Annotated in this window: 49 protein-coding genes; 21 read left to right on the top strand and 28 right to left on the bottom strand. The window is 66.8% G+C overall.

Annotation, left to right across the window (positions count from 1 at the left end; genetic code table 11):
* Positions 1 to 291: 291 nt before the first annotated feature.
* Both rpsI and rplM read right to left on the bottom strand, forming a co-directional pair.
* Positions 292 to 684 carry a 30S ribosomal protein S9 gene (gene rpsI / locus ARC63_RS14690; RefSeq protein WP_005411311.1) on the bottom strand — a complete coding sequence of 131 codons (393 nt, stop codon included), beginning with the start codon at positions 682 to 684 and terminating at the stop codon, positions 292 to 294.
* Between the two features lie 2 nt (positions 685 to 686).
* Positions 687 to 1115 carry a 50S ribosomal protein L13 gene (rplM, locus tag ARC63_RS14685; RefSeq protein WP_005414692.1) on the bottom strand — a complete coding sequence of 143 codons (429 nt, stop codon included), beginning with the start codon at positions 1113 to 1115 and terminating at the stop codon, positions 687 to 689.
* A 197-nt stretch (positions 1116 to 1312) separates the two neighbouring features.
* Here rplM and coq7 point away from each other — a divergent pair, with 197 nt between their 5' ends.
* A complete protein-coding gene (coq7, locus tag ARC63_RS14680; RefSeq protein ID WP_010482647.1) occupies positions 1313 to 1957 on the top strand; it encodes a 2-polyprenyl-3-methyl-6-methoxy-1,4-benzoquinone monooxygenase in 645 nt (214 codons plus the stop codon).
* 85 nt (positions 1958 to 2042) lie between these two features.
* On the opposite strand, the gene ARC63_RS14675 is transcribed toward coq7, so the two are convergent.
* Positions 2043 to 2363 carry a DMT family transporter gene (locus tag ARC63_RS14675; RefSeq protein WP_057503650.1) on the bottom strand — a complete coding sequence of 107 codons (321 nt, stop codon included), beginning with the start codon at positions 2361 to 2363 and terminating at the stop codon, positions 2043 to 2045.
* Positions 2364 to 2530: 167 nt separating this feature from the next.
* On the bottom strand, positions 2531 to 3325 hold the full coding sequence (gene speD, locus ARC63_RS14670) for an adenosylmethionine decarboxylase (protein WP_006473908.1): 795 nt from the start codon (positions 3323 to 3325) through the stop codon (positions 2531 to 2533).
* Between the two features lie 149 nt (positions 3326 to 3474).
* Here speD and crp point away from each other — a divergent pair, with 149 nt between their 5' ends.
* A complete protein-coding gene (gene crp, locus ARC63_RS14665; RefSeq protein ID WP_010482649.1) occupies positions 3475 to 4164 on the top strand; it encodes a cAMP-activated global transcriptional regulator CRP in 690 nt (229 codons plus the stop codon).
* A 62-nt stretch (positions 4165 to 4226) separates the two neighbouring features.
* Positions 4227 to 4988 (top strand): sulfite exporter TauE/SafE family protein, encoded by a 762-nt coding sequence (locus ARC63_RS14660; RefSeq protein WP_010482650.1) that lies wholly within the window; start codon positions 4227 to 4229, stop codon positions 4986 to 4988.
* A 97-nt stretch (positions 4989 to 5085) separates the two neighbouring features.
* Here ARC63_RS14660 and ARC63_RS14655 read toward each other — a convergent pair whose 3' ends face one another.
* The 7 genes from ARC63_RS14655 to ARC63_RS14625 form a co-directional block, all read right to left on the bottom strand.
* Positions 5086 to 5802, bottom strand: a complete 717-nt coding sequence (locus ARC63_RS14655) for a haloacid dehalogenase-like hydrolase (RefSeq protein ID WP_010482651.1) — start codon at positions 5800 to 5802, stop codon at positions 5086 to 5088.
* Positions 5799 to 6593, bottom strand: a complete 795-nt coding sequence (gene trpC / locus ARC63_RS14650) for an indole-3-glycerol phosphate synthase TrpC (protein ID WP_049480644.1) — start codon at positions 6591 to 6593, stop codon at positions 5799 to 5801. The genes ARC63_RS14655 and trpC overlap by 4 nt, the downstream gene beginning before the upstream one ends.
* Positions 6594 to 6667: 74 nt before the next feature.
* Positions 6668 to 7699 carry an anthranilate phosphoribosyltransferase gene (gene trpD, locus ARC63_RS14645; protein WP_043399367.1) on the bottom strand — a complete coding sequence of 344 codons (1032 nt, stop codon included), beginning with the start codon at positions 7697 to 7699 and terminating at the stop codon, positions 6668 to 6670.
* 16 nt (positions 7700 to 7715) lie between these two features.
* Complete coding sequence (locus ARC63_RS14640; protein ID WP_049411794.1) at positions 7716 to 8303, bottom strand: anthranilate synthase component II; 588 nt, start codon at positions 8301 to 8303, stop codon at positions 7716 to 7718.
* A gap of 2 nt (positions 8304 to 8305) precedes the next feature.
* Positions 8306 to 9085 (bottom strand): SIMPL domain-containing protein, encoded by a 780-nt coding sequence (locus ARC63_RS14635; RefSeq protein WP_057503649.1) that lies wholly within the window; start codon positions 9083 to 9085, stop codon positions 8306 to 8308.
* Positions 9086 to 9152: 67 nt separating this feature from the next.
* Complete coding sequence (gene trpE / locus ARC63_RS14630; protein WP_049411792.1) at positions 9153 to 10628, bottom strand: anthranilate synthase component I; 1476 nt, start codon at positions 10626 to 10628, stop codon at positions 9153 to 9155.
* Between the two features lie 178 nt (positions 10629 to 10806).
* On the bottom strand, positions 10807 to 13164 hold the full coding sequence (locus ARC63_RS14625; protein ID WP_057503648.1) for a Tle-like phospholipase domain-containing protein: 2358 nt from the start codon (positions 13162 to 13164) through the stop codon (positions 10807 to 10809).
* 105 nt (positions 13165 to 13269) lie between these two features.
* Between ARC63_RS14625 and ARC63_RS14620 the strand changes: the two genes are divergently transcribed.
* The gene (locus ARC63_RS14620) at positions 13270 to 14133 is read left to right on the top strand and encodes an ankyrin repeat domain-containing protein (RefSeq protein ID WP_228354867.1); all 864 of its coding nucleotides are present in this window, start codon (positions 13270 to 13272) and stop codon (positions 14131 to 14133) included.
* Between the two features lie 15 nt (positions 14134 to 14148).
* Here ARC63_RS14620 and yegS read toward each other — a convergent pair whose 3' ends face one another.
* The 5 genes from yegS to ARC63_RS14595 form a co-directional block, all read right to left on the bottom strand.
* A complete protein-coding gene (gene yegS / locus ARC63_RS14615) occupies positions 14149 to 15084 on the bottom strand; it encodes a lipid kinase YegS (protein ID WP_010482660.1) in 936 nt (311 codons plus the stop codon).
* Between the two features lie 200 nt (positions 15085 to 15284).
* Positions 15285 to 15884, bottom strand: coding sequence for a hypothetical protein (locus tag ARC63_RS14610; RefSeq protein WP_057503647.1), 600 nt, complete (start codon positions 15882 to 15884; stop codon positions 15285 to 15287).
* Positions 15885 to 15891: 7 nt separating this feature from the next.
* Positions 15892 to 16371, bottom strand: a complete 480-nt coding sequence (locus ARC63_RS14605; protein WP_049411837.1) for a GNAT family N-acetyltransferase — start codon at positions 16369 to 16371, stop codon at positions 15892 to 15894.
* A 12-nt stretch (positions 16372 to 16383) separates the two neighbouring features.
* Positions 16384 to 17061 (bottom strand): ribulose-phosphate 3-epimerase, encoded by a 678-nt coding sequence (rpe, locus tag ARC63_RS14600; RefSeq protein ID WP_010482664.1) that lies wholly within the window; start codon positions 17059 to 17061, stop codon positions 16384 to 16386.
* Positions 17062 to 17118: 57 nt separating this feature from the next.
* A complete protein-coding gene (locus tag ARC63_RS14595) occupies positions 17119 to 17448 on the bottom strand; it encodes a J domain-containing protein (protein WP_005411327.1) in 330 nt (109 codons plus the stop codon).
* A 141-nt stretch (positions 17449 to 17589) separates the two neighbouring features.
* Between ARC63_RS14595 and ARC63_RS14590 the strand changes: the two genes are divergently transcribed.
* The 8 genes from ARC63_RS14590 to ARC63_RS14555 all read left to right on the top strand — a co-directional run bounded on the left by ARC63_RS14590 (position 17590) and on the right by ARC63_RS14555 (position 25396).
* Entirely contained in the window at positions 17590 to 18516 is a 927-nt protein-coding gene (locus tag ARC63_RS14590; RefSeq protein WP_029379835.1) for a phosphoribosylaminoimidazolesuccinocarboxamide synthase, read from the top strand.
* A gap of 136 nt (positions 18517 to 18652) precedes the next feature.
* Entirely contained in the window at positions 18653 to 19138 is a 486-nt protein-coding gene (locus tag ARC63_RS14585) for an Mpo1 family 2-hydroxy fatty acid dioxygenase (RefSeq protein ID WP_010482667.1), read from the top strand.
* Between the two features lie 332 nt (positions 19139 to 19470).
* Entirely contained in the window at positions 19471 to 22302 is a 2832-nt protein-coding gene (locus ARC63_RS14580) for a monovalent cation/H+ antiporter subunit A (protein WP_057503646.1), read from the top strand.
* Positions 22302 to 22694, top strand: a complete 393-nt coding sequence (locus ARC63_RS14575) for a Na+/H+ antiporter subunit C (protein WP_010482669.1) — start codon at positions 22302 to 22304, stop codon at positions 22692 to 22694. Before ARC63_RS14580 ends, ARC63_RS14575 begins: the two co-directional genes overlap by 1 nt.
* Positions 22691 to 24226, top strand: coding sequence for a monovalent cation/H+ antiporter subunit D (locus tag ARC63_RS14570; RefSeq protein WP_010482670.1), 1536 nt, complete (start codon positions 22691 to 22693; stop codon positions 24224 to 24226). The genes ARC63_RS14575 and ARC63_RS14570 overlap by 4 nt, the downstream gene beginning before the upstream one ends.
* Positions 24223 to 24729 carry a Na+/H+ antiporter subunit E gene (locus ARC63_RS14565; protein ID WP_010482671.1) on the top strand — a complete coding sequence of 169 codons (507 nt, stop codon included), beginning with the start codon at positions 24223 to 24225 and terminating at the stop codon, positions 24727 to 24729. Before ARC63_RS14570 ends, ARC63_RS14565 begins: the two co-directional genes overlap by 4 nt.
* On the top strand, positions 24726 to 25010 hold the full coding sequence (locus ARC63_RS14560; protein WP_005411334.1) for a K+/H+ antiporter subunit F: 285 nt from the start codon (positions 24726 to 24728) through the stop codon (positions 25008 to 25010). The genes ARC63_RS14565 and ARC63_RS14560 overlap by 4 nt, the downstream gene beginning before the upstream one ends.
* Entirely contained in the window at positions 25007 to 25396 is a 390-nt protein-coding gene (locus ARC63_RS14555) for a Na+/H+ antiporter subunit G (protein WP_010482673.1), read from the top strand. Before ARC63_RS14560 ends, ARC63_RS14555 begins: the two co-directional genes overlap by 4 nt.
* Before the next feature lie 135 nt (positions 25397 to 25531).
* Here the strand turns inward: ARC63_RS14555 and ARC63_RS14550 are convergent, their stop codons facing one another.
* Together ARC63_RS14550 and ARC63_RS14545 are read right to left on the bottom strand one after the other, a co-directional pair.
* Positions 25532 to 26497 carry a sodium:calcium antiporter gene (locus tag ARC63_RS14550; RefSeq protein WP_057503645.1) on the bottom strand — a complete coding sequence of 322 codons (966 nt, stop codon included), beginning with the start codon at positions 26495 to 26497 and terminating at the stop codon, positions 25532 to 25534.
* Positions 26498 to 26571: 74 nt separating this feature from the next.
* Positions 26572 to 27228, bottom strand: a complete 657-nt coding sequence (locus ARC63_RS14545) for a hypothetical protein (protein WP_019338588.1) — start codon at positions 27226 to 27228, stop codon at positions 26572 to 26574.
* 124 nt (positions 27229 to 27352) lie between these two features.
* Here ARC63_RS14545 and ARC63_RS14540 point away from each other — a divergent pair, with 124 nt between their 5' ends.
* Entirely contained in the window at positions 27353 to 27889 is a 537-nt protein-coding gene (locus ARC63_RS14540) for a hypothetical protein (RefSeq protein ID WP_049411771.1), read from the top strand.
* Between the two features lie 128 nt (positions 27890 to 28017).
* Here ARC63_RS14540 and hmgA read toward each other — a convergent pair whose 3' ends face one another.
* Both hmgA and hppD read right to left on the bottom strand, forming a co-directional pair.
* Positions 28018 to 29325 carry a homogentisate 1,2-dioxygenase gene (hmgA, locus tag ARC63_RS14535; RefSeq protein WP_010482677.1) on the bottom strand — a complete coding sequence of 436 codons (1308 nt, stop codon included), beginning with the start codon at positions 29323 to 29325 and terminating at the stop codon, positions 28018 to 28020.
* Between the two features lie 102 nt (positions 29326 to 29427).
* Entirely contained in the window at positions 29428 to 30540 is a 1113-nt protein-coding gene (gene hppD / locus ARC63_RS14530; protein ID WP_181390027.1) for a 4-hydroxyphenylpyruvate dioxygenase, read from the bottom strand.
* A 129-nt stretch (positions 30541 to 30669) separates the two neighbouring features.
* On the opposite strand from hppD, the gene ARC63_RS14525 reads away from it, so the two are divergent.
* Positions 30670 to 31164, top strand: a complete 495-nt coding sequence (locus ARC63_RS14525; RefSeq protein WP_010482680.1) for a MarR family winged helix-turn-helix transcriptional regulator — start codon at positions 30670 to 30672, stop codon at positions 31162 to 31164.
* 81 nt (positions 31165 to 31245) lie between these two features.
* Here ARC63_RS14525 and ARC63_RS14520 read toward each other — a convergent pair whose 3' ends face one another.
* The 4 genes from ARC63_RS14520 to ARC63_RS14505 all read right to left on the bottom strand — a co-directional run bounded on the left by ARC63_RS14520 (position 31246) and on the right by ARC63_RS14505 (position 35769).
* Positions 31246 to 32385: a hypothetical protein gene (locus ARC63_RS14520; protein ID WP_057503644.1), complete on the bottom strand. Its 1140-nt coding sequence runs from the start codon at positions 32383 to 32385 to the stop codon at positions 31246 to 31248.
* A gap of 202 nt (positions 32386 to 32587) precedes the next feature.
* Positions 32588 to 33193 carry a thioredoxin family protein gene (locus tag ARC63_RS14515; protein ID WP_057503643.1) on the bottom strand — a complete coding sequence of 202 codons (606 nt, stop codon included), beginning with the start codon at positions 33191 to 33193 and terminating at the stop codon, positions 32588 to 32590.
* 19 nt (positions 33194 to 33212) lie between these two features.
* Positions 33213 to 34712 carry a peptide MFS transporter gene (locus ARC63_RS14510; protein WP_043399407.1) on the bottom strand — a complete coding sequence of 500 codons (1500 nt, stop codon included), beginning with the start codon at positions 34710 to 34712 and terminating at the stop codon, positions 33213 to 33215.
* Positions 34713 to 34893: 181 nt separating this feature from the next.
* Positions 34894 to 35769 (bottom strand): tryptophan 2,3-dioxygenase, encoded by an 876-nt coding sequence (locus ARC63_RS14505; RefSeq protein ID WP_019338596.1) that lies wholly within the window; start codon positions 35767 to 35769, stop codon positions 34894 to 34896.
* A 335-nt stretch (positions 35770 to 36104) separates the two neighbouring features.
* Here ARC63_RS14505 and pdhA point away from each other — a divergent pair, with 335 nt between their 5' ends.
* Genes pdhA through ARC63_RS14485 form a run of 4 tightly spaced genes read left to right on the top strand, consistent with a single transcriptional unit; the run spans position 36105 to position 39981 of the window.
* The gene (gene pdhA, locus ARC63_RS14500; RefSeq protein WP_019338597.1) at positions 36105 to 37187 is read left to right on the top strand and encodes a pyruvate dehydrogenase (acetyl-transferring) E1 component subunit alpha; all 1083 of its coding nucleotides are present in this window, start codon (positions 36105 to 36107) and stop codon (positions 37185 to 37187) included.
* Positions 37180 to 38247 carry an alpha-ketoacid dehydrogenase subunit beta gene (locus ARC63_RS14495; protein ID WP_019338598.1) on the top strand — a complete coding sequence of 356 codons (1068 nt, stop codon included), beginning with the start codon at positions 37180 to 37182 and terminating at the stop codon, positions 38245 to 38247. The genes pdhA and ARC63_RS14495 overlap by 8 nt, the downstream gene beginning before the upstream one ends.
* 1 nt (position 38248) lies before the next feature.
* The gene (locus ARC63_RS14490; protein WP_005411349.1) at positions 38249 to 38602 is read left to right on the top strand and encodes an SH3 domain-containing protein; all 354 of its coding nucleotides are present in this window, start codon (positions 38249 to 38251) and stop codon (positions 38600 to 38602) included.
* A complete protein-coding gene (locus ARC63_RS14485) occupies positions 38599 to 39981 on the top strand; it encodes a dihydrolipoamide acetyltransferase family protein (protein ID WP_049480616.1) in 1383 nt (460 codons plus the stop codon). Before ARC63_RS14490 ends, ARC63_RS14485 begins: the two co-directional genes overlap by 4 nt.
* Positions 39982 to 40100: 119 nt before the next feature.
* Here ARC63_RS14485 and ARC63_RS14480 read toward each other — a convergent pair whose 3' ends face one another.
* The 3 genes from ARC63_RS14480 to ARC63_RS14470 all read right to left on the bottom strand — a co-directional run bounded on the left by ARC63_RS14480 (position 40101) and on the right by ARC63_RS14470 (position 42018).
* Positions 40101 to 40487, bottom strand: a complete 387-nt coding sequence (locus ARC63_RS14480; protein WP_057503642.1) for a VOC family protein — start codon at positions 40485 to 40487, stop codon at positions 40101 to 40103.
* A gap of 188 nt (positions 40488 to 40675) precedes the next feature.
* Positions 40676 to 41383: a helix-turn-helix transcriptional regulator gene (locus ARC63_RS14475; RefSeq protein ID WP_057503641.1), complete on the bottom strand. Its 708-nt coding sequence runs from the start codon at positions 41381 to 41383 to the stop codon at positions 40676 to 40678.
* A complete protein-coding gene (locus tag ARC63_RS14470; RefSeq protein WP_043399430.1) occupies positions 41383 to 42018 on the bottom strand; it encodes a Rossmann-fold NAD(P)-binding domain-containing protein in 636 nt (211 codons plus the stop codon). The genes ARC63_RS14475 and ARC63_RS14470 overlap by 1 nt, the downstream gene beginning before the upstream one ends.
* Positions 42019 to 42123: 105 nt before the next feature.
* Here ARC63_RS14470 and ARC63_RS14465 point away from each other — a divergent pair, with 105 nt between their 5' ends.
* On the top strand, positions 42124 to 43662 hold the full coding sequence (locus ARC63_RS14465) for a GGDEF domain-containing protein (protein ID WP_057503640.1): 1539 nt from the start codon (positions 42124 to 42126) through the stop codon (positions 43660 to 43662).
* Positions 43663 to 43757: 95 nt separating this feature from the next.
* On the opposite strand, the gene ARC63_RS14460 is transcribed toward ARC63_RS14465, so the two are convergent.
* Positions 43758 to 44684, bottom strand: coding sequence for a DUF808 domain-containing protein (locus tag ARC63_RS14460; protein WP_010482694.1), 927 nt, complete (start codon positions 44682 to 44684; stop codon positions 43758 to 43760).
* A gap of 209 nt (positions 44685 to 44893) precedes the next feature.
* Here ARC63_RS14460 and ARC63_RS14455 point away from each other — a divergent pair, with 209 nt between their 5' ends.
* Both ARC63_RS14455 and ARC63_RS14450 read left to right on the top strand, forming a co-directional pair.
* Positions 44894 to 46537, top strand: coding sequence for an ABC1 kinase family protein (locus ARC63_RS14455; protein WP_231298643.1), 1644 nt, complete (start codon positions 44894 to 44896; stop codon positions 46535 to 46537).
* A 240-nt stretch (positions 46538 to 46777) separates the two neighbouring features.
* A complete protein-coding gene (locus ARC63_RS14450; RefSeq protein WP_057503638.1) occupies positions 46778 to 48883 on the top strand; it encodes a phosphoglycerol transferase I in 2106 nt (701 codons plus the stop codon).
* Positions 48884 to 49145 lie beyond the last annotated feature (262 nt).

The raw sequence follows: 49145 nt of genomic DNA, 5'->3' as shown, positions 1-49145 counted from the left end.
GGCCTTTTGCTTTTAATTTGGTCGCGCATTCCACCTGATCCCCGCGCCTGTCGGCGCGCCCCCTTGAACATCAAGGGGGCTCTCCTCCAGAGAGGGGTCCGGGGTCGGATCCTTTTCAGAGAAAAGGGCTCCGACCCCACCCCCTTCTGACATGTGAAGCCACGGGTAGTACCGACCGCTGGCCGGCAACCCGGGAATGCATGACACCGAAACGACAAAAGCCCGGCCGAAGCCGGGCTTTTGCTTTTCCATCCAGCGGGCTCCCGAAGGAGCCCAACCAGGCGCGGTAGATCAGCGCTTGGAGAACTGGGTGGCGCGGCGGGCCTTGTGCAGACCGACCTTCTTACGCTCGACTTCACGGGCGTCACGGGTCATGAAGCCGGCCTTGCGCAGCTCGGACTTCAGGGTTTCGTCGTACTCGACCAGAGCACGGGCGATGCCCAGACGGATCGCACCGGCCTGGCCGGTGGTGCCGCCGCCAGCGGCGGTGACCAGGATGTCGAAGCTTTCGGTGTTCTTGGTCAGCTCGAGCGGCTGGCGCACGATCATGCGCGCAGTCTCACGACCGAAGAACTCGTCCAGCGGACGGCCGTTGACGGTGATGTTGCCCGAACCCTTGCGCAGGAACACGCGAGCGGTGGAGGACTTGCGGCGGCCAGTGCCGTAGTTTTGAGTGATAGCCATGATTAGATATCCAGAACCTGCGGCTGCTGTGCGGCGTGCGGATGCTCAGTGCCGGCGTAGACCTTGAGCTTGCGGTACATCTGGCGACCCAGCGGGCCCTTCGGCAGCATGCCCTTCACGGCGATCTCGATCACGCGCTCCGGGTGGCGCTCCAGCGCCTGTGCCAGGGATTCGGTCTTCAGGTTGCCGATGTAACCGGTGAAACGGTGATACATCTTGTCCTGCAGCTTCTTGCCGGTGACGGCAATCTTTTCTGCATTGATGACGACCAGGTAGTCGCCGGTATCAACGTGGGGGGTGTAGACCGGCTTGTGCTTGCCGCGCAGACGGCGGGCCAGCTCGGTGGCGAGACGGCCCAGGGTCTTGCCCTCGGCGTCGACGAGGTACCAGTCGCGCTGGACGGTCTCGTTCTTGGCAGTGAAAGTGCTCATGAAGAACTCTAGGTTAGGTCGGGCTCATTGCGGCGAAAGGCTCACCGGAACTCTGCCACGCGTTGTGAAAAGGTGAAGCGTAAGAGGCGGGATTGTACGCAGGTCAGACCCCCGTTGCAAGCCGACCCCTGACCGGGTTGGCAGGGGGACGGGGCCGGGCGAGAATCGCGGGGTCTTCCGCCCCACCGTGTACCGCCATGACCGTGCTCCGCCAGATCACCCCGCTGGACCACCTGCTGACCGAGGCGCAGCGCGCCCTGGACACGGTGTTCGGCAACCCGCCGGCGGCCCGCCCCTACCCGGCTGCGGACACCGACGAGCCGGGCATGGACAGCACTGAACGCCGCCATGCGGCCGGGCTGATGCGGATCAACCATGTCGGCGAGGTCTGCGCGCAGGGCCTGTACTTCGGCCAGGCCGCCGTGGCCCGCGACCCGGCCACGCGTGAACACCTGCTGGAAGCGGCCCAGGAAGAGACCGACCACCTGGCCTGGTGCGCCACCCGCCTGGGCGAACTGGACAGCCGTCCGAGCCTGTTCAACCCGCTCTGGTATGCCGGCAGCTACACCATCGGCACCCTGGCCGGGCTGCGTGGCGACGGCTGGAACCTGGGCTTCGTGGTCGAAACCGAGCGTCAGGTGGAAGCCCATCTGGACGAGCACCTGGTCGACCTGCCGGCCAGCGACCTGCGCAGCCGCGCGGTCATCCAGGTGATGAAGGAAGACGAGGCCCGCCATGCGGAGCACGCCGAGCAGGCCGGCGCACGCCGCCTGCCGTTCCCGATCCCGGGCGCGATGGCGCTGGCCTCCAGGGTGATGAAGACCATCGCCTACCGCATCTGAAGGGTTTGCCCGCACCAACGGCGTGGGCCTACCAAGAGGTGCGGCGGGGCCTGACGGTGGGCCCGACCGTTGGTCGGGCCATCAATCAGTTCGGCGACACCAGCTTCAGGCCGATCACACCGGCTACGATCAGGCCCACGCAGGCCAGGCGGGCCGGCGATGCGCTGTCGTTGAACAGGTAGATGCCCAGCACCACCACGCCCATGGCGCCGATACCGGTCCAGATCGCGTAGGCCGTGCCGACCGGGATGCTCTTCATCGCCTGGCTCATCAGGTACAGGCTGATCAGCGCGGACACGACCGTGGCAGCAGTGGGAAGGGGTTTGCTGAAGCCTTCGGAGTACTTCATTCCGAGGGCGAAACCGATCTCGAACAGGCCGGCCAGCAGCAGGTAGATCCAGGGCATGGGTGGGGGCTCCTTACCTTTTTGAGAAAAACGAAACGGCCCGGTGTTTTCACACCGGGCCGTGGGTCGGTACATCACCGTGGAACCACGTCGCTTGCGCGACACCAGTTCCACGGGGCGGGTCGTCCCGCCTGGGCGGCGATGCCTGCCGGCATCGCGCATGGGGCTTACTCGGACAGGTTCCGGCCGTGGAACAGCTCTTCGATCTCGCGCTTGAGCAGCGCTTCGATCTTCATGCGTTCCTTGAACGACAGGTTCTTGGCCTTTTCCTCGAACAGGTACTGGTCCAGGTCGAAGTCCTTCAGGTGCATCTTCGTGTGGAAGATGTTTTCCTGGTAGACGTTGACGTCGAACATCTCGTAACGCGACTTGATGTTCTTGGCCAGGAAGTTCTGGATCGAGTTGATCTTGTGATCGATGTAGTGCTTCTTGCCCTTCACATCGCGGGTGAAGCCACGGACGCGGTAGTCCATGATCACGATGTCCGACTCGAGGCTTTCGATCAGGTAGTTCAACGCCTTCAACGGCGAAATGACGCCGCAGGTGGCCACGTCGATGTCGGCGCGGAAGGTGGCGATACCTTCCTGCGGGTGCGTTTCCGGATAGGTGTGCACGGTGATGTGCGACTTGTCCATGTGCGCGACCACGGCGTCGGAGATCAGCTCCTTGCCGGCCTGCTTCTTGTCGATCACCGGTTCTTCGGAGATCAGGATGGTCACCGAGGCACCCTGCGGGTCGTAGTCCTGGCGGGCCACGTTCAGGATGTTGGCGCCGATGATCTCGGCGACATCGGTCAAGATTTGAGTCAGCCTGTCGGCGTTGTACTCTTCATCGATGTATTCAATGTAACGCTGACGCTCCTCTTCGGTGCGCGCGTAACACACGTCATAGATGTTGAAGCTCAGCGCCTTGGTGAGGTTGTTGAAACCCTGCAGCCTCAGGCGAGGCAACGGCTTGACCACGGCGGTCGATTCCTGTGTAAGAAGGGAAAGGGGGAATTATGGGGCAAACCGTCCCCGGGGGGAACGTGAAGATCGCTCACATCTGGCACACTGTTTGCCCTTAACAATTGCGCTGGTTAAGCTCCGCTATCGACCCCGTGAATCCGTTCATGCGCAGAGGGAGCGCTCCTATCGTGTCAACCGTGCGCCTAGCTAGCAGTCCACTGGCCCTGGATATCGCCACAATCGATCGTTTCCTGGCGCACAGCCACAGGCGGCGATACCCCACCCGTACCGACGTCTTCCGACCCGGTGACCCGGCGGGAACCCTGTATTACGTCATCAGCGGCTCGGTTTCGATCATGGCCGAGGAAGATGACGATCGCGAGCTCGTGCTGGGCTACTTCGGTGCTGGCGAGTTCGTCGGCGAGATGGGCCTGTTCGTTGAATCGGACCGCCGCGAGGTGATCCTGCGGACCCGCACCGCCTGTGAGCTGGCCGAAATCAGCTACGAGCGCCTGCATCAGCTGTTCCTCGGCCCGCTGTCGGCCGATGCCCCGCGCCTGCTGTACGCGCTGGGCCAGCAGATCTCCAAGCGCCTGCTCGACACCAGCCGCAAGGCCAGCCGACTGGCATTCCTGGACGTCACCGACCGGATCGTGCGCACCCTGCACGACCTGGCGCAGGAACCGGAAGCAATGAGCCACCCGCAGGGCAGCCAGCTGCGCGTCTCGCGCCAGGAACTGGCGCGCCTGGTCGGCTGTTCGCGCGAAATGGCCGGCCGCGTGCTGAAGAAGTTGCAGACCGACGGCCTGCTGCATGCCCGCGGCAAGACCGTGGTGCTGTACGGCACCCGTTGACCGTTGAGCCCCCGGTGGGTGCGGACCTTGGTCCGCACTCCCTCGCGCGCTAGGCTCGGGGCATGGAACTGAGCAGCGAATTCTGGTGGTTCATCCTTATCGGCCTCGGCGCGCAGCTGGTCGACGGCGCGCTGGGCATGGCTTTCGGCCTGGTCTCATCGTCGGTGATGCTGAGCATGGGCCTGCCGCCGGCGCAGGTCAGCGCCAGCATCCACACCGCGGAAGTGTTCACCACCGGCGCCTCGGGTGTGTCGCACCTCGCCGCCGGGAATGTCGATAAACGCCTGTTCCTGCGCCTGGCCCTGCCCGGCGCGGTGGGCGGCGCGGTGGGCGCCTACGTGCTCACCCAGATCCCGGGCGAGATCATCCGGCCACTGATCTACCTGTACCTGCTGGTGCTGGCGATCATCATCCTGGCCCGCGCGGCCGGACGCTGGATGCCCAAGGGCGAAATCCGCCGGGTACCGGTGCTGGGCTTCTTCGCGGGCCTGCTCGACGCCAGCGGCGGTGGCGGCTGGGGGCCGATCGCCACGTCCACCCTGCTCGCTCGTGGTGGCCAGGCGCGCACCACCATCGGTACGGTCAATGCGGCGGAGTTCGTGGTCACGCTGACGGTGTCGGCGACCTTCCTGCTGTCGATGGGGGTGCAGCACCTGCAGATCGTCGCCGGCCTGCTGATCGGCGGCATGATGGCCGCGCCGGTGGCGGCGATCCTGGTCAAGCGGGTGAAGGAGCGCTGGGTGCTGGTGGCCGTTGGCGTGCTGGTGCTGGGCATCAGCCTGTTCCAGATCGGCCACGCGGTGTACGGGCACCTGTATCGCTGAGGCATTCCCTGTAGAGCCGGGCCATGCTCGGCTGATCGCGCACGGATACCGCAACGAAGAGCAGCCGAGCATGGCTCGGCTCTACAACAGGCTCGGATCAGGCCTTGTCGCCACCACGGTCCACGCAGCCCCAGTTGAGGATGCGGGTGCCGGCCGGCAGCACGCGGCGGAAGAAGTCCACCCTGCCCGGCTTCGGGTTCACCACCACCGGCGCCTTGGCCGCCAGCAGCAATGGCAGGTCGGCGGTGCTGTCGGAGTAGGCGATATCGATATCGCCGTAGCCGCGCTCGCGCAGCATGCGCATCTTCTCTTCGTTGTGGCAGTGGCGGGTCGGGCCGACGCCGCCCAGCCGCGGGCCAACCTCGGTGCCGATCACCGGTACGTCCTGGTGGGCGACGAAGGCCAGGATCGCCCGTGCCAGCTCTGGCGGCGCGCCGGTGGCAACCACCACGCGGTCGCCCTTGGCGCGGTGCGCGGCGAACACCTCCAGCGCCTGCGGCAGCAGCTTGGCGCGCATCTGCGCCTCATTGCGCAGCACATAGGCGTCGATGACCTTGTTGAAGTCGCGCGCACGGTGCAGGCCGAAGCTGCCGATCCACACATAGACCGAAATACCGGCACGACGGGTCGGCAGCAGCGCCACCATCGGCCCGGCGATCGGCGTGACCAGCAGCGCCGCCAGCATCCGCAACGGGTTGCGCTTGATCAGCGAGGCGAACAGGTGGGTGCCCGAATCGCCGTCGTAGAGGGTGTGGTCGAAATCGAAGACCACCAGCGGCGCATCGTCGCGCGGCGTCGGATAGTGCGTTTTCATGCCGCGAAGAATAGCTGACGCAGGCCCTCGCCCGGCTCTTCCACGCGCATGAAGGCCTCGCCGACCAGGAACGCATGGATGCCGGCATCGCGCATCAGCGCCACGTCCTGTGGGCCCAGGATGCCGCTCTCGGTCACCAGCAGGCGGTCACGCGGCACCGCCTTCTGCATGTCCAGCGTGGTCTGCAGCGACACTTCGAAGGTGCGCAGGTTGCGGTTGTTGATGCCGATCATCGGTGCCGGCACCTGCAGCGCACGCTCCAGTTCGTCGATGTCATGCACTTCCACCAGCACGTCCATGCCCAGCGACAGTGCCAGTTCGGACAGGGTGGCCAGCTGGGTGTCGTCCAGCGCAGCGACGATCAGCAGGATGCAGTCGGCGCCCAGCACGCGCGCCTCGTACACCTGGTAGGCGTCAATCACGAAGTCCTTGCGCAGCACCGGCAGCGTGCAGGCCTCGCGGGCCTGCTGCAGGTAGGCGTCGGCACCCTGGAAGAAATCCGCGTCGGTCAGCACCGACAGGCAACTGGCGCCACCGAACTCGTAGCTGACGGCGATATCGGCCGGGCGGAAATCCGGGCGGATCACGCCCTTGGACGGGCTGGCCTTCTTCACCTCGGCGATGACTGCGGGGTCGCCATTGGCCACGGCCGCCTGCAGGGCGCGCACGAAGCCACGTACCGGCGGGGCGCTGGCCACGGCGGCCTGAAGCGCCTCGAGCGGGCGCTGGGCGCGGCGCTGGGCCACTTCTTCGGCCTTGCGGGCCAGGATCGTCTGCAGGATGTCGCTCATCGTCGTCGGTTCGGTGCGGGGGCGGTGAGGACGGCCATTATCGGCCATCAAAAGGGTCAGGCTGAACCGCGCGCTCAGGCAACCAGCGCGCGGGTGGTCTCCACATACTGCTGCAGGCGCTGGCGGGCGCTGCCGTTGGCGATGGCTGCACGGGCACGGGCCAGGCCATCGCCGATGTCGCTGGCCACGCCGGCCACGTACAGCGCGGCGCCGGCATTCAGCGCCACGATGTCCAGTGCCGGTCCCTGCTGGTTGTCCAGCACGGCGCGCAGCATGGCGATGGACTGCTCCGGGCCGTCCACGCGCAGGTTGCGGCTGGCCGACATGGCGATGCCGAAGTCTTCCGGGTGGATCTCGTACTCGCGCACCTTGCCGTCGCGCAGCTCGCCCACCAGGGTGCCGGCGCCCAGCGAGATCTCGTCCATGTTGTCGCGGCCCCAGACCACCATGGCGCGCTCGGTGCCCAGCTCGCGCAGCACGCGCGCCTGGATGCCCACCAGATCGGGGTGGAACACGCCCATCAGCACCGACGGCGCGCTGGCCGGGTTGGTCAGCGGGCCGAGGATGTTGAAGATGGTGCGCACGCCCATCTCGCGGCGGACCGGCGCGACTACCTTCATCGACGGATGGTGGATCGGCGCGAACATGAAGCCGATGCCGGTCTGCTCGATGGCCGCGGCCACCTGGGCCGGCTGCAGTTCGATGGCCGCACCCAGCGCTTCCACCGCATCGGCGCTGCCGGACTTGGACGACACGCTGCGGTTGCCATGCTTGGCAACACGCGCACCGGCTGCGGCCGCCACGAACATCGCGCAGGTGGAGATGTTGAAGGTATGCGAGCCATCGCCACCGGTACCGACAATGTCGACCAGGTGGGTGGTATCGGCCACCGGCACCGCCAGCGCGAATTCGCGCATGACCGTGGCCGCGGCCGCGATCTCGTCGATGGTTTCCTTCTTCACCCGCAGGCCGGTGAGGATGGCGGCGGTCATCATCGGCGAGACATCGCCGCGCATGATCTGCCGCATCAGGTCGACCATTTCGTCGAAGAAGATTTCGCGGTGCTCGATGGTGCGTTGCAGGGCTTCCTGGGGGGAGAAGCTCATGGGAATGCTCCTTGGATCAGGCCGCCGGACGCTGCAGGAAATTGCGCAGCAGGGCGTGGCCGTGTTCGGTGAGGATGGATTCGGGGTGGAACTGCACGCCCTCCACCGGGAACTGGCGGTGACGCAGGCCCATGATCTCTTCGATCGAGCCGTCCTCGTTCTCGGTCCAGGCGGTCACTTCCAGCACATCGGGCAGGCTGTGCTTGTCCACCACCAGCGAGTGGTAGCGGGTGGCCTGGTAACGATCCGGCAGGCCGGCGAACACGCCCTTGCCTTCATGGCGGATGGGCGAGGTCTTGCCGTGCATGATGTTGCCCGCGCGGATGACCGTGCCACCGTAGACCTGGCCGATGCCCTGGTGGCCCAGGCACACGCCGAGGATCGGCGTGGTCGGGCCCAGGCGCTGGATCAATTCCAGCGACACGCCCGCCTCGTTGGGCGTGCACGGGCCGGGCGAGATGACGATGCGCTCGGGTTTCTGCGCGGCGATCTCGTCCACGCTCATCGCATCGTTGCGCACCACCTTCACTTCGGCGCCCAGCGTCTGCAGGTACTGCACGAGGTTGTAGGTGAAGCTGTCGTAGTTGTCGATCATCCACAACATGGTCAGGTTCCGTCGCTTATCAGGAAAATGGCGTATACGTTTTCGGTGTAGGTGATGGGGCCGGCTTCAATGGACTCCGGTGCACCGGGCGCAGGTGCCGAGGTCGGTGCATAGCTGCCGGTCACCGAGATCCTGTCCAGATACTCACCATCCTCGCCCGGCTGCGGCCATTGCCCGGCCTGGATGCCGTAGGCGAAGTCCGGCGCCACGTCGGAGATGCTGTACAGGCCACGCACTTTCGTTCCATAGGCCTTGGCCAGGCCCTGCGCGGACTCGCGGGTCTTGGCCGCTGCTTCGCCCTTGAGTTCGCGTCGCAGCGCCACTTCGCCCGAGTAGGTCGGGGCCACGCTGCTGACCTGCACGTTCTCGTTGGCCTTCAGCGCACCCAGCACGTCCTGCATCGCCTTCACGCTGGCGAAGCTGGCACGCAGCTGGCGCGACACGCGGGTGCCGATGAAGACCTGCCGGTTCTGCTCATAGCGCGTCGCCGGACCGATACGCAGGTTGTCCGCGCGCACGCTGCCTTCCACCGCCTTGTGCTGCTTGAACAGCGCCAGCACGCGCGCGACGTTGTCCTGCACGCGGCGGCGCGCGGCGTCAGCATCCATGTCGGTCTCTTCGATGTTCAACTGCAGGCCGAACCGGTCCGGCATCACCACGCGGCGCGCCTCGCCCTTCACCAGCAGGTGCGGCTGCGAGGGAATGGTATTGGCCTGCGCCCACGCAGACGGGGCCATCGTGGCCAGCAGTGACGACCACAGCAATGCGCTCAGCAGCTTCATGCGGTACTCCTTGTCTTGAACGGGAACAGCAGGAGGTGCCGCGGCGCAGGCCACGGCACGGAAAGGCTCACAGGCCCTTGGCAGCCTGGGCGACGGCGCGGAACAGCGCGCGGCCCTTGTTCATCGTCTCGTCCCATTCCTTGTCCGGGTCCGAGTCGTAGACGATGCCGGCGCCGGCCTGCACGTACAGGCGGCCATCCTTGATCACCGCGGTGCGGATCGCGATCGCGGTATCGGCATCGCCGTGCCAGCCGATGTAGCCGATGCTGCCGGCATAGACATTGCGCTTGATCGGTTCCAGCTCGCGGATCACCTCCAGCGCGCGGATCTTCGGCGCGCCGCTGACCGTGCCGGCCGGGAAGGTGGCGCGCAGCACATCGGCATAGCTCAGCCCCGGCTGCAGCTGCCCGGTCACTTCGCTGACGATGTGCATGACGTGGCTGTAGCGTTCGATCACGAACTGCTCGCCCACTTCCACGGTGCCGGCCTTGGACACGCGACCGGCATCGTTGCGGCCGAGGTCGATCAGCATCAGGTGCTCGGCGCGTTCCTTCGGATCGGCCAGCAGTTCGGCTTCCAGCGCCAGATCCTGCTCGACGGTGGCACCGCGCGGACGGGTACCGGCGATCGGGCGCACGGTGACTTCGCCATCCTGCAGACGCACCAGGATTTCCGGCGACGAGCCGACCACCTGCAGGTCGCCGACATCCAGGAAGTACATGTACGGCGACGGGTTCAGTGCACGCAGCGCGCGGTACACATCCACCGGGCGCGCCTTGAACGGCACGCTCAGGCGCTGGCTGAGCACCACCTGGAAGATGTCACCGGCGCGGATGTATTCCTTGCTGCGCTGGACCGCATCGACGAAGCCTTCGCGGGTAAAACCGGAGACGAAATCGGACTCGTCCAGCACATCACTGTTGAGCGGCGCGGGATAACCGGCGCCCGGTGCGCGCAGCTTGGCGGTCAGTGCATCCAGGCGGGCCTGGGCCTGCTCGAAGGCGCCCTCGACCCGGGGGTCGGCATGTACGATCAGGTACAGCCGGCCCTTGAGATTGTCGAACACCGCCAGCTCATTGGAATCCAGCAGCAGGATGTCCGGGGTGCCCAGTTCATCACGGCCGGCCGGCGGCGCCAGGCGCGGTTCGATGTAGCCGATGCATTCGAAACCGAACCAGCCGACCAGGCCACCGGTGAAGCCCGGCAGGCCGTCCAGCTTGGGCACCGAGTGAGCGCTGCGCAGCGCCTCGACCTCGGCGAACGGGTCGGCCACCTCGCGGGTTTCCACCATCTGGCCGTCTTCGCGCACGGTCAGCGTATGGCCGTGGAAGGCGTACACGCGGCGCGCCGGCAGGCCGATGATCGAGTAACGACCAAAGCGCTCGCCGCCTTCGACGGATTCAAACAGGTAGGTATTGGGGCCGTCGGCGAGCTTCAGATAGACCGAAAGCGGCGTGTCCAGGTCGGACAGCACTTCACGGACGACGGGAATATGGGTGTGGCCTTCAGCGGCCTGCTGCTGAAACTGAGCGTGCGAGTTCAAGACGACTTTCCTTCCGGGACACAGCGTTATGGGGGCGGACGACGGCAACGGGCCACCATCGCCACCAACGGCGTGCGGAAGAAAGGGTATGCGGGGTCGTCAGGCTGGACACCCCTTGACTGTATCGCAGCCGGGGCGGGAGGGGAACCCCGCCGCCGCGGCGCGGTTCATTCGGCCATTAGCCCATCCGCCGGGCATTCTCCTGGGCCTCCAGCCCCTGTTGCTGGGCCAATCCAGCCGCCGTCGCCTGTTCGCGACCGGTGTTCAGGGCGTCAACCTGCGCCGTGCTCACGGCCAGCGGCTGGGCCATGCCGGCCGCCACGTCCACGTGCGCATGTCGGCGGTGGGCCGCCTGCAGATCCGGGGTGTCGACCGCGAATGCCCGCGTGCGGTCGTCACTGAGCAGCACATGGGAAATGGCCTGCAGCCCATCGCGCTTGGCCTGCGCAGCCAACGCCCCGGCCAGCTGGTCGCTCTGCAGGTTCGGGATGCGGCCATGTGCCACATCGAGGCCGTGCACGCCGGTCTGCGCGCCCTTGAACAGATGGAAGTCGATGTGCCCCGGATCGTTCAGCGCTGGCATCTTCGCGGCCCCCTCCTGCAGCTGCGCATGCGGCCGTCCAAGCAGCTTGCGCGCGGCCGCCTCCTGGCTCGCGATTGCCGCGTCGAGACTGGGGTTCATCGTCTCGCTCATGCCATGCCGGTCCACCGACTCCCCCATGGTCGCACTGCCGCGCCCGATCACCCACGACGTCTTGGCAAGGTTGACCAGGTTCTGCGGCAGTGCCGGCGTGGGCAGGTGCGTGGCAATGCCCTTGTTGGCCATCGCACCCAGCCCGACGGTGCCGGCCAGCACGGCCGGCGCCTGCGAGGTCAGCCCGGTGATCTGATGGCTGCTCCAGTTCATGCCCATGTGGAAAGTCGCGCCGTACACGGCATAGCCATTGCGCAGCCCATTGGCCACGCCATGCACGCCCTGCTGCAGCTGGCCGCCCAGATGATGGCCGCCGGCGCGGATGCGGCCGGCATCCGCCGCTGCTTCACGGGTGGCTTCACGGGCCTTGGTTTCGTGTTGATTGCGGGCCGCGTCACCGTGCTCGCGCATCTGCCTGGCCATGTCGTCGGCACCGAGCGCACCCAGCACGCTGGCCCCGATGTTCCAGCCGTAACTGCCCTTGGCCTGCACGCGGTGGCTGACCGATTCGACCAGACCCTGCAGCTCGCGTCCCTTGGCAATGACCGTCGCGCCGCCTTCGATGCCGACCCGCATGCTCTTTCCACCGTAGTCGACCACGGTGCCGATCGCATTTCCCTGCAGGGTCGACGCACGCTCGACGGCCACGCCGGACAGGCTCATGCCCCGGCCCGCCAGCGCGCCGACCTGCTCGACATGTTCACCGGCAACCCGTCCGGCACGCATGCCACGCGCACCTGCGATCAGCACCTCGGCCAACGGGCCACCGTATTCGGCAAGCTGGCTTGGCGCTTCTCGATGGCGGCGGTCCACCACCTTTCCATTCACTTCGGTCTTGGCATCCAGCAACAGTTCCATCCTGCCCGCGGCCACCGGAACATTGCGCAATGCCTCCGCCCCGGATTTCGACGCCAGCTGGTCAACCAGCTGGGCGGTGGCCGTCTGCGCACCGGCCGGCATCATCTCCTGCAGCTTGCGGGTAACCATCTGCTGCACGCCGGGCTGGCGCAGCAGCTGGCTGGTCTCGCTGGCCAGCAGGCCAAAGCCCTGCCGGTGATGCTCGTTGAGCCGCTTCAATCCGTTCTGCACATCGTTGAGCACTTCACCCGAGGTCTGGTAGGTGTGCACCGTGTCGCGCGTGTTGAACACCGGCAATCCGTGGGATTTCGCGTAGCGATCGGCGGTGGCCGGATGCAGGCCCGCCGAATTGAAGGTGGTCGCACGTACACCGGTCACCGCCGAAGCGGCAGAGGCCATGCCGCCGCCAAGCGAATGACCGGCGAGTTCAAAGTGGGTACCGGAGGTCTTCAAGCGACTCGCCAGTGCCATGGCCCGATCGTAGTAGTCACTCTGCATGCCCACGCCCTGGCGTCCGTTGTTGAGGAAATCCTCGCCTCCGGACTCACGCCGCCCGCCTTTCGCCCGGGGATCGATGATTTCGCCCGTGGATCCCTTGAACACCAGCACCGGCTTGGCGTCATCACCGAACACCCTTTTGTCCGGAATGTAGATCTCTGCGCGGAAACCCGAGTCGTTCGGCCGCATCAGCTTCTTCAGGTCGGCTGCCCCAAGGCTGATGCCCGCCGCTTTGAGCGTGTCCGGGTCGGTCACGGCACTGGCTCGCGTCCACCCGACCGGCGGTTCTCCTTTGCCCTTTGCCGAGGCATACACATCATCAGCAAGCGAACCCAGCTCGCGGGCGTGATAGGTCTCGCGCAGGCGCGCCGCTTCGGTGGCGTGTCCACCGCCCTGCAGTTGCTCGACCAGGTGCTGCTGCGCCTGGACGCTCCTGGCGCGGGCCTGCAGCAGGCGTTCCTGCTGCTCGGGATCGTGACCGCTCATGGCAGACTCCATTGCTCATCAGTGAAGACGTGGTCATCCAGGACCTGCTGGAATGACCACGGCCAACGCTATCATCCCCCGAACGCGTCCATGTCAAGGAATCACATGCACCGTCCCCCTCACAGTTCCTTTACGCCATTCTCCTGGCTGGCGCTGATGCTGCTGATACTGCTGAGCGCCTGCGCGCGCACGTCTTCACATGGCGCGGAGCGCTATTTCGAAGGCAAGGCCCTGGAGCTGGCCATTGCCGCCGAACAGGGTGATGCGGCGACGATCACGCGCCTGATCAAGACCGAAGGCGTGAACCCCGACAAGGAGTTCTCGAAGCAGGATGGCATTCCGCTCATCGCGTGGCCGTTGCGCGCGCGCAACCTGGAAGGCCTGCGCGCGATGCTCGACAACGGCGCCAACCCGAATGCACGGCGTATTGAAACGCTGGACGGCGAGACGTTCCGCCACAACAACGCCATGGTCTATGCCGCGAAGATGGACGATCCGCGCTACCTGGCCCTCCTGCTGGATCATGGCGGCGACCCGGACACGCGCACCTCCAATACCGAAACGCTGCTGTTTCAGGCCTTCATTTCCGGCAACCTGTGGAAGAACATCCAGCTGCTGGTGGAGCGCGGCGCACACGTCAACGAATCCAACATCGGCCAGGCCGATACGGTCCTGAGCTGGTACACCGGCCGTGGCGGCTTCGAGCAGGCCTACTGGCTGCTTGAACATGGTGCGGACCCCACGATTGCATCGCCGTCATCGGCGCAACCGGGCGCGCCCGATCGGATGGCCATGGTCGAAGCGATCTACTGGGAAATCACCACACCGGACCTGCTGCCGTGGCAGAAGAAGTGCCAGCAGTGGCTGATCGATCACGGCATTGCCCGGCCGCCGCTGCCGCAGTACATCCGCGAGAAGCGTGAAGCATTCGGGTTCCCGGCGAAGGAGCAGGACATACCGCCGTTGTAGTACTTCCGGTGCGGCTCAGCGCGGCTCGGACAACAGTGCACAGCCCACGGGCAGGTGCATCCGCACCCTGCCCGGCACGCACGCGATGCGGAACTGGCGCGCCTGTACCGGTTCACCGTCCAGGTTGAGCGTCAGCGGGCGCTCGGACTCCACCTGCAACCATGGCAGCCGCGCGCGTGTTGCCAGCTGTTCCAGCGCGGCCTGGGTGCCGGACTTCAGCATCTGGCCGAGCGTGGCGGTGACTTCCCCCTCCAGCTCCGGAAGCACCGTCACGTCCAGCTGCCCATCATCGATCAGTGCCTGCGGGCACAATTGCTGGCCACCGCCTGCCTGGCGGCCATTGCCGATGCCGAGCGCGATGAAGTCGCCTTCCCACGCGAAGTCCGGGCCGGACAGCCGCGCGGTGATCGGCTCGATGCGACCCAGCTTGGCGATGCCGGTGATCACGTAGGCCAGCCCGCCCAGCATCTTCTTCAAGCCGGCATCGGTCTCCACCGTTACCTGCGTGCCAAAACCACCGCTGGCAAGGTTGGCGCACCACCAGTGGGTGCCATCGGCGTCCACGCGCAGGAGATCGATCGCATGCGGCGTCGCCTGCCCGATCAAGCCGAAGGCCTCCTTCGGCTCGGTGGGAATGCCGGCAGCAGTCGCGAAGTCGTTGGCGGTCCCCATCGGAATCAGCGCCAGTGATGGCAGCGCATCCGCCGGTTCCTCACGGTGGGCCAGGGTCTCGGCCACCGCACTGAGCGTGCCATCGCCACCGGCGGCCACGATCACATCCACGCCGTGATCAATCGCCTCGGCCACGTAGCGCTCGGCATCACCGTCCTCCCAGGTCACCCGCACTTCCAGCTGCACACCCTGCCCGCGCCAGTGGCCGACGGCGTCGCGCAACTCATCGTTGCCAGCGGATTTGCCATTGAGGATCAGGCGCCAGCGCGGTGCGGCCATGTGGTGCTTCCAGGACGGGGGCGCACAGGCTAGCAATGCGCTGTTTGTCCGCGGTGAATGTCACGCAGATGTCATTCAGCAACCGGAGAATGGAAGGCCATAGCAGGGACGATGGATGGAGGCAGGATCAGCCTCCCACGCATGCAGCGAGGCCACGCCGGGGTTTGGCGTGGTCTTTTTTTTTGCCTTGCCGCGACGGCTCAGAGATAGGCGTCGATCGGGCTGTGCAGCAGGCAGCTGTCAAAATCATCCACGTCGCGCAGCTCTGCGGGCTCGATGCCGTGCTGCTGCAGGAGGATGGCGAGTGCCGCCATGCCATCGGCAAACCGGCGCTCGACCCGCGTCAGCGGATCCTGCATGGCCAGGTCGTAGTCGAAGCCATAGGCGGTTTCGGTGAAGCGTGCGGCGTGGGTGACAAGACGCGCCTCGAAGGCACCGTAGGCATCCGGCAGGACATGCACGAACCGGCGCAGGTCGTCCTGTGCTGGGAGCTCTGCTGCCAGCGGATGCCCCTGCGCGATCCGCTCCAGGGGAGGCAGCGGCGGTGCTGGATAGCGGCGCTGCCACAGCAGCAGCGCGCGCTCGACATCATGGCCGCACCGCTGCAGGTCGGCGGCGGCCTCATCCACCGGGGCGCCCGTGCGCTGCCTGTACTCGGCAACCAGCCGGCGCACGATCCAGGCATGCGCCACGGCAAGATCCCCGCCCGATTCCATCAGTGCCTGCCTGCAGATACGGATGGACGCGGGCAGCTGCTGGCGAAGCAGGGTGATGCGTTGCGGCAGGGTCAGCGCATCCACTTGGCGGCTACCCGGCAAATGCCTTCAGGGCAGCGCCTTCCAGCCGGTACACGGTCCACTCGTCCTGCGGCTTGGCGCCGGCGGCGGTGTAGAACTCGATGGCCGGGGTATTCCAGTCCAGCACCGACCATTCGAAGCGGCCGCAGCCTTCGGCCACGGCCTGCCGGGCGATGTATTTCAGCAGCGCCTTGCCTGCGCCGACGCCGCGCTTTTCCTGGCTGACGTACAGGTCTTCCAGGTAGATGCCCTTGCGGCCCAGCCAGGTGGAGTAGTTGTAGAAATACACCGCATAGCCGATGGCCTCACCGTCGGCTTCGCAGATCAACGCGCGTGCGGTCGCGTCGGCACCGAACAGGCTCTCGGCGATGCCGATCTCATCGGTCTGCACCGAATGCTCGGCCTTCTCGTAGATGGCCAGCTCACGGATGAAGTGCAGGATCAGGCCGGCATCGGCCACGGTGGCCGGACGGATGTTCAACACGGCCACCGTACCCATGGCTCAGCCCCTTGCCGCAGCAACGTTCGCGCGCATCTGCGCGATCACGTCCTGGTAGCTGGTCTTGGCGTTGAAGATGGCCGAGCCGGCGACGAAGGTGTCAGCGCCAGCGGCGGCGATCTCACCGATGTTGTCGGCCTTCACGCCACCGTCGATCTCCAGGCGGATGTCCTTGCCGCTGGCGTCGATCATCTTGCGCACCACGCGCAGCTTGTCCAGCGCCGAGGGGATGAAGGCCTGGCCACCGAAACCCGGGTTGACCGACATCAGCAGCACCAGGTCCAGGTCATCCAGCACCCAGTCGAGGATGTCCACCGGGGTGGCCGGATTGAGCACAATGCCCGGCTTGCAGCCCAGCGAGCGGATCAGCTGAATGGTGCGGTGCACGTGGCGACTGGCCTCCGGGTGGAAGCTGATGTAGGTGGCACCGGCTTCGGCGAAGTCCGGGATGATGCGGTCCACCGGCTCAACCATCAGGTGCACGTCGATCGGCGCGGTGACGCCGTGCTTGCGCAAGGCCTGGCAGACCATCGGGCCGATGGTCAGGTTCGGCACGTAGTGGTTGTCCATCACGTCGAAGTGGACCCAGTCCGCACCGGCGGCGAGGACGTTGTCGACTTCCTCGCCGAGGCGGGCGAAGTTGGCGGAGAGAATGGACGGGGCGATGAGGCAGTTGGACATGGCCGGGGCCTTCGGAACGGGGAAAGGATTCTCCCGCCCGCAGGCGGGACTGTCGGGTCAGCGCTTGCGCAGGGTCTTGATGCGGTCGTAGGCGGCGTTGATCCGCCGCGACTTCTGCTCGGCCTGCTGCTGCAGCTCGGGGGCGGCACCGCCCAGCTTGTCGGGGTGGTACTGCGAGATCAGCTTGCGATAGGCGCGCTCTACCTCGGCATCGGTGGCCTCGGAGGTCAGCCCCAGCTCCCGGTACGGGTTCTCCTTGTTCAGGCGGAACCAGTCCGAGTCGAAGGCATGGCCGATCAACAGGCCGACCACCGCGCCAAACAGCGGATTGGGCCGGAACAGCAGGGCGCCGGCGATGAATCCGAGCAGTTTTCCGTACCAGCGCATGGCGCTCCGGGGTCGACCGACGAAATGGACGCTCATTTTACGTCACAGCGGGCCCGGACGGCTTTACACTAGGCCGCCCGCTGGTCAGCGGGCCCGCCGGGTCCGTTGGGCAGCCGTATCGACAACGCCCCAGGAGTGCCCGTGCCAACCACGCTGTTGCAATCCGATCTCCCCGGCCTGCCCTTGCGCCATCGCGGCAAGGTGCGTGATGTGTTCGATATCCCGCGCGAGCGGCTGCCTGCAGGGACCCCGCCGGGCGACTACCTGCTGATGGTGGCCACCGATCGCCTGTCGGCGTTCGACGTGGTCCTGCCCGACCCGATCCCGGGCAAGGGCGAGATGCTCTGCCAGGTGTCCAACTTCTGGTTCGCCAAGACCGCGCACCTGATGCCCAACCACCTGACCGGCATCGACGTGGCCAGCGTGCTGCCCGAGGGCGTGGATCCGGCCCTGTACGCCAAGCGTGCGGTGGTCACCCGCAAGCTGAAGCCGGTGCCGGTGGAAGCGATCGCCCGCGGCTACCTGATCGGCAGCGGCTGGAAGGACTACCAGCGCACCGGGAAGGTCAGCGGCATCGACCTGCCCGATGGCCTGCGCCAGGCCGAGCAGCTGCCGGAGCCGATCTTCACCCCCTCGACCAAGGCCGCCGTCGGCGACCATGACGAGAACATCGATTTCGATGCGATGGTGAAGCAGGTCGGTGCGGACCTGGCCGAGCGCGTGCGCGACGCCACCCTGCGCATCTACAAGTTCGCCGCCGACTACGCCCGCGAGCGCGGCATCATCCTGGCCGATACCAAATTCGAGTTCGGTACCGACGCCGATGGCCGCCTGTACATCATGGACGAGATGCTGACGCCGGATTCCTCGCGTTACTGGCCGGCCGACGAGTACGAAGTGGGTACCAGCCCGCCGAGCTACGACAAGCAATTCGTGCGCGATTACCTGGAGACGCTGGACTGGGGCAAGACCGCCCCGGGCCCGACCATCCCGGCCGAGATCATCGAGCGCACCCGCGCCAAGTACGCCGAGGCGCTGCAGCGCCTGGCCGGGATCAGCGTCGACTGATCCGCCTGCGCCCCCGGCCGGAAAGGCGGGGGCACTCTGAAGGGGTAGTGCCGGCCGCTGGCCGGCAACCTCGGCGAATCCGCAGCCAGGCATGGCCTGGCTCTACTGTCGGCTCTGGCGGGAGTATGCTGGCCGCATGCAGACATCCACCGAGCTTGCGCGGCCGATCGACCGCTATTTCGCCAGCTACTCCGACGACCACCGCAATGTGATCAACCAGCGCATCCACGTGGTGGCGGTACCGGCGATCCTGTGGTCGGTGGTGGCCCTGCTGTGGTGCCTGCCGCCGCTGATCACCTGGTTCCAGTACGGCATCTGGTCGGCGTTCGCGATGTTCAGCGCGTGGTGTTTCTACAACAAGCTGTCGCGCCCGCTGGGCATCGGCATGCTCATCCAGTTCTTCGTGTTCGGCTGCCTGTGCCGCCTGCTGGAGGCCGAAATCGGCCTGCAGGCCCTGCGCTGGCTGGCGGTGGGCGTGTTCGTGGTGGCCTGGATCGCGCAGTTCATCGGCCACACGTTCGAGGGCCGCAAGCCCAGCTTCCTGACCGACCTGACCTACCTGCTGATCGGCCCGGCCTGGGTGATGGCCAAGTTCTACCGCAAGCTCGACTGGCGCTATTGAACTGCGGCCGGCCGACGGCGACCGTCGTTTCCTGAACGGGCAGATTCCGTCACCCGCACTCCACGACGGCCCTGCCAGCCTGCCCCGGTGACTCGCTCCCCACTTCCCGCCCGTCGACGGCAGCCCCTGTGCGACAGGGCCTGCGGTCTCCCTGCGTGGGCGTAGGGTGTCCCCGAGGGCAACCGGGGAAGGACTGCAGGAACGTGATGCTGCACCGCAGAAAAAATGAATCAGCGAACGTTACATGCAATTGATCGCTGTTCGATGGGTTTCGGCGACATTTCGCGGCCTGTTATCCTCCCTGACCTGCTCGTGAATCATGGATTCCCTGCATGCTCCCCAGCCTGCCCCTGCTGCTGGCCCTGCCGTTCCTGATGGCAGCGGCTGTTGCGGCCTTCCCCCGTAGTTCGCGCTCGACTGCTGCCTGGCTGGCGGCGCTGGCGCCGTTGGGCGGGCTGGCCATCCTCGGCTGGCTGACCCCGTCCGTACTCGGCGGCCAGGTGGTGCGGACGATGGTCCCTTGGCTGCCTCAGATCGGCCTGGACTTCACCCTGCGCCTGGACGGGCTGGCCTGGATGTTCGCCGGGCTGGTGCTGGGCATCGGCGCGCTGGTGGTGCTGTATGCGCGCTACTACCTGAGCCAGCAGGACAACGCGCACCGCTTCTACTGCTACCTGCTGCTGTTCATGGGCGCCATGCTGGGCATGGTGCTGTCGGGCAACCTGCTGTTGCTGATGATCTTCTGGGAAATGACCAGCATCAGCTCGTTCCTGCTGATCGGCTTCTGGTCGCACCGCCAGGACGCCCGCGAAGGCGCGCGCATGGCGCTGGTGATCACCGGCGGCGGCGGCCTGGCCCTGCTCGGCGGCGTGCTGCTGATCGGCCGCATCGTCGGCAGCTTCGACCTGGACGTGGTACTGGCCGCCGGCGAGCAGATCCGCGCCAGCGCGCTGTATCCGTATGCCCTGTTCCTGATGCTGGCCGGCATCTTCACCAAGAGCGCGCAGTTCCCGTTCCACTTCTGGCTGCCGCACGCGATGGCGGCGCCGACCCCGGTCTCGGCCTACCTGCACTCGGCCACCATGGTGAAGGCCGGCGTGTTCCTGCTGGCGCGGCTGCATCCGGCGCTGGCCGGCAGCGACCTGTTCTTCTACACGGTCAGCGGCATCGGCGCGATCACCCTGTTGATCGGGGCCTGGAACGCGATCTTCCAGCACGACCTGAAGGGCCTGCTTGCGTACTCCACGATCTCGCATCTGGGCCTGATCACCCTGCTGTTCGGCCTGTCCACGCCAATGGCGGTGGTGGCCGGCGTGTTCCACATCCTCAACCACGCCACCTTCAAGGCCTCGCTGTTCATGGCCGCCGGCATCATCGACCACGAAACCGGCACCCGTGACATGCGCAAGCTCGGAGGCCTGCGTAAGCTGATGCCGTTCACCAGCGCGCTGGCGATCATCGCCTCGCTGGCGATGGCCGGCATCCCGCTGCTCAACGGCTTCCTGTCCAAGGAAATGCTGTTCGCCGAGGCACTGACCGCCGGTGGCGGCCCGGGCGCGATGCGCACGGCGGTGTCGATCGCCGCGCTGCTGGCCGGCGTGCTGGGCGTGGCCTACAGCCTGCGCTTCGTGCACGACACTTTCTTCGGCCCCGGCCCGCACGACCTGGACCGCGTGCCGCATGAACCGCCGCGCTGGATGAAGGTGCCGGTGGAACTGCTGGTGGTGATCTGCGTGGCGGTAGGCATCGCTCCGGCACTGACCGTGGCGCCGGTGCTGCACGCCGCTGCGGCCTCGATCCTCGGCAACGCCATGCCCGAGTACAGCCTGGCGGTGTGGCACGGTTTCAACCTGCCGCTGGCGATGAGCGCGATCGGCGTAGTCGGTGGCGTGGCGCTGTACTTCGGCCTGCGCAGGCTGATCAACCTGCACGGCGTGGAAACCCGCACCACCGGGCGCAACGTGTTCCATGCACAGCTGGATGCGATCTCCGCGCTGGCCATGCGCCTGACCAACGGCATCGCCAATGGCAGCCTGCAGCGCATGCTGCTGGGCCTGGTGCTGGTGGCCATCACCGTGGCCGCCGCGCCCTACATCGCCAACCCGGCCTCGCCGAACTGGACCAAACCGCAGCCGATCCCGCTGCTGGGCTGGGCGCTGTGGCTGGTGATGATGGCCTGTGCGGTGGCCACCCTGCGTGTCTACAAGCAGCGCCTGCTGGCGGTGCTGCTGGTGGGCGGTGTCGGCCTGATGGTGGCGCTGACCTTCGTGTTCCTGTCCGCACCCGATCTGGCCCTGACCCAGCTGCTGGTCGAGATGGTGACCCTGGTGCTGATGCTGCTGGGCATGAACTACCTGCCCGCGCAGTCCGGACCGGAGCGGCCGCGCTGGCGCAAGCGGCGCGATGCGGTGATCGCCATCATCGCCGGTGCCGGGCTTGGCGCGCTGGCCTATTCGGCGATGACCCTGCCGCCCAACACCATGGCCGGCGAGCTGCTCGCCCGCGCCCTGCCCGAGGCGTACGGCCAGAACGTGGTCAACGTGATCCTGGTCGACTTCCGCGGCTTCGATACCTTCGGCGAGATCACCGTGTTCGGCATCGCCGCACTGGTGGTACATGCCCTGCTGCGGCGCACGCGGATGGCGCCGGAACAGATCATGCCTGGCCCGCCGATCAAGCTGCCGGTGCCGGCTGACCTGGCGCAGATCATGTTCCCGCTGACCCTGACCGTATCGATCTTCCTGTTCCTGCGGGGCCACAACGCGCCGGGCGGTGGCTTCATCGCCGGCCTGGTGCTGGCGGTACCGCTGCTGATCCAGTACGTGATCCAGGGCACCGCGTCGGTGGAATCGCGCTTCGGCTTCGACTACATCCGCTGCATCGGCATGGGCCTGCTGATCGCCCTGCTCAGCGGCAGTGCCTCGATGCTGTTCGGCGTACCGTTCCTGACAAGCGGGCACCTGGACCTGCACCTGCCGCTGATCGGCGACGTGCCGCTGGCCAGTGCCATCGGCTTCGACATCGGCGTCTACCTGGTGGTGTTCGGCGGCGCCATGCTGATGCTGTCGATGATGGGCACGATCAAGCCGTCGCGTACCCGCACTGCCCGCAAGGGTGAGATCGACCTGCAACGCCGTTCGGCCCGCACCGGGGAGATGCACTGATGGAACTGGCCCTGGCTACCGCGATCGGCGTGCTGACCGCCATCGGCATCTACCTGCTGCTGCGTGCGCGCAGCTTCGATGTGATCCTCGGCATGACCTTCCTGTCCTACGCCACCAACCTGCTGATCTTTGCCGGTGGCCGCGTGGTGCTGGGCAAGGCGCCGGTGCTGCAGGAGGGTGTGGACAGCCATCTCGGCAACTACACCGACCCGTTGCCGCAGGCACTGGTGCTGACCGCGATCGTGATCGCCTTCGCGATGACTGCCGTGAGCATCGTGCTGGCCATGCGCAGCCGCAGCGACAACCACAGCGACCACGTGGACGCCCACGAACCGGATGACGACCTGCAGGATGAGCGCGTGCCGCCGCGCCAGGACGAGGACCGCGCATGAATCATCTGGTGATCCTGCCGATCCTGATTCCGCTGCTGGGTGCTGCACTGTCGCTGTTCGTCGAACACCGCCGCTATGGCCCCAGAGTGCAGCGCGCGGTGGCCTGGACCGCGCTGTCGGCGCTGGCCCTGGCGGTGGGCCTGCTGTTTGCCAGCACGGCCAGCGGTGACATCAACGTCTACCTGCTGGGAGACTGGCCGTCGCGGCTGGGCATCGCGCTGGTGGCCGACCGGCTGTCGGCGTGGATGCTGCTGACCACCCTGCTGCTGGCCATTCCCTGCCTGCTGCATGCCTGCTCGGGCTGGGACCGCCGCGCACCGCACTTCCATGCACTGTTCCAGTTCCAGCTGGTGGGCCTCAACGGTGCGTTCCTGACCGGCGACATCTTCAACCTGTTCGTGTTCTTCGAGGTGATGCTGATCGCCTCCTACGGCCTGCTGCTCAGCGGTGGCCGCGGCCTGCGTATGCGCATCGGCCTGCACTACGTGGTGTTCAACGTCACCGCCTCGACCCTGTTCCTTATCGCGCTGGGCCTGCTGTACGCCTCGCTGGGCTCGCTGAACATGGCCGAGCTGTCGCAGCGCATCGCCGAGGTGCCAGCGGCGCAGCTGACCCTGGTGAAGGCGACGATGGGCCTGTTGCTGCTGGTGTTCTGCGCCAAGGCCGCACTGATGCCGCTGTACCTGTGGCTGCCGGAAGCCTATTCGCGCGCGCCGGCCGCTGTGGCTGCGCTGTTCGCGATCATGACCAAGGTCGGCCTGTACTCGGTGCTGCGCATCCAGATGCTGTGGTTCGGCGACGATGCCGGCGCGATGACCGGCTATGGCCGCGACTGGCTGCTGTGGGCCGGCGTGGCAACGCTGGTGCTCGGTGGCCTGGGTGCGCTGGCCGCAACCCGCCTGCGCGTGCTGATCTCCTACCTGGTGATCGTGTCGGCAGCCACGCTGTTCATCGCCTTCTCGGTAGGCACGCCGCAGGTGCTGTCAGCCGGCCTGTACTACTTGCCACACAGCAGCTTCGTCGCCGCCGCGCTGTTCCTGATTGCCGACCTGATCCGCCGCCGACGTGGTGGCGCCAGCGACCGCAAGGAAGTGGTGGCACCGATGCCGGGCAAGGAAACCCCAGCGGTGCTGTTCCTGATCGGCGCAGTGTCGGTGGCCGGCCTGCCTCCGCTGTCCGGCTTCCTGGCCAAGGCCGCGCTGCTGGCTGGCATGCCGGCACAGTACACCGCCCCCGTCTGGACGGCGGTGCTGGTCAGCAGCCTGCTGGTGATCATGGGCCTGACCCGCGGCGGCATCCGCCTGTTCTGGCGCGTGCCACCGGTCGATCCCGAGGCACCGAAGCCGCGCAAGGCACGCCTGCGCCGGGTCGAGCTCTACGCCGCCTGCCTGCTGCTGGGTTACGGCATCGGCATGACCCTGGCCGCCGCCCCACTGATGCGCTACACCGACGCCACCGCCGCACAGCTGCTGCACCCCAGCGAGTACGTGCAGCAGCTGCGCGCGACCACGCCGGAGATCCGCCAGCCATGACCGCCCAGCGCTCCCTGTTCCGCCGCGTCATTCCCTCGCCGATGCTCAGCATCATGGTGGTGGCATTCTGGCTGCTGATGTCCGACAGCTTCACCCTCGGCCAGATCGTGCTGGGGCTGGTGCTGGGCGTGGTGGTGCCGCTGTTCGCCGCGCGCCTGGATCGCGAGTTCGCCCGCATCGGCACTCTGCGCCCTTTGCCGAAACTGCTGTGCGTGACCCTGTGGGACATCCTGATGTCCAACATCCGCGTTGCCCTGCAGGTGCTGGGCCCGGAGAAGAACATCCACCCGGGTTTCATCTGGTTGCCGCTGGACATCGCCAACATCCACGGCATCGCCGCGCTGACCAGCATGATCACTCTGACCCCGGGCACGGTCTCGGCCGCGCTCAGCGACGACCGCAAGTTCCTGCTGGTGCATGTGCTGCACCTGGAGGACCCACAGGACCTGATCGATACGATCAAGCGCCGTTACGAGGCGCCGTTGATGGAGATCTTCCCATGACCGGTTTTGAAGTCATCCAGACCACCCTGGTGGTGTGCATGCACGTGGTCGGCCTGGCGATGCTGCTGGCCACCTGGCGCCTGCTGCGCGGGCCGACCGTGCCCGACCGCATCCTCGCGCTGGACACCCTGTCGGTGACCGCGATCGCCGAGCTGATGCTGTTCGGCATGTACCTCAACTCGCCGATCTACTTCGAGGCCGCGCTGATCATCGCCATGCTCGGCTTCGGCAGCACCGTGGTGCTGAGCAAGTTCGTGCTGCGCCGGGACATCGTCGAATGATCACCGCGATCCAGATCGGCCTGTCGATCCTGCTGCTGTTCGGCTGCTTCTTCATCCTGGTCGGCGCACTGGGCCTGGTGAAGCTGTCCACCTTCTTCAAGCGCCTGCACGCACCGACCAAGGCCAGCACGCTGGGCGTGGGCTGCGTGCTGGTGTGCTCGGTCTGCTACCACATCTTCCTGGGCCAGGACCCGCAGCCGCGCGAGCTGCTGATCACCGTGTTCCTGTTCATCACCGCGCCGATCAGCGCACACATGATGGCCAAGGCCGCGCTGTCGCTGCTGATGGAAACCCGCCCCAGCCTGCCGGGCAACGAGCCGGCCGCCGAAGAGCAGCTGCCGCCGCCGGAGCCGGTGCGGGAAGAAGAGACCACGCAGGGCCGGTAAATCCGGTAGCGGCCGACCTTGGTCGGCGCATTGTTTGCGCGAGTGCCAACCAAGGTTGGCACCCACCGGGTGATCGGTGGTGGGTGCCGACCGTTGGTCGGCACGAAATCAACCGCATCCACGCATGGCGTGGATCTACAACGCTGGTGCGCCCACCAGCAGCAGCTCCAGCACGAGCCAGCCGACGAACGCGACCAGCAGGATCACGCCTTCGCCACGGCTGATCTTCAGATCGCCACGCAGCATCGGGTACAGCACCAGCGCGAACGCCAGCAGCGCCGGCAGCTCCAGGCGCACGAACGAGGCCGGCAACGCCAGCGGCTGCAGCACTGCCATCGCACCAATCACCAGCAGCAGGTTGACCACGCTGGAACCCAGCACGTGGCCCAGCACCATGTCGCCATGCCCGCGACGCGCGGCGGCGATGGCGGTGGCCACCTCCGGCAGTGCGGTGCCGATCGCCACCGGCAGCAGGCCGACCAGCAGGGGCGTCCAGCCCAGGGCTACGCCGAAATCCGCGGCGGCGCCCACCACCAGGCGCGCGCCCCAGTACAGCGTCAACGCGGCAATCAGCACGCGCAGCACGTTCAACGGCAGGCTCGTGCGGCTCAGCGCGGATTCGGCAATGGCCGCCTGCACCGCCGCGCCTTCGCTGCGGCCACGGCGCAGCAGCAGCACCTGCACCACGATGAAGCCGGCCAGCAGTATGCCGCCCTCCCAACGTGCGAGACCGCCATCATGCCCGAACAGGATCAACAGCACACCCGCCGCCAGCAGCGACCACCACAGCACCGTCTGCAGGCGCGCGCGCAGCAGCAGGGGCGCAGCCATGGCCGCCACGGCGAGGGTCAGGCCCAGGTTGACGATGCTGCTGCCCACCGCGTTGCCCAGGGCCAGCTCCGGTTGGCCCACCGCCAGCGCGCGCGCATTGACCGCCAGTTCCGGCAACGAGGTGGTTACCCCGAGCAGCAGCAGCCCGGCAGTGAACGGGCTGGCCCCGAAACGTTGGGCCAGGCCGGACACGGCCTTGACGATGGAGTCCCCGCCCAGCGCCAGCAGCAGCAGGCCGAACAGGAACCAGGCAATGGCAATGGCGATCATCGAGCACTCCCCCCAGCAGTGGTGGCGCGATTCTACGCTTGGCCCGCACGCGCGGCTGGGCCGTGGATCAAGGATCAGCCACACCCTTCCGCATAATCGACCTGCGGGGTCTGCCCGACGCGCCAGGCACCCACCCGGCCATCGGCACCGAGCGCGAAGTCGATCACCGCCCCGCCCTCCTGCGCCGGGCGAACGCGCAGGTGCTGGGCCTTCTCGTCGTACTTGTCAGGGCCGACATCGGCCCGCTCCGGGTACAGCACCTGCAGCTCACCCAGGGTCATGCCGACCTTGCCGCCGCCTGGTGCGGTGATGGCGGCGCTGCGCACGTCGTAGCGCACCAGCTTGCGGCCTTCGATCATCAGGCGCGGGTCCTCGGCATCCTGCGGGCGCAGGAAGTAACAGCCATCGTTGCCATCGTCAGCCGGCAGCGGCTTGCCGGCGGCATCGGTGCCCAGCCCCTGCAGCGGCGTGCCGAAGCCGGCGCGCACGTCGGCGATGCCGGCCCCCAGCTTCGCACCAGCGAAGCCGTCCAGGCGGGCTGGACTGTCCTTGCGGAGGTCGTTCGCCGGGCGAGCCGCCAGATCAGGATCCGTCGACTGGGCGGGGCCGGTCGCCGAGGCGGTTTCCGCCGGAGTGTCGCTGCCGCTGCCGGCCGCCCCCTGCTTGTCGGGGCCGCCACTGCAGGCGGCGAGCGAAAGGAGCAACAGACCAGCAATCGGGAGGTGCTTCATCGGTGCGGTTCCCTGGCACGAAGATGGCTGCACGCTAGCCCATCCGGTGTGCAGGCGCTGCATTGTCATCGCGGTTTCATCGCCTTCGTTCAGGCTCGGCGAGCACCGACATGCCGTCCCTTCCATGCAACCGCGCAAGACCGATCTCGCCCGAACCGCGCTGCAGGCCCACCGCGCGCCGCTGGACATGCGCCAGCGCCGGCTGCTGATCCTGTGCGACGGCCAGCGCACCGTTGCCGACCTGACCGGTCTGCTCGGCCAGGAAGCACCGGCGATGGTCATCCAGCTGGTACAGGCGGGGTACCTGAGCACCGGCACGGGCGCCACGACCCCGGCACCGTCGACCGCAGCCGCAGCAACGCCGGTGCCCACGCCGCCGGCAGCCACACCTGCTGCACCCGCGATCGAACGTCGCCGCTCGCTGGTGGCCGCGCGCATCTACGTGCTGGGCATATTGGAGATGCAGCGCCACCCGCAGGCGGCAGCACTGTTCCGTGACCTGCAGCAGGCGCGTGCGGAAGAAGAGGTGCTTCAGCGGCTGCAGTCAGCGATGCAGATGCTGCCCGGGCTGACCTCGGAGGGCTATTGCCAACGCGTGCGACAGCGCCTGCTGGAGGCGTTGCCGCTGGAGCATTGCGAGGCGTTCGCCGAAGTGGCGTAAGCGCAAGTTCCGGCGGAGAGCATCCACGCATGGCGTGGACCTACTGCATCACGACCGCCTTTCGCTAGATCCACGCCATGCGTGGATGCGATCAGGATCCGTGCCGACCAAGGTCGGCACCCACCACGCTAGCGGGACGACCGGAAGTTGTTACGCAGGCCGTTCCAGCACTGCTGGTAATCGCCCTGGCGGTGGCCGGCGGCCAGCGCCTGTGCGGTCGGGCGGATCACCGCACGGGTCTCGAACATGAAGGCCATCGTGTCCTTGATCACATCGGCCTTGGACAGATCGGCATTGGACGCCTTGTCAAAGGTCGGCGCGTCCGGGCCGTGACCGCTCATGCAGTTGTGCAGCGACGCGCCACCCGGCACGAAGCCTTCGGCCTTGGCATCGTAGGCGCCATGCACCAGGCCCATGAATTCGCTGGCGATGTTGCGGTGGAACCACGGCGGGCGGAACGTGTTCTGCGCCACCAGCCAACGCGGCGGGAAGATCGCGAAGTCCATGTTGCTGGTTCCCGGCGTGTCGCTGGGCGAATGCAGCACCAGGAAGATCGACGGGTCCGGGTGGTCGTAGCTGATCGAACCGATGGTGTTGAAGCGACGCAGGTCGTAGCGGTACGGCGCGTAATTGCCGTGCCAGGCCACCACGTCCAGCGGCGAATGGTCGATCGGCGCACGCCACAGGCGGCCTTCGAACTTGGCGATCAGTTCGAAGTCGCCATCCACATCCTCGAACGCCGCATGCGGGGTCTCGAAGTCGCGCGGATTGGCCAGGCCGTTGGAACCGATCGGTCCCAGGTCGGGCAGCTTCAGCAGCGCACCGTAGTTCTCGCAGATGTAGCCGCGGCTCGGGCCATCGGGCAGTTCGACGCGGAAGCGCACGCCGCGCGGGATCACCGCGATCTGCTGCGGCTCGATCTCGATCACGCCCAGCTCGGTCAGCAGGCGCAACGCGCCCAGCTGCGGCACGATCAGCAGTTCACCGTCGGCGTCGTAGAAGTAGCGGCCGACCATGTCGCGGTTGGCAGCGTAAAGGTGGATGCCCACGCCGGCATGCGCGTCGGGCGAACCGTTGCCGCCCATCGTGTACAGGCCTTCGACAAAGTCGGTCGGCAGCTCCGGCAGCGGCAGCGGGCTCCAGCGCAGCTGGTTCGGCGAGGCCGGCTGTGCGCCGAAATCACACTGCAACTGCGACTGCGCGAACGGAGTGAACTCGCCATGGGTCACCGCCGGGCGGATCCGGTACAGCCAGCTGCGGCGATTGCTGCCACGCGGCGCGGTGAAGGCGGTGCCGGTCAACTGTTCGGCGTACAGGCCGTGGGCCACCTTCTGGGGCGAGTTCTGCCCGACCGGCAGCGCGCCGGCGACGGCCTCGGTGGCGAATTCGTTGCCGAAGCCGGACTGGTAGCCGCGGGCGGTGATGGCGGGGGACATGGGGGCTCCTGGGTACGGCGAGACCGGAACGGAAAGCAGCCGAGCATGGCCCGGCTCTACAGATGGGCAGGCGCCGGGACTGGCCCGGCGCTACCGATGACCTTACAGCACGCCGCGGCGGATCTGGTCGCGTTCGATGCTCTCGAACAGCGCGGTGAAGTTGCCTTCGCCGAAGCCTTCGTTGCCCTTGCGCTGGATGATCTCGAAGAAGATCGGGCCGATGCAGTTCTGGGTGAAGATCTGCAGCAGCTTGCGCTGGTGGGTTTCCGGATCGGCATCGATGAGGATCTTGTTCTTCGCCAGGCGCGGCACGTCTTCACCGTGGTTCGGCACGCGCTGGTCGATCACATCGAAGTAGGTCTCCGGCGTGTCGAGGAAATCCACGCCCTGCGCGCGCATCGCTTCGACGGTCTCGTAGATGTTCTCGGTGAAGCAGGCGATGTGCTGGATGCCTTCGCCCTTGTACGCGTCCAGGTACTCGTTGATCTGGCTCTTCGGGTCGGACGATTCGTTCAGCGGAATGCGCACGATGCCGTCCGGCGCGGTCATCGCCTTGGACACCAGGCCGGTCTTCAGGCCCTTGATGTCGAAGTAGCGGATCTCGCGGAAGTTGAACAGGCGCTCGTAGTAGTCCGACCACTGCTGCATGTTGCCGAAGTACAGGTTGTGGGTCAGGTGGTCGATGAAGGTCAGGCCGAAGCCCACCGGGTGCAGGTCGGCACCGGCGATCGGCTCGTAGTCGCCGTCGTAGATGCTGCCGGCCGCGCCGTAGCGGTCGACCAGGTACAGCATGCAATCGCCGATGCCCTTGATGACCGGGGCGCTGACCGCCTTGCTGTCCGGCTTGAAGGCAATGGCTTCGGCACCGTTGCCCAGTGCGGTCTGGTAGACCTCCTGACCCGGCTTCTTGAAGCGGATGGCGAAGCCGCAGGCGCACGGACCGTGCTTCTCGGCGAAGTCGGCGGCGAACGAATCGGGGTCTTCATTGACCAGGAAGTTGACGTCGCCCTGACGATAGACGGTAATCGAACGCTGCTTGTGCTTGAGCACCGCGCTGAAGCCCATCTTCCGGAAGTACTCGTGCAGCTCCTGGCCACGGCCGGCCGGGGCGGCGAATTCGACGAACTCGAAGCCGTCGATGCCCATCGGGTTCTCGAAGGTGGTGACCTGCATGCCGGGGTTGGGGTGCGAGGCGGTCGGGACTGCGGTATTCATGGCGTGGCTCCGAATCGGTACCGCATCGGTACAAACCAGGTGCGGGCAGGTAGGGACCCGGCGAGAATGCAGGGTCTGGACCTACCCCTTATAGTTACACTTGAAACCACCAGCAAGGTGCACCGCAACATGAGCCCCGCCGATCCCGCCTCGACCCGCCTGCGTGCCTCGCACGTCCTGCTCGACCTGGAACAGTTCCTGCCGTACCGGCTGAGCGTGCTGTCCAACCGGGTCAGCGGCAACATCGCCAAGCTATACGGTGATCGTTACGGTCTGGCGATTCCCGAATGGCGGGTCATCACCATCCTGGCGCTGTACCCGGGCTCCTCGGCCAGCGAGGTCTCCGACCGCACGGCGATGGACAAGGTGGCGGTCAGCCGCGCCGTGGCCCGCCTGCTGGAGCGCGGCTTCATCAAGCGCGAGACCCACGGCGACGACCGCCGCCGCTCGGTGCTGGCGCTGTCCGCAGCCGGCTTCGAGGTCTACGAGACCATCGCGCCGATGGTGATCGAGATCACCCGCAAGCTGATGTCGGTGCTGAGCGAGGAGGAGGAGCAGCTGCTGGAAAAGCTGATCCTGCGCCTGGCCGGTGACGGCCTGGAGCGGATGGGCGAAGGGGTCTGAAAGAAAAAGGGGACGGAGTGGATTAAGTCGTTTCAGGCACACGAGTGCTGATTACGGCTTAATCCCCTCCGTCCCCTTATTTCAGCTCAGATGCTTGCGGCGCGCATGGATCCACGGCACCGCCAGTGCGGCAATGGCACCGCCGGCGAAGCCGAGCGAGGCGGCAACCGTAGCCGCTTCGACCGCCCCCGGCAGCGCCAGCGCGGCAGCTACAAGCAGCAGCGACGGCAGGCCGACGAAGGTGCCCAGGAAGAAATGCCAGCGCGGCGACCAGGTGTTGAGCTGCAGCAGGCTGACCGGCTGCCAGGCGTCGGATGCGGCATCTTCGGCGATCTTCGCCACCGCCTTGGCCAGGTCCACTTCCGGCAGCGCGCGCCCCAGGCGAGCGGTCGCCAGCAGTTCGGCCACGGCCTCCACCGGCGGGAAGCTGGACGGCCACGCCACCGGCGCCGGCACGCCATAGGCGGTCAGCAGCGGCACGCTCAGCCACGGCGCCACCAGCGGACGCATGCGGCGGCGGCCCTGCACGCACCAGATCTGCGGCTGGCCGTGCGCGGTGACGCTGTACAGCGCCAGTTCGTTGGCCGGCGGATAGCCGAGCATGGTCACCCGTGCCGCCAGGCTGTCCTGGCCCATCGCGCGCAGGAAACCGGGGCGGCTGCGCCCTTCCTGCATCCACGCCAAGCCGAGTGCACCCACCAGATAGGCCTCGGCCACGTCCTTGCTGCCGGCGGAGGCGCGTTCGTCGCTGGCCAGGTACCAGGCCAGCGATTTCGGTTCGGACACATCGTCCAGGCCCCAACGGCTGTCGTCCCCCAGCACATGGCGCACTGGCAGGCGCGCGGGCGCGGTTTCGCCACGCTCGCCTGGCTGCAGGAACGGCAGCACGCCCTGGATGAAGGTGGACAGTTCGATCGCACGCACGCCATGGCCCTGCCATTCCGGCGGCAGCAACCCGGCCAGCTGGCCGTCGGCGGCCAATGCATCGAGCCGGGACTTCTGCTCGACCAGCTTCTGCACCGCGCCCTTCAGCACCACGTTGTCGGGCAACGCGATCTGCGGCAGGCGGTGGCGTGGCGGCGCCAGTTCAACACTGTCCTCGCCGGTACCAGCGTCATCCAGCAGCGCCTCCTGCGGCGGCAGGGTCACGCCCTCGCCTGCTTCGCCTTCGACCAGAGTGCTGGCAGGTTCAGGCAGTCGTTCGGCGTGGTCGCTGTGCATGGGCGTTCCGGTAGGTTGCATCGACGGGGCGTCGACTGAGGTCCTTGCCGGTAACGGCGAGCGCGTTGCGATATTGAGATGCCGATTTCGGGAATGTGACCGCAACCACAATAGATCCACGCCATGCGTGGATGCGACCCGACATCAGTGCCGACCAACGGTCGGCACCTGCCGAGCATGCCGGCCAGCGACCGGCACTCCCCTATTCCGGTTTGTCAGGTGCCCACTGCTTGAGGAACGCGGTCACGCGCGCGGGCTGGAAGGCTTCGCCCTTGCGCAGCTCGCCGGTGGCCTGCGACACCAGCAGTCCGCCATCGGCATCGAGCACCAGCAGGTACGGGTAGTCGCGCTCCATCATCGGGAACTGGGCGAAGAAAGCGGTATTGGGTTGTTCGTCGCTGGCGTTGACCTTTACCCACACGTAGTGGGCATCGCGGAAGCGGCGCAGATCACCGTTGCCTTCCACCAGCTCGTCCAGCGCCCGGCAGCGATCGCAGGCGGCATTGCCGACCTCGAGCAGGATGCGCTTCTTGCCGCGCTGGGCTTCCACCTTGGCGGTGGCCAGATCGTCGGCGGGGTTGCGGGCCGGGTCGAACTGCGCGCCGAGCCCGGCGATGGCGGCGATGTCCGCCGCCACCGGGGTGTTGCCCGAGGCCACCGGTTCGCTGGGGTCAGCGACCGGTGGCTCGGTGGGTCGGGTATCCAGCGGCTGCGTAGGCTCGGCGACGGCAGGCGGTTGCGGTTGGGAACAGGCGCCGATCAGCGCCGCACAGACCACCACTACCGCAGTACCGAGCTTGCTACGCATGCCTTCTACCCTCTCATCATTACTTGACGCCGTGCATCAGCTTGTTGATCAGCGGGGCGATCAGGAACAGCACCACGCCGGAGCCGATCAGGGCCCAGAACCCGAAGGTATACCCCTTCAGGGCCGACTCGACCGTCATGCCGCCTTCACCACTGACCACGCCGGCGAAGATGCCCGACAGGTTGTTGCCGATGCCGGTGGACAGGAACCAGCCACCCATGCCGAAGCCGACCAGGCGCACCGGGGCCAGCTTGGTCACCATCGACAGGCCGATTGGTGACAGGCACAGCTCACCCACGGACTGGATGACGTAGACCATGAACAGGGTCCAGAACGGGATCTTGCCGTCCACGACCATCTGCGACAGCGCGTACATCAGCAGGGCGAAGGCGGCGCCATTGAACAGCAGGCCCAGGCCGAACTTGCGCGGGATGGACGGATTGGCGCGGCCCATGGCCACCCAGATCCAGGCGATGATCGGGGCCAGGGTGATGATGGCCACCGAGTTGACCGACTGGAACCACGCGGTCGGGAACGTCCATTCACCGAACTGGCGGTTGACGATGTTCTCGGCCAGGAAGGTAAACGAGCTGCCGGCCTGTTCGAAGAACATCCAGAACATCACGTTGAAGGCGAAGATGATCAGCATGGCGATCACGCGGTCGCGCTGCACCTTGCCCTCGCGGATGCCCTCGACCAGCAGCAGGATGGCCAGCGCGGTGAACATCGCACCCAGGATCCAGGCCAGCGCGGTGGCGCCGGTGGCCAGCAGGAAGTACGCGACCGGGATGGCGACCACGGCACCGGCCAGCACCATGATGATGCGGCCGAAGCCTTCAGCGCCGGCCGGCGGTGCACCAATGCCCTTCAGGCCGGCGCGACCGATGTAGAACCACACCAGCGAGATCAGCATGCCCACGCCCGAAGCGATGAACACGACCTTGTAGGACGGCATGGCATCGGTACCGAAGACCTTGCGGGCCAGGTACTCGGTCAGCACCGGGGCGATCATCGCGCCAATGTTGATGCCCATGTAGAAGATGGTGAAGCCCGAATCGCGGCGCTCGTCCTTCAGGCCGTACAGCTTGCCGACCATGGTCGAGATGTTCGGCTTGAACAGGCCATTGCCGACGATGATCGTGGCCAGGCCGAGCTTGAAGATGTGCTCCTGCGGCAGCGAGATCATGAACAGGCCGGCGGCCATGATGATCGCACCGGTCAGGATCGATCGCTGATAGCCCAGTACCCGGTCAGCCACGTAGCCACCGAAGATGGCTGCGGCATACACCAGGGCCAGGTAGGCGCCGTAGATGCGGCTGGCGTCGCCTTCACCGGCAGCGCTGCCGTTGTAGAACTGGGCAACGATGTACAGCACCAAGGCCCAGCGGATGCCATAGAACGCAAAGCGCTCCCAGAACTCGGTCATGAACAGCATCCACAACGGGCGCGGGTGGCCCAGCGTGGTCTTGAAGTCCGGCAGCGCCGGCTCTGGGGTGTTCGCAGTGGCGTTTACGCTCATGCGGGTTTCCTGGTTCGGTGGATGACGAGCACGTCCGCTGTGCAGTTGGAGCAACGCGCGAGGATCACCGACTTCTGGCGTTCACGTCAAATACACGCCGTTTGAGGCAGGTGCCAGCCTGCTCGCTGAACTTGCATCTGAAACGATCCAGCCAGTGGCCGGGATCCAAGCTGAATACGGATCAGCCCTGCGCTGACGGGGGCCCGGCCTGCAGGCTGGTGCGCACCTGGAACAGCTCGGGGAAGAAGGTCAGTTCCAGCGCCTTGGCCAGGAAGCCCACCCCGGACGAGCCGCCGGTGCCGCGCTTGAAGCCGATCACCCGCATCACGGTGCGCATGTGTCGGAATCGCCATAGCTGGAAGGCGGTCTCCAGGTCCACCAGGTCCTCGCACAGCGCGTACTCGCGCCAGTAGCGGTCGGTGTCCTGGTAGATGCGTTCGAAGACCGGCTGCAGTGCGTCGTCGGCCACATGCGGCTGGGTCCAGTCGTGGTTTTCATACACGGCCGGTACGGCGTGGCCGAAGCGGGCCAGGTACTTCAGGAACTCCTCGTACAGGCTGGGCGCCTCCAGCACGGTGCGCAGCTGCGCCTGTCCGGCCGCATCGTGCTCGAACACCTGCAGCATCTGCGCGTTCTTGTTGCCCAGCAGGAACTCGATGTAGCGGTACTGCAGCGACTGGAAACCCGACGACGGGCCCAGCACGTCGCGGAAGCCCATGTATTCGGACGGGGTCAGCGTTTCCAGCACCGACCACTGCTCGGTCAGCTGGCGCAGCACCTGCTTGCTGCGCGCCAGTACCTTGCGGCACTGCCAGACTTCATCGCGCTGCAGGAAGCCGATTGCGGCGCGCAGCTCATGGCCCAGCAGCTTCAGCCACAGCTCCGAGGTCTGGTGCTGGATGATGAAGAGCATCTCGTCATGGTGCGGCGGGTTGGACAGCGGCTGCTGCGCGCTGAGCAGCTGGTCCAGCCGCAGGTAGCCGCCGTAGGTTAGGCGCCCCTGCAGGTCGGTGTGGATGCCGGCTTCGAGATCGCGTTGGTTGTTGTCGACGGACATGGGTGCGGCCAGATCGGGGGCGGCAAGGGTAGCGCGTTGCCAGCCGCGCGGGCAGTCGCGCCGTCCATACCGGGGCGTGCGGTGCCCGTGGAGCATTGGCCGATGCGGGGCCTGCGCGTGGAACCGATCGGGTCGTTGCGCCAGCAGTCAGCCAGAGGCGTATTCTGATGCTTTGCAGCAACGACTGAATACGTTGTTGTTATTGGCCCCCCACCCGCCGGCAGGGGTAAAACAGGGCGTTGCCGTGTTGCGGCGCAGGAAGGCTATTCCGTACGCGTTCCTTAACATGGCGATTCATATCATTTGTAACTTCTCTGTCGAAGGTGCAGTACGCAATGACGGTTGCCGCTGAATTCAAGATCGAATACCTGCAGTACCTGGACGCGGACGGCAAGCTCGTCCGCGATGACCTGCCCGCGTCGCTGCGCGACCCCAAGGTCCTGGTACCGCTGTTCAAGCAGATGCTGTTCGTACGTACGTTCGACAGCAAATCCATCGCGCTGCAGCGCACCGGCAAGCTGGGCACCTATGCCGCCTGCCTGGGCCACGAAGCGGCGCACGTGGGCATCGGCGCAGCGATGCAGAAGGACGACGTATTCGCGCCTTCGTACCGCGAGTATGGCGCGATGTTCATGCGTGGCGTGCGCCCGCACGACGTGCTGATGTACTGGGGCGGCGACGAACGCGGCAACGATTACGGCGGCAACGCGGCCAAGGACTTCCCGTTCTGCGTGCCGATCTCCACCCAGTGCCTGCATGCCGCCGGTGCCGCGCTGAAGTTCAAGCTCAACAAGGAACCGCAGATCGCGGTGGCCGTGTGCGGCGACGGTGGCAGCTCCAAGACCGACTTCTACGCGGCACTGAATTCGGCCGGCGCCTACAAACTGCCGCTGATCCTGTGCATCGTCAACAACGGCTGGGCCATCTCGGTCCCGCGCTCGGCCCAGACCGGTGCCGAAACGCTGGCGCAGAAGGGCCTGGCCGGCGGCCTGCACTGCCTGCAGGTGGACGGCAACGACCTGATCGCCGTGCTGGCGGCGATGGAGCAGGCACGCGAGCGTGCGCTGGCCGGCGACGGTGGCACCGTGCTGGAACTGATGACCTACCGCCTGTCCGACCACACCACCGCCGATGACGCGCGCCGCTACCGCGACGACGCCGAGGTGAAGGATGCCTGGCAGCGCGAGCCGATGCTGCGCCTGCGCAAGTACCTGATCAACGCCGGTGTGTGGAGCGAAGAAGAGGAAACCGCCTGGGTTGCCGAGTGCGGCACGCGCGTGGACGAGGAAGTGAACCTGTACCTCAACACGCCGGTGCAGCCGGTCGAGGCGATGTTCGACTTCCTGTATGCCGATCCGCCGCCGGACCTGCTGGCCCAGCGTGCCCAGGCGATCGCCCTGGAGAAGCGCCATGGATGAGATCAAGAACGGCGCGCCCGGCGCGCACACCAACGCCGCCGACAGCGCTGCTGTCGCGCGCGGAGAAGAGAGCATGACCACCACGCCGATCACCCTCATCGAAGCCATCACCCAGGCGCTGGCCTGGGAGCTGGAGCACGACCCGTCGGTGCTGGTGCTGGGCGAGGACGTGGGCGTCAACGGCGGCGTGTTCCGCGCCACCGCCGGCCTGCAGCAGCGCTTCGGTTCCGAACGCATCCTCGACACCCCGCTGGATGAAACCACCATCGCCGGCCTGACCATTGGCCTGGCCGCGCAGGGTATGAAGCCGGTGGCAGAAGCCCAGTTCGATGGCTTCATGTACCCGATGGTCGACCATATCGTCTGCCACGCCGCACGCCTGCGCTACCGTACCCGTGGCCGCCTGCACTGCCCGATGGTGCTGCGCGTGCCGTGGGGCGGTGGCATCCGCGCGCCGGAACACCACAGCGAAGCCAACGAGGCGATCTTCACCAACGTGCCGGGCCTGCGCGTGGTGCTGCCGTCGTCGCCGCAGCGTGCGTACGGCCTGCTGCTGGCCGCGATCCGCGAACCGGATCCGGTGATCTACATGGAGCCCAAGCGCATCTACCGCCAGTACAAGGAAGTGGTCGTCAACGACGGCGAAGCCTTGCCGCTGGACGTCTGCTTCGTGCTGCGCGATGGCACCGACGTGACCCTGGTGACCTGGGGCGCGCAGGTGAAGGAAGCACTGGAAGCGGCTGACAAGCTGGCCGGCGAAGGCATCAGTGCCGAAGTCATCGACGTGGCCACGCTGCGCCCGCTGGACTTCGCCACCATCGCCGAATCGGTGGCCAAGACCGGCCGCTGCGTGATCGTGCAGGAGGCCCCGAAGACCGCGGGCTTCGGCGCCGAGATCGCCGCGCGCCTGGCCGAGGAATCGATCTACGACCTGCTGGCGCCGGTCGAACGCGTCACTGGCTACGACACCCACATTCCGCTGTTCCGCCTCGAAATGAAGTACCTGCCGAGCGTTGAGCGGATCGTGGCTGCAGCCAAGCGCGCGGTGGCGGCCGGCTGACGTGCGGGCCCGCCTTCTGGGGGCTTACCGCAGCCAGTATCCCAACCCGCTCCGGTTCCACACCGGCCAGATCGTCGAAGTAGGTGTCCGTGACGAGGAATGGCCGGCGTTTGCCTGGGTACGCACCAACGATGGGCGCGCTGGATGGGCGCCCATCGCGTGGTTGCAGCTGCTGGACGAGGGTCGCGCCGAAGCCCTGTGCGACTACGACGCCCGCGAGCTGGATGTGGAAAGTGGCGAGATGGTGAAGCTTCATCACGAACACGGTGGGTGGTGGTGGTCCGAGCGCGCCAATGGCGCGACGGGCTGGCTGCCGGCCCGCGAACTGGAACTGCTGGAAGAGAACTGCAAATGAGCCAGACCAAGAACTTCAACCTGCCCGACCTGGGCGAAGGCCTGCCGGACGCGACCATCGTCGAGTGGTTCGTCAAAGAAGGCGATGTGATCAAGCTGGACGAGCCGCTGGTGTCGATGGAGACCGCCAAGGCCGTGGTGGAAGTGCCCTCGCCGTTCTCCGGCAAGGTGCTGAAGCTGTCCGGCGGCGCCGGCGACATCATCCCGACCGGCTCGGTGCTGGCCAGCTTCGAACTGGACCCGAACCTGCCGCAGCGTGCCGATGGCCAGGACACCGGCCACAGCCATGGCCACGCAGCGCCTGCAGCCGCCCCGACCCCGCCGCCGCTGCCGGCTGCACCGGTCGTTGCGGAAGAAGCCAAGCCCGCCGCTGCCGAGCGTGATGACGCCGGTACCGTGGTCGGCGCGATGCAGAGCTCCAACACCGTGCATGCCGAACAGGCGCTGGCCGTCGGCGGCGTCAAGGCCGTGCCGGCCGTGCGTGCGATGGCGCGCAAGCTGGGCGTGGACCTGAGCCGCGTGGCCGCTACCGGCACCGATGGCGCGGTGACGATGGCCGACGTCAAGCAGGCCGCCGCCAACGGCACCGCCAAGCTTGGCGCCGCTCCGGCACCGGTCGCTGCCGCGGCGTATGCAGCGCCGGCCCCGGCGCAGGTGTCTGCCCCGGTGCAGAGCGAAGCCCGCACCCCGCTGTCTGCCGCCGGCAAGCCGATGCGCACCCAGCCGCCGGGCGTGGTCGCCAAGGGCCAGCCGGAACCGCTGAAGGGCGTGCGCCGCAACATGGCCCGCGTGATGGCCGACGCGCACAGCAAGGTCGTGCCGACCACGCTGAACGACGACGCCGACATCCACGCCTGGCTGCCGGGCAACGACGTCACCGCGCGCCTGGTGCGTTCGATCGTGGTCGCCGCGCAGAAGGTGCCGGCGATGAACGCCTGGTTCGACGGTGAAGCGCTGACCCGTACCCTGCACGCGCAGGTAGACATCGGCATCGCGGTGGACACCGACGACGGCCTGTTCGTGCCGGCCCTGCGCAATGCCGACATGCTCGACGCACGCGGCATCCGCGAGGGCGTCAACCGCCTGCGCGAGCAGGTGGAATCGCGTTCGATCGCCGCCTCGGAACTGAGCGGCTACACCATCTCGCTGTCCAACTTCGGCATGTTCGCCGGCCGCTATGCGACCCCGGTCGTGGTACCGCCGTGCGTGGCCATCGTCGGTGCCGGCCGTGCCCGCCACCAGATGACCCCGGTGATGGGCGGCGTGGAAGCGCACAAGGTGATCCCGCTGTCGGTCACCTTCGACCACCGCGCGGCCACGGGGGGTGAAGCCGCCCGCTTCCTGCGCGCGATGATGGACGACCTGGCGCTGGCCAGCTGATCCAGCTGATCGGTGGTGCCAACCTTGGTTGGCACATGAACGGGAAAAACGCCGGGCACTGCCCGGCGTTTTTTTGTGCCCGCATCCACGCATGGCGTGGATCCACAAAATGCCCGCGATCAATCGCGAGCGACCATACCCTCGGCGCGGCTGTAGACACGCAGGCGGTGCCCGTCAGGATCTGCTCCAACGAAAGTGTGGCCGAACTCCAGCGTCACCGGCGCCTGCAGGATCTGCACACCAAGAGCACGCCACGCATCGTGCATCTGCTGCACGGCGTCGGGGTTTGCGACCACCATCGCCAGTTCGGCGGCACCGGCCTGCGCGGACACCGGCGGTTGCACATCGTCGCGCTGCCACAGGCCGAGCGCGGCGCCATCGCCGAGCAGGAACAGGGCAAAGCCGGGCGACTGTTCGACCGGTGGTTTGCCGAGGATTCCGCTGTAGAAGGTGGCGCTGGCGGCGACGTCGCGCACGTACTGCAGCAGGGTGCTGGGCTTGAACATGGGGAAGCTCCGTTGTTGGGAGCGTTCATGGTGGTACGGGCCTGCTGACAGATTCTGTCAGCAGATTCGTCTGTCGGTAGAGTCGACTGTCAGTCGACTGCTCTTCCTTCAGCCTGCTTGCCCCCCCCGCTGCGCGCGATAGTCGACTAACAGTCGACTCTCCCCCCCGCTCCCGGCTGTTGCTGTGGTTATGAGCGGTCCAGCCAGTCCGGTGCGATGCCCTGTGCCTTCTGCCACCGCCGCAGCAGGGTGGCGCGTGGCACGAGGTAGTGATCCTCCAGCACACGCACCTGGCGGATGCGGTCCAGCCGGAAATGACGGAAATCCTCGCGGCGCTCGCACCACGCCGCCAGCATCGGCACTTCATCGAAGTAGCCCAGCGCGAATGGCCAGACGGTGCGCTCGGTACGCTGGCCCTGCGCGTCCTCGTAGCCGAACTTCAATCGCTGCTGCGAACCCACAGCTTCACGCACGGCCTGCAGGCGCGCGGGGGGAACCTTGCTCCCAGCGCGCGAAGGGCCCACGCGCAGGCCGCTATCACGCAAGGCTTCCCGGCGCGCGGCTGGCAGCACATGCGCGATACGCGCCAGGGCATCACGTGCGGCCTCGGCCAGCGCAGGCTCGGTGCGGGCCGCGACCCAGCGCAGGCCCAGCACCAGCGCGTCGATCTCGGCCGGTGGCAGGGTCATCGGCGGCAGGGTATCGCTCGGCGCCAGCTGGTAGCCGACGCCGGCCTCGCCACGCAGGTCGGCGCCCTGCTCGCGCAGGGTCTCGATATCGCGGTACAGCGTGCGCAGACTGATGCCCAGCGCGTCGGCCAGCGTCTGCCCGGCCACCGGCCGTCGATGGCGGCGCAGCAGCTGCAGCAGCTGGGTCAGGCGCAGCGCACGCGACATCAGCCGACCAGCGCGCGCGATGCCACCACGTGCTCGCCCGGTTGCGGGGCCAGCGCGGCCTCGACCAGTGCCTTGGCGATCTCGCTGGCCGGGTTGATCCGCCACGCCCGCGGCAGTACCGGCCCCAACGCGCCGAGTACCGTCAGTGCGAAACGCTCGCCGCGACGCACCTCGTTGCGCTCGCCACCGATCAGCCCTGGACGGACCAGGGTCAACGAGTTGAAGCCCAGCGCGCGCAGGTCACGCTCCAGCTCGCCCTTCACCCGGCTGTAGAAGATCGACGACTGCGGGTTGGCGCCGGCCGCGGAATTCAGCACATAGGTACTGGCCCCCTGTGCCTGTGCGAGCCGTGCGAACGCCAGCGGATAGTCGTGGTCGATGCGATGGAAGGCCTCGCGGCTGCCGGCCTGGGCAATGGTGCTGCCCAGCGCGCAGATGACCGCGTCTACGCGCGCCCATTCGGGCGAGGTGGGCAACGCGTCGAAGGCCAGCACCGGGTTCTCCAGCTTCCCGTGGGTTACGCCCAACGGGCGGCGGGTGGGCGCCACCACGGCGCTGCAGCGCGGGTCGTCCAGCAGCCTGGGCAGGGTCAGCCCGCCGACCAGGCCGGTCGCCCCCAGCAACATCACGCGCATCACCACCTCCGCTGCGGCATCCTGTCGCCCATCGTAGCCGTTCAAGCCATCGGCAGCCGCGCCGATATGCTGGAACCTGCCCCTGCCAGCCCCAGGATTCGCTCCATGACGGACCAGCCCGACCACCGCCCTGCCCCCGGTACCGCCCTTGGGCCGCCGGCACGCGTGCGCGCGGTGGTGGACGATGGGCTGGGTAACCGCGTGGTGCTGCAGGGCGGCGGTGGCGTGGCCCTGCAGCAGCTGTTCGCAGGCGCCGACGCGCCGGAACCGCTGCTGGCGGCGTTCGCCAACGGCATGGCCACCCTGCCCGGCGAACTGGGTGACATGGGTGACCGCCTGCAGTCGGCGCAGGCCAGTGCCGATTGGCCGCGCTACGGGCGCGCGATGCGGCAGTTGATCGACAAGTACATCCGTACCATCGAACAGCATTCCCCAGACGGGCAGCCGGAAAGCCTGCGCCTGTCCGAGCAGCTGCGGTTGCTGCTGGGCGGTGCGGTGGTGGCCCTGCTGCAGCACGACCCGGACCTGCGCGAACAGGCGCAGGCCCTGGCCACGCGCCTCCGCCAGTGGCAACCGGGTACCGCACTGGAGCCGATCGAACAGGGCGTGCGCGAACTCGGCCACCAGGTCGGCGTGCGCGCCGAGAGCTGGCAGGAGCAGCAGGCGCTGCTGTTGGAGCTGTTCGCCCTGTTGCTGGAGAACGTGAGCGAGCTGCTGGATGACCGCAGCTGGCTGCAGGGCCAGATCGCGGCGGTGCGCCAGTTGCTGGACGGTCCGTTGGAAGCCGAAGCGGTCGAGCGCACCCGCGCCGAGTTGCGCGAAGTGATCTACAAGCAGGGCCTGCTGCGCCAGGGCATTGATGATTCGAAGGCGGCGATGCGCGGATTGATGGGCGAGTTCATCGAGCGCATGGATGGCATGGCCACCAGCACCGGTGAGTACCATGACCGCATCGGCAGCTACGCGCTGCAGCTGCGTGAGGCGCGCAGCATTGCCGACCTCAACCAGCTGCTGCAGGAGGTGATGCGCGATACCGGCAAGGTGCAGCAGCAGGCTGCGCAGGCCCGCGATCACCTGGCCAGCGCGCGGCAGGAAGTGGAACGCGCAGAGCAGCGCATTGCCGAGCTGGAGCAGGAACTGCGTGCTGCTGGTGACCTGGCGCGTATCGATCCGCTGACCCAGGCACTGAACCGCCGCGGCCTGGACGAACTGCTGCAGCGTGAGCTGGCGCGTGCCATGCGCAACAACTCGCCGCTGGGCGTGGCGGTGATCGATCTGGATGATTTCCACCTGACCAACGAGGCGCACGGTCACGCTGGTGGCGATGCTTTGCTGCAGCACCTGGTGGCCGTGTGCAAGCTGCTGCTGCGCGCCACCGACGGCATCGCACGGTTGGGCGGCGACGAGTTCGTTCTGGTACTGCCGGAAACCCAAGGCGCCGACAGCATGGCCACCGTGCAGCGCCTGCAACGTTCACTGGCGCACCGCGTGCTGACCGTGCAGGACCGGCGCGTGCCGGTGCATTTCAGCGCCGGGCTGGCGCAATGGCAACCCGGTGACGATACCGAGACCCTGCTGCGCCGCGCCGATGACGCGCTGTATGCGGCCAAGCGACAAGGCAAGAACCGGGTGCAGGCGGGCTGATGATCCAGCGTGCAGACGCTGTAGCGCCCGAGCCCATGCTCGGGCGGCGGCGCGCAGCGCCGTAGAGCAGCCGAGTGTGGGCTCGGCTCTACAGATCATTTCCCGCGCAGCTTCTGGAACCCGGTCACCGCCGCCAGCACGATGGCGCCGGCGATGATGCCGACCACCATGTTGGCCGCAGCACTGATCAGCCAGCCCCACTGCCCTTCACCGCCCAGCGCCTGCACCGCGTGGTGCAGCGCCGGCACGTTGTGCACCAGGATGCCGCCGCCGACCAGGAACATGGCGATGGTGCCAGCCACCGACAGGAACTTCATCAGCCACGGCGCCGACGCCACCAGACCGCGACCGAAAGCGGCAATGGCTCCGCCCTTGCGCGACAGGTACAGGCCGACGTCATCAAGCTTCACGATGCCCGCGACCAGCCCATAGACGAACACCGTCATCGCCAATGCAACCACGGCCAGCGTGACCACCTGGTTGGTGAACGACGCGGTGGCCACCACGCCCAGGGTCAGCACGATGATCTCGGCCGAGAGGATGAAGTCGGTGCGGATCGCGCCCTTCACCTTGTCCTTCTCCCACGCCACCATGTCCACCTGCGTATCGGCCAGCGCCTTGCGCCGTTCGGCCTGATGCTCGGCGTCGTCCTCGGCTGAGTGCAGGAAGCGGTGCGCCAGCTTCTCCACGCCTTCGAAACAGAGGAAGGCACCACCGATCATCATCAGCGGCACGATCAGCGGCACGTTCCAGCCGCGGCTGTGCAGCCAGGCCTCCAGGGCGCTGATCGCCAGTGCTGCCGGTACCAGGATCACCTTGTTGACCAGCGAGCCCTTGGCCACCGCCCACACCACCGGCAGCTCGCGGTTGGCGTTGACCCCGGTCACCTGCTGCGCGTTCAGCGCCAGGTCGTCGCCCAGCACACCGGCGGTTTTCTTCGCCGCGACCTTGGTCAGGACCGAGACATCGTCGAGGAGGGTGGCGATATCGTCGAGCAGGGCGAACAGGCTGGCACCGGCCATGGGAAGTCCAGAGAGGGAATGAGCGGATTCTGACCGATACCGGGGCGGCTGCGGAAGCGGTCGGATTCACCGCGTGCCTACCGCCCCCCGGCGACACTGCGGAATCCGGACATTGCTGGCCAGCGGCCGGCACGACCGTCTTTGCCGCATGGGAGTTCCGCTTGAGCAATCCGCCCACCGCCAATGGCAATCCCCCGCTGGTCAAAGGCATGAACCGGCGCAGCCAGATCCTGCGCCTGTTGATGCGCTACCGCCATTCTGGCGTGTTTTCCGGCATGAACCTGGATGCCGCGGGCAATCCGGCCGACGTACCGGCAGATGGCAACCCGGAACAGTTCGTCACTGACCTGGAAGCCTTGGGGCCCACCTTCGTCAAGCTGGGCCAGATGCTCTCTACCCGCCCGGACATGGTGCCGGTGGAGTTCGCCACGGCGCTGGAGCGCATGCAGGAGAAGGTGGCCGAGATTCCGGTCGAGCGCATCCATGCCATCGTCGAGCAGGAGCTGGGCGCCCCGGTGAACAAGCTGTTCGCTGCGTTCGATCCCGAGCCACTGGGCTGCGCGTCGATCGCGCAGGTGCACCGCGCGGTGCTGCACGATGGCCGCCAGGTAGCAGTGAAGGTGCAGAAGCCTGAAGTCGCCGCGCAGCTGCGCTCGGACCTGGAGGCGCTGCGCAGCTTCGCGCTGGCCGCCGACCACCTGACCCAGGTGGGCCGCCGCGTGCGCCTGCGGGATTGGCTCAACGAGTTCGCCAAGACCCTGATGCAGGAGCTGGACTACCACGCCGAGGCCGAGAACCTGGCCCGCTTCGGCCGGCACCTGAAGCCGTTCCGCCGCCTGTGGATACCGCAGCCGCTGTGGGACTACAGCAGCCAGCGCGTGCTGACCATGGAACTGGCCACCGGCGTGCGCGTGGATGCGATCCCCGATGTGCGCCGCACCGAACAATCGATGGACCCGCTGGCGGCGGCGCTGATCCGCGGCTACCTCGACCAGATCTTCGTGCACGGCGAGATCCACGCCGACCCGCACCCCGGCAACCTGCGGGTGATGCCCGATGGCCGGCTGGCGATCTTCGACCTGGGCATGGTCGCGCACATGCCGCCGCGCCTGCGCGAGCGCTTGCTGAAGATCCTGTTCGCAGCGGTCGATGGCCGTGGCGAGGAAGTGGCCGACGACCTGATCAGCATCAGCACGCGGCTGGAGGCGTTCGACGAGGAACGTTATCTGCGCGAGACCGGCCAGTTGATCGCGCGTTACGCCGCCAGCGGCACGTTCTCCGAAGGCCGCGTGGTGCTGGACATGGTGCGCATCGCCACCGCCTGCGGGCTGCGCACGCCGCCGGAACTGAGCCTGCTGGGCAAGGCACTGCTCAACCTGGAAACCGTGTGCCGGCTGCTGGCACCAGAGCTGGAAACACGTCGCATCGTCGAGCGCCAGCTGCAGCACGTGATGCGCGCACGCCTGAAGAAATCGCTGTCTGCCGCCAACCTCGCCAGCGAGGCGATGGAGCTGCAGCAGCTGCTGCGCGATGGGCCGCGCAAGCTGTCGGACATCATGGCCCTGCTGGCCGAAAACCGCCTGCAGATGAAGGTGACCGGCCTGGAAGAATCGCGGTTGATGGAGAACCTGCAGAAGATCGCCAACCGCGTCGCGGCCGGCATCATCAGCGCCGCGTTGATCATGGCCGCCGCGATGATGATGAAGATCGACACCGGCTGGCATCTGTTCGGCTACCCGCTGATTGCGCTGATTCTGTTGTTCATCGGCGTGGTGCTCGGCCTTGGCATCGTGACCAGTGCATTGCTGTTCGACCGTCGCGCAAGGGCACGCGAAGAACGCGGGCATCGCTAGCGCATCAACGAAAACGCCCTATTCATGCGGATTTTAATGCAATCCAACGTAGCCTTTCACGCTCGTTTTACCTTCTGAGCGCGATTTCGCGCGCGTCATTCCAACAAACATTTCAGTCAGGTTCGTGCATGCACTATCGGGTCATCGGCCTGTCATGTGCATGTGCTTGCGACAGCGCCGGTCGGATGGACACGCGTCGGTACGACGTCCATCAACATCCCGTCACTGCCGAAGCTGCCTATGCTCTGGATACTGTTGTTGTCGTTGTTGCTGCTGTGCTGGCTGTTCCTCGCGTCCGACAAGTGGGTGTGGTGGAAGGCCAGCGCATTCTCGCTGCTGCTGCTCATGCTCAGCGCATGGTGGCTGATCGACAAGCTGTCCGGTGATGGACTCAACGCTGCAACCCTGTACCACCTCGGCGCCGACATGGAAGGCGCCGGTGTCTCCGACTTCAAGGGCTACATCGCCGGCTTCATCGTGCTGGCGCTGGTCTCCCTGCTGCCGCTGTTCGCCACGCGGGTGAAGCGCTGGCGCCGGCCCGGCCACGGTGGCGCGTTGTTCGCCGGTTTCGCGGCCGTGTGGGTGGCCACGATCATGATCAGCCCACTGGCCCGCGACGGCCAGCGCCTCTACCAGCAGCTGCGCCCGGTCGACTTCGCGCGCATCGCCCCCGAGTACCAGGTTCCGACGCAGCTGCTGCAGCGCCCGCGCAACATCGTCTGGATCTACGGCGAAAGCCTGGAGCGCACCTACCTGGATGAGAACGTGTTCCCGGGCCTGATGCCCAATCTCAACCGGCTGGCCACAAAGTCGCTGGACGTGCGCGGGCTGGCCTCGGCCGAAGGCAGCGGCTGGACCATCGCCGGCCTGGTGTCGTCGATGTGCGGCGTGCCGTTGACCACCTCGCAGGGCGATGAGAACAGCATGGACCGCATGGGCAGCTTCCTGCCCAAGGCGGTATGCCTGGGCGACTACCTGAAGCAGCAGGGCTACACCAACCACTATCTGGGCGGTGCCAACGGCCAGTTCGCCGGCAAGGGCCAGTTCCTGGCCAGCCATGGTTTCGATGAAGTGCATGACCTGGCCTGGTTTAAGCAGCAGAAGAAGATCGGCCGCATCCACTACTCGGCCTGGGGCGTGCACGACGACGTGCTGCTGGACACCGCCTACCAGCGCTTCGAGCAGCTCTCGCGCGCCGGCTCGCCGTTCATGCTGACCACGCTGACCATGGATACCCATCACCCAGCCGGCCATCTGCCGGTGTCGTGCAAGGGCGAGCGCTACCAGAGCCAGTACGGCAACATCAACATGCTCAACGCGCTCAAGTGCAGTGACCGGCTGATCTCGCAGCTGGTGCAGCGCATCCAGGCCAGCCCCTACGGCAAGGACACGCTGATCGTGATCGCCTCCGATCACCTGGCGATGCCCAACGATCTGACCCACATTCTGACCCGGCAGAAACGCGAGAACCTGCTGCTGTTCCTGGGCGATGGCATTGCCCCGCAGCAGCTCAGCGCCGACGCCGGCACCACCTTGGATTCGGGTGCGACCCTGCTCAGCCTGCTGGACCCGAACCTGAAGACGATGGGCTTTGGCCGTTCGCTGATCGATACCCAGCGCGCGCCCAGCGCCAGCGTGGCCACCCAGCGCGATGGCGGCCGCGACTACCCGCAGTATCTGGCCTTCGCCCGTTCACTGTGGCTGGGTGAACCGACCCGCGAGCTGAAGATCGACGGCGACGACCAGGTGGTGGTCGGCCTGCAGCACGTGCAGCCACCGGTGCTGCTGGAGTACGACAAGGACTGGGGTTTGAAGTCCGTGTATCTGGAAAACACCTCGCGCCAGTTCGATGATGCCAACCCAGACAACACCCTGGCCTATGTCGACCGTTGCACCGCGTTCGAGGACGGCTCGGCCGACGGTGACTGGTGCGCCCTGCTCGTCAACCGCGACAACGGCATCAAGCTGTACCGCGATAACGACCTGCGTGGCGGCATTGCCGTGGATGCGCCGCTGGACGCCTTCCAGGGCCCGCGCCCGAGCGTGCGCCAGGCACACATGATCACCCAGAAGGGCCGCCGTACCCGCGCCGGCCAGTACATGCTGCAGCTGGTGGCGAGTACGCGCCCGGATCGTGGTTTCTGGATCGAAGCGGTGTCGTCGCAGCGCAAGGTGGTGCTGGCCCAGCAGTGGGTGCAGCCCGATGCTGACGGCAAGATCAACGTGTCGTTCGGGCTGGATCACGAAGTGGACGATCTGGAGATCCGCGCGTGGTTGAACCACGCCGAGAAGCTGGCGGTGGATACGTTCGCACTGGTGCCCTCGCGCAGCCGACCGCGCGGGTAGGGTTCTTTGCAGGGCTGCGCCCTGCACCCGCTACAAACCGGGGCAACAGCAACGGCAACAGCGTGCATTCCGCGGGATGGCGGGGCGGTGTCGGAGTGCGGGGACGCCGTAAATCCGTCCCTGGAGCAACTGTGTTGATGGAGGAGCTTGACCCCTCCATGAGACGGGCACGGTAGTGCCGGCCGCTGGCCGGCAGCCTTTGGTCTTGCGCCCTGCCTGGCCTTAGGCTGGGACCAACCCGTTTTCAGCGTCGCGCACCCGG

Source organism: Stenotrophomonas geniculata ATCC 19374 = JCM 13324 (assembly GCF_001431625.1).
Classification (GTDB): domain Bacteria; phylum Pseudomonadota; class Gammaproteobacteria; order Xanthomonadales; family Xanthomonadaceae; genus Stenotrophomonas; species Stenotrophomonas geniculata.
The sequence above is the reverse complement of the archived record's forward strand: the minus strand, read 5'-3'. Positions and strand labels throughout refer to the sequence as shown.

Excerpts from the sequence above, each read along its gene's own strand:
- crp (WP_010482649.1), top strand. The coding sequence starts at position 3,475 with ATGCGCAGAGGGAGCGCTCCTATCGTGTCAACCGTGCGCCTAGCTAGC.
- ARC63_RS14525 (WP_010482680.1), top strand. The coding sequence starts at position 30,670 with ATGAGCCCCGCCGATCCCGCCTCGACCCGCCTGCGTGCCTCGCACGTC.
- ARC63_RS14580 (WP_057503646.1), top strand. The coding sequence starts at position 19,471 with ATGCTCCCCAGCCTGCCCCTGCTGCTGGCCCTGCCGTTCCTGATGGCA.
- ARC63_RS14465 (WP_057503640.1), top strand. The coding sequence starts at position 42,124 with ATGACGGACCAGCCCGACCACCGCCCTGCCCCCGGTACCGCCCTTGGG.
- ARC63_RS14505 (WP_019338596.1), bottom strand. The coding sequence starts at position 35,769 with ATGTCCGTCGACAACAACCAACGCGATCTCGAAGCCGGCATCCACACC.
- ARC63_RS14515 (WP_057503643.1), bottom strand. The coding sequence starts at position 33,193 with ATGCGTAGCAAGCTCGGTACTGCGGTAGTGGTGGTCTGTGCGGCGCTG.
- pdhA (WP_019338597.1), top strand. The coding sequence starts at position 36,105 with ATGACGGTTGCCGCTGAATTCAAGATCGAATACCTGCAGTACCTGGAC.
- ARC63_RS14555 (WP_010482673.1), top strand. The coding sequence starts at position 25,007 with ATGATCACCGCGATCCAGATCGGCCTGTCGATCCTGCTGCTGTTCGGC.
- trpD (WP_043399367.1), bottom strand. The coding sequence starts at position 7,699 with ATGAGCTTCTCCCCCCAGGAAGCCCTGCAACGCACCATCGAGCACCGC.
- hmgA (WP_010482677.1), bottom strand. The coding sequence starts at position 29,325 with ATGTCCCCCGCCATCACCGCCCGCGGCTACCAGTCCGGCTTCGGCAAC.
- ARC63_RS14595 (WP_005411327.1), bottom strand. The coding sequence starts at position 17,448 with ATGCGCTGGTACGGAAAACTGCTCGGATTCATCGCCGGCGCCCTGCTG.
- ARC63_RS14640 (WP_049411794.1), bottom strand. The coding sequence starts at position 8,303 with ATGTTGTGGATGATCGACAACTACGACAGCTTCACCTACAACCTCGTG.
- ARC63_RS14585 (WP_010482667.1), top strand. The coding sequence starts at position 18,653 with ATGCAGACATCCACCGAGCTTGCGCGGCCGATCGACCGCTATTTCGCC.
- ARC63_RS14550 (WP_057503645.1), bottom strand. The coding sequence starts at position 26,497 with ATGATCGCCATTGCCATTGCCTGGTTCCTGTTCGGCCTGCTGCTGCTG.
- ARC63_RS14675 (WP_057503650.1), bottom strand. The coding sequence starts at position 2,363 with ATGCCCTGGATCTACCTGCTGCTGGCCGGCCTGTTCGAGATCGGTTTC.
- rpsI (WP_005411311.1), bottom strand. The coding sequence starts at position 684 with ATGGCTATCACTCAAAACTACGGCACTGGCCGCCGCAAGTCCTCCACC.
- ARC63_RS14495 (WP_019338598.1), top strand. The coding sequence starts at position 37,180 with ATGGATGAGATCAAGAACGGCGCGCCCGGCGCGCACACCAACGCCGCC.
- ARC63_RS14565 (WP_010482671.1), top strand. The coding sequence starts at position 24,223 with ATGACCGCCCAGCGCTCCCTGTTCCGCCGCGTCATTCCCTCGCCGATG.
- rpe (WP_010482664.1), bottom strand. The coding sequence starts at position 17,061 with ATGTCCAACTGCCTCATCGCCCCGTCCATTCTCTCCGCCAACTTCGCC.
- ARC63_RS14560 (WP_005411334.1), top strand. The coding sequence starts at position 24,726 with ATGACCGGTTTTGAAGTCATCCAGACCACCCTGGTGGTGTGCATGCAC.
- ARC63_RS14485 (WP_049480616.1), top strand. The coding sequence starts at position 38,599 with ATGAGCCAGACCAAGAACTTCAACCTGCCCGACCTGGGCGAAGGCCTG.
- ARC63_RS14625 (WP_057503648.1), bottom strand. The coding sequence starts at position 13,164 with ATGAGCGGTCACGATCCCGAGCAGCAGGAACGCCTGCTGCAGGCCCGC.
- ARC63_RS14450 (WP_057503638.1), top strand. The coding sequence starts at position 46,778 with ATGCTCTGGATACTGTTGTTGTCGTTGTTGCTGCTGTGCTGGCTGTTC.
- ARC63_RS14545 (WP_019338588.1), bottom strand. The coding sequence starts at position 27,228 with ATGAAGCACCTCCCGATTGCTGGTCTGTTGCTCCTTTCGCTCGCCGCC.
- ARC63_RS14660 (WP_010482650.1), top strand. The coding sequence starts at position 4,227 with ATGGAACTGAGCAGCGAATTCTGGTGGTTCATCCTTATCGGCCTCGGC.
- ARC63_RS14455 (WP_231298643.1), top strand. The coding sequence starts at position 44,894 with ATGAACCGGCGCAGCCAGATCCTGCGCCTGTTGATGCGCTACCGCCAT.
- ARC63_RS14475 (WP_057503641.1), bottom strand. The coding sequence starts at position 41,383 with ATGTCGCGTGCGCTGCGCCTGACCCAGCTGCTGCAGCTGCTGCGCCGC.
- ARC63_RS14470 (WP_043399430.1), bottom strand. The coding sequence starts at position 42,018 with ATGCGCGTGATGTTGCTGGGGGCGACCGGCCTGGTCGGCGGGCTGACC.
- ARC63_RS14510 (WP_043399407.1), bottom strand. The coding sequence starts at position 34,712 with ATGAGCGTAAACGCCACTGCGAACACCCCAGAGCCGGCGCTGCCGGAC.
- ARC63_RS14635 (WP_057503649.1), bottom strand. The coding sequence starts at position 9,085 with ATGAAGCTGCTGAGCGCATTGCTGTGGTCGTCACTGCTGGCCACGATG.
- ARC63_RS14460 (WP_010482694.1), bottom strand. The coding sequence starts at position 44,684 with ATGGCCGGTGCCAGCCTGTTCGCCCTGCTCGACGATATCGCCACCCTC.
- ARC63_RS14575 (WP_010482669.1), top strand. The coding sequence starts at position 22,302 with ATGGAACTGGCCCTGGCTACCGCGATCGGCGTGCTGACCGCCATCGGC.
- yegS (WP_010482660.1), bottom strand. The coding sequence starts at position 15,084 with ATGGCCGCACCGCGCTGGCGCCTGATCCTCAATGGCAAATCCGCTGGC.
- ARC63_RS14655 (WP_010482651.1), bottom strand. The coding sequence starts at position 5,802 with ATGAAAACGCACTATCCGACGCCGCGCGACGATGCGCCGCTGGTGGTC.
- ARC63_RS14570 (WP_010482670.1), top strand. The coding sequence starts at position 22,691 with ATGAATCATCTGGTGATCCTGCCGATCCTGATTCCGCTGCTGGGTGCT.
- rplM (WP_005414692.1), bottom strand. The coding sequence starts at position 1,115 with ATGAGCACTTTCACTGCCAAGAACGAGACCGTCCAGCGCGACTGGTAC.
- trpC (WP_049480644.1), bottom strand. The coding sequence starts at position 6,593 with ATGAGCGACATCCTGCAGACGATCCTGGCCCGCAAGGCCGAAGAAGTG.
- ARC63_RS14480 (WP_057503642.1), bottom strand. The coding sequence starts at position 40,487 with ATGTTCAAGCCCAGCACCCTGCTGCAGTACGTGCGCGACGTCGCCGCC.
- ARC63_RS14520 (WP_057503644.1), bottom strand. The coding sequence starts at position 32,385 with ATGCACAGCGACCACGCCGAACGACTGCCTGAACCTGCCAGCACTCTG.
- coq7 (WP_010482647.1), top strand. The coding sequence starts at position 1,313 with ATGACCGTGCTCCGCCAGATCACCCCGCTGGACCACCTGCTGACCGAG.
- hppD (WP_181390027.1), bottom strand. The coding sequence starts at position 30,540 with ATGAATACCGCAGTCCCGACCGCCTCGCACCCCAACCCCGGCATGCAG.
- ARC63_RS14540 (WP_049411771.1), top strand. The coding sequence starts at position 27,353 with ATGCAACCGCGCAAGACCGATCTCGCCCGAACCGCGCTGCAGGCCCAC.
- ARC63_RS14620 (WP_228354867.1), top strand. The coding sequence starts at position 13,270 with ATGCACCGTCCCCCTCACAGTTCCTTTACGCCATTCTCCTGGCTGGCG.